Origin of the sequence: Geodermatophilus sabuli (assembly GCF_010686765.1) — a bacterium.
GTDB classification, from domain to species: Bacteria; Actinomycetota; Actinomycetes; order Mycobacteriales; family Geodermatophilaceae; genus Geodermatophilus; species Geodermatophilus sabuli_A.
Window position 1 is genome coordinate 1 of record NZ_JAAGWF010000022.1, and the last position, 56,899, is coordinate 56,899.

General features: G+C 74.8%; 54 protein-coding genes, 1 other RNA gene and 1 pseudogene. 14 read left to right on the forward strand and 42 right to left on the reverse strand.

Annotated elements, in window-relative coordinates:
* From typA to GCU56_RS18505, 3 genes are all read right to left on the reverse strand, one after another.
* A complete protein-coding gene (gene typA, locus GCU56_RS18495; protein ID WP_163483228.1) occupies positions 1-1,893 on the reverse strand; it encodes a translational GTPase TypA in 1,893 nt (630 codons plus the stop codon).
* A gap of 169 nt (positions 1,894-2,062) precedes the next feature.
* Entirely contained in the window at positions 2,063-2,395 is a 333-nt protein-coding gene (locus GCU56_RS18500; protein WP_163483229.1) for a hypothetical protein, read from the reverse strand.
* Between the two features lie 224 nt (positions 2,396-2,619).
* A complete protein-coding gene (locus tag GCU56_RS18505) occupies positions 2,620-3,183 on the reverse strand; it encodes a YceI family protein (protein ID WP_163483230.1) in 564 nt (187 codons plus the stop codon).
* Between the two features lie 86 nt (positions 3,184-3,269).
* On the opposite strand from GCU56_RS18505, the gene GCU56_RS18510 reads away from it, so the two are divergent.
* The 5 genes from GCU56_RS18510 to GCU56_RS18530 all read left to right on the forward strand — a co-directional run bounded on the left by GCU56_RS18510 (position 3,270) and on the right by GCU56_RS18530 (position 9,203).
* Positions 3,270-3,773: a MarR family winged helix-turn-helix transcriptional regulator gene (locus GCU56_RS18510; protein ID WP_163483231.1), complete on the forward strand. Its 504-nt coding sequence runs from the start codon at positions 3,270-3,272 to the stop codon at positions 3,771-3,773.
* Positions 3,774-3,854: 81 nt separating this feature from the next.
* Positions 3,855-5,039 (forward strand): sensor histidine kinase, encoded by a 1,185-nt coding sequence (locus GCU56_RS18515; RefSeq protein WP_163483232.1) that lies wholly within the window; start codon positions 3,855-3,857, stop codon positions 5,037-5,039.
* Positions 5,036-5,734: a response regulator gene (locus GCU56_RS18520; RefSeq protein WP_163483233.1), complete on the forward strand. Its 699-nt coding sequence runs from the start codon at positions 5,036-5,038 to the stop codon at positions 5,732-5,734. Before GCU56_RS18515 ends, GCU56_RS18520 begins: the two co-directional genes overlap by 4 nt.
* Positions 5,735-5,959: 225 nt before the next feature.
* Positions 5,960-6,733: an ABC transporter ATP-binding protein gene (locus tag GCU56_RS18525; protein ID WP_440588750.1), complete on the forward strand. Its 774-nt coding sequence runs from the start codon at positions 5,960-5,962 to the stop codon at positions 6,731-6,733.
* Between the two features lies 1 nt (position 6,734).
* Positions 6,735-9,203, forward strand: a complete 2,469-nt coding sequence (locus GCU56_RS18530; RefSeq protein ID WP_163483234.1) for an FtsX-like permease family protein — start codon at positions 6,735-6,737, stop codon at positions 9,201-9,203.
* Between the two features lie 41 nt (positions 9,204-9,244).
* Here the strand turns inward: GCU56_RS18530 and hrpB are convergent, their stop codons facing one another.
* The 7 genes from hrpB to GCU56_RS18565 all read right to left on the reverse strand — a co-directional run bounded on the left by hrpB (position 9,245) and on the right by GCU56_RS18565 (position 18,529).
* Entirely contained in the window at positions 9,245-11,713 is a 2,469-nt protein-coding gene (hrpB, locus tag GCU56_RS18535; RefSeq protein ID WP_163483235.1) for an ATP-dependent helicase HrpB, read from the reverse strand.
* Positions 11,714-11,800: 87 nt separating this feature from the next.
* Complete coding sequence (locus GCU56_RS18540; protein ID WP_163483236.1) at positions 11,801-13,903, reverse strand: molybdopterin cofactor-binding domain-containing protein; 2,103 nt, start codon at positions 13,901-13,903, stop codon at positions 11,801-11,803.
* A complete protein-coding gene (locus GCU56_RS25305; RefSeq protein WP_163483237.1) occupies positions 13,900-14,895 on the reverse strand; it encodes an FAD binding domain-containing protein in 996 nt (331 codons plus the stop codon). Before GCU56_RS25305 ends, GCU56_RS18540 begins: the two co-directional genes overlap by 4 nt.
* Complete coding sequence (locus GCU56_RS18550; RefSeq protein WP_163483238.1) at positions 14,892-15,413, reverse strand: 2Fe-2S iron-sulfur cluster-binding protein; 522 nt, start codon at positions 15,411-15,413, stop codon at positions 14,892-14,894. Before GCU56_RS18550 ends, GCU56_RS25305 begins: the two co-directional genes overlap by 4 nt.
* Before the next feature lie 40 nt (positions 15,414-15,453).
* Complete coding sequence (locus GCU56_RS18555) at positions 15,454-16,326, reverse strand: enoyl-CoA hydratase-related protein (RefSeq protein ID WP_163483239.1); 873 nt, start codon at positions 16,324-16,326, stop codon at positions 15,454-15,456.
* Positions 16,323-17,312 carry an acyl-CoA dehydrogenase family protein gene (locus GCU56_RS25310; RefSeq protein WP_163483240.1) on the reverse strand — a complete coding sequence of 330 codons (990 nt, stop codon included), beginning with the start codon at positions 17,310-17,312 and terminating at the stop codon, positions 16,323-16,325. The genes GCU56_RS18555 and GCU56_RS25310 overlap by 4 nt, the downstream gene beginning before the upstream one ends.
* Positions 17,309-18,529, reverse strand: a complete 1,221-nt coding sequence (locus GCU56_RS18565) for an acyl-CoA dehydrogenase family protein (RefSeq protein ID WP_163483241.1) — start codon at positions 18,527-18,529, stop codon at positions 17,309-17,311. The genes GCU56_RS25310 and GCU56_RS18565 overlap by 4 nt, the downstream gene beginning before the upstream one ends.
* Before the next feature lie 101 nt (positions 18,530-18,630).
* Between GCU56_RS18565 and GCU56_RS18570 the strand changes: the two genes are divergently transcribed.
* The 3 genes from GCU56_RS18570 to GCU56_RS18580 all read left to right on the forward strand — a co-directional run bounded on the left by GCU56_RS18570 (position 18,631) and on the right by GCU56_RS18580 (position 21,791).
* Positions 18,631-19,278, forward strand: coding sequence for a TetR family transcriptional regulator (locus tag GCU56_RS18570; protein ID WP_163483242.1), 648 nt, complete (start codon positions 18,631-18,633; stop codon positions 19,276-19,278).
* 32 nt (positions 19,279-19,310) lie between these two features.
* Positions 19,311-20,144, forward strand: a complete 834-nt coding sequence (locus GCU56_RS18575) for a methyltransferase domain-containing protein (protein WP_163483243.1) — start codon at positions 19,311-19,313, stop codon at positions 20,142-20,144.
* 75 nt (positions 20,145-20,219) lie between these two features.
* Positions 20,220-21,791 carry a long-chain-fatty-acid--CoA ligase gene (locus GCU56_RS18580; RefSeq protein WP_345771932.1) on the forward strand — a complete coding sequence of 524 codons (1,572 nt, stop codon included), beginning with the start codon at positions 20,220-20,222 and terminating at the stop codon, positions 21,789-21,791.
* A gap of 13 nt (positions 21,792-21,804) precedes the next feature.
* Here GCU56_RS18580 and GCU56_RS18585 read toward each other — a convergent pair whose 3' ends face one another.
* Positions 21,805-22,656: a patatin-like phospholipase family protein gene (locus GCU56_RS18585; protein WP_163483244.1), complete on the reverse strand. Its 852-nt coding sequence runs from the start codon at positions 22,654-22,656 to the stop codon at positions 21,805-21,807.
* 81 nt (positions 22,657-22,737) lie between these two features.
* Between GCU56_RS18585 and GCU56_RS18590 the strand changes: the two genes are divergently transcribed.
* On the forward strand, positions 22,738-24,480 hold the full coding sequence (locus tag GCU56_RS18590; protein WP_163483245.1) for a class I adenylate-forming enzyme family protein: 1,743 nt from the start codon (positions 22,738-22,740) through the stop codon (positions 24,478-24,480).
* 69 nt (positions 24,481-24,549) lie between these two features.
* Positions 24,550-25,617 carry an NAD-binding protein gene (locus tag GCU56_RS18595; RefSeq protein ID WP_163483246.1) on the forward strand — a complete coding sequence of 356 codons (1,068 nt, stop codon included), beginning with the start codon at positions 24,550-24,552 and terminating at the stop codon, positions 25,615-25,617.
* Between the two features lie 13 nt (positions 25,618-25,630).
* Here GCU56_RS18595 and GCU56_RS18600 read toward each other — a convergent pair whose 3' ends face one another.
* From GCU56_RS18600 to GCU56_RS18650, 12 genes and pseudogenes are all read right to left on the reverse strand, one after another.
* Positions 25,631-27,064, reverse strand: a complete 1,434-nt coding sequence (locus GCU56_RS18600; protein ID WP_204332407.1) for an adenylate/guanylate cyclase domain-containing protein — start codon at positions 27,062-27,064, stop codon at positions 25,631-25,633.
* Between the two features lie 156 nt (positions 27,065-27,220).
* Positions 27,221-27,385 (reverse strand): hypothetical protein, encoded by a 165-nt coding sequence (locus GCU56_RS23530; RefSeq protein ID WP_204332408.1) that lies wholly within the window; start codon positions 27,383-27,385, stop codon positions 27,221-27,223.
* A 152-nt stretch (positions 27,386-27,537) separates the two neighbouring features.
* Positions 27,538-28,743 (reverse strand): MFS transporter, encoded by a 1,206-nt coding sequence (locus tag GCU56_RS18605; protein ID WP_163483248.1) that lies wholly within the window; start codon positions 28,741-28,743, stop codon positions 27,538-27,540.
* 23 nt (positions 28,744-28,766) lie between these two features.
* Complete coding sequence (locus tag GCU56_RS18610; RefSeq protein WP_163483249.1) at positions 28,767-29,330, reverse strand: TetR family transcriptional regulator; 564 nt, start codon at positions 29,328-29,330, stop codon at positions 28,767-28,769.
* Positions 29,327-29,923 carry a sugar O-acetyltransferase gene (locus tag GCU56_RS18615; protein WP_204332409.1) on the reverse strand — a complete coding sequence of 199 codons (597 nt, stop codon included), beginning with the start codon at positions 29,921-29,923 and terminating at the stop codon, positions 29,327-29,329. The genes GCU56_RS18610 and GCU56_RS18615 overlap by 4 nt, the downstream gene beginning before the upstream one ends.
* Positions 29,924-30,017: 94 nt before the next feature.
* A pseudogene (locus GCU56_RS25520) lies at positions 30,018-30,359 on the reverse strand (response regulator transcription factor); the annotation flags it as partial.
* Positions 30,318-30,692: a transfer-messenger RNA gene (gene ssrA, locus GCU56_RS18625) on the reverse strand. The pseudogene GCU56_RS25520 and the gene ssrA, both read right to left, overlap by 42 nt.
* A gap of 162 nt (positions 30,693-30,854) precedes the next feature.
* On the reverse strand, positions 30,855-32,003 hold the full coding sequence (locus GCU56_RS18630; RefSeq protein WP_163483250.1) for a CorA family divalent cation transporter: 1,149 nt from the start codon (positions 32,001-32,003) through the stop codon (positions 30,855-30,857).
* 296 nt (positions 32,004-32,299) lie between these two features.
* On the reverse strand, positions 32,300-33,919 hold the full coding sequence (locus tag GCU56_RS18635) for an SLC13 family permease (RefSeq protein WP_163483251.1): 1,620 nt from the start codon (positions 33,917-33,919) through the stop codon (positions 32,300-32,302).
* A gap of 45 nt (positions 33,920-33,964) precedes the next feature.
* Positions 33,965-34,507 carry a carboxymuconolactone decarboxylase family protein gene (locus GCU56_RS18640; protein ID WP_163483252.1) on the reverse strand — a complete coding sequence of 181 codons (543 nt, stop codon included), beginning with the start codon at positions 34,505-34,507 and terminating at the stop codon, positions 33,965-33,967.
* Entirely contained in the window at positions 34,504-35,388 is an 885-nt protein-coding gene (locus tag GCU56_RS18645; RefSeq protein ID WP_163483253.1) for an SCO6745 family protein, read from the reverse strand. The genes GCU56_RS18640 and GCU56_RS18645 overlap by 4 nt, the downstream gene beginning before the upstream one ends.
* A 72-nt stretch (positions 35,389-35,460) precedes the next feature.
* Complete coding sequence (locus tag GCU56_RS18650; RefSeq protein ID WP_239522526.1) at positions 35,461-35,904, reverse strand: protein-tyrosine phosphatase family protein; 444 nt, start codon at positions 35,902-35,904, stop codon at positions 35,461-35,463.
* Positions 35,905-36,015: 111 nt separating this feature from the next.
* On the opposite strand from GCU56_RS18650, the gene GCU56_RS18655 reads away from it, so the two are divergent.
* Complete coding sequence (locus tag GCU56_RS18655; protein ID WP_163483254.1) at positions 36,016-36,336, forward strand: GYD domain-containing protein; 321 nt, start codon at positions 36,016-36,018, stop codon at positions 36,334-36,336.
* A gap of 2 nt (positions 36,337-36,338) precedes the next feature.
* On the opposite strand, the gene GCU56_RS18660 is transcribed toward GCU56_RS18655, so the two are convergent.
* From GCU56_RS18660 to cutA, 9 genes are all read right to left on the reverse strand, one after another.
* Complete coding sequence (locus tag GCU56_RS18660; protein WP_163483255.1) at positions 36,339-36,707, reverse strand: VOC family protein; 369 nt, start codon at positions 36,705-36,707, stop codon at positions 36,339-36,341.
* On the reverse strand, positions 36,707-37,597 hold the full coding sequence (locus tag GCU56_RS18665; protein WP_163483256.1) for an amidohydrolase family protein: 891 nt from the start codon (positions 37,595-37,597) through the stop codon (positions 36,707-36,709). Before GCU56_RS18665 ends, GCU56_RS18660 begins: the two co-directional genes overlap by 1 nt.
* Entirely contained in the window at positions 37,594-38,529 is a 936-nt protein-coding gene (locus GCU56_RS18670) for a zinc-binding dehydrogenase (protein WP_163483257.1), read from the reverse strand. The genes GCU56_RS18665 and GCU56_RS18670 overlap by 4 nt, the downstream gene beginning before the upstream one ends.
* Positions 38,526-39,002 carry an SsrA-binding protein SmpB gene (gene smpB, locus GCU56_RS18675; RefSeq protein WP_163483258.1) on the reverse strand — a complete coding sequence of 159 codons (477 nt, stop codon included), beginning with the start codon at positions 39,000-39,002 and terminating at the stop codon, positions 38,526-38,528. The genes GCU56_RS18670 and smpB overlap by 4 nt, the downstream gene beginning before the upstream one ends.
* Before the next feature lie 69 nt (positions 39,003-39,071).
* On the reverse strand, positions 39,072-39,956 hold the full coding sequence (gene ftsX, locus GCU56_RS18680) for a permease-like cell division protein FtsX (protein ID WP_163483259.1): 885 nt from the start codon (positions 39,954-39,956) through the stop codon (positions 39,072-39,074).
* Between the two features lie 45 nt (positions 39,957-40,001).
* Positions 40,002-40,691, reverse strand: a complete 690-nt coding sequence (ftsE, locus tag GCU56_RS18685; RefSeq protein WP_163483260.1) for a cell division ATP-binding protein FtsE — start codon at positions 40,689-40,691, stop codon at positions 40,002-40,004.
* A 207-nt stretch (positions 40,692-40,898) separates the two neighbouring features.
* On the reverse strand, positions 40,899-42,011 hold the full coding sequence (gene prfB / locus GCU56_RS18690) for a peptide chain release factor 2 (protein ID WP_345771933.1): 1,113 nt from the start codon (positions 42,009-42,011) through the stop codon (positions 40,899-40,901).
* Between the two features lie 242 nt (positions 42,012-42,253).
* Positions 42,254-43,987 carry a putative bifunctional diguanylate cyclase/phosphodiesterase gene (locus tag GCU56_RS18695; RefSeq protein WP_345771934.1) on the reverse strand — a complete coding sequence of 578 codons (1,734 nt, stop codon included), beginning with the start codon at positions 43,985-43,987 and terminating at the stop codon, positions 42,254-42,256.
* 62 nt (positions 43,988-44,049) lie between these two features.
* Positions 44,050-44,355 (reverse strand): divalent-cation tolerance protein CutA, encoded by a 306-nt coding sequence (cutA, locus tag GCU56_RS18700; RefSeq protein ID WP_345771935.1) that lies wholly within the window; start codon positions 44,353-44,355, stop codon positions 44,050-44,052.
* Positions 44,356-44,439: 84 nt separating this feature from the next.
* Between cutA and GCU56_RS18705 the strand changes: the two genes are divergently transcribed.
* Positions 44,440-44,676, forward strand: coding sequence for a hypothetical protein (locus GCU56_RS18705; RefSeq protein WP_163483263.1), 237 nt, complete (start codon positions 44,440-44,442; stop codon positions 44,674-44,676).
* 9 nt (positions 44,677-44,685) lie between these two features.
* On the opposite strand, the gene GCU56_RS18710 is transcribed toward GCU56_RS18705, so the two are convergent.
* From GCU56_RS18710 to GCU56_RS18730, 6 genes are all read right to left on the reverse strand, one after another.
* On the reverse strand, positions 44,686-47,343 hold the full coding sequence (locus tag GCU56_RS18710; protein WP_163483264.1) for an EAL domain-containing protein: 2,658 nt from the start codon (positions 47,341-47,343) through the stop codon (positions 44,686-44,688).
* Positions 47,344-47,676: 333 nt separating this feature from the next.
* A complete protein-coding gene (locus tag GCU56_RS24790; RefSeq protein ID WP_275585965.1) occupies positions 47,677-47,802 on the reverse strand; it encodes a hypothetical protein in 126 nt (41 codons plus the stop codon).
* Between the two features lie 96 nt (positions 47,803-47,898).
* Entirely contained in the window at positions 47,899-48,942 is a 1,044-nt protein-coding gene (locus tag GCU56_RS18715; RefSeq protein WP_204332410.1) for a glycoside hydrolase family 6 protein, read from the reverse strand.
* The gene (locus tag GCU56_RS18720) at positions 48,939-50,939 is read right to left on the reverse strand and encodes a galactose oxidase early set domain-containing protein (protein WP_163483266.1); all 2,001 of its coding nucleotides are present in this window, start codon (positions 50,937-50,939) and stop codon (positions 48,939-48,941) included. The genes GCU56_RS18715 and GCU56_RS18720 overlap by 4 nt, the downstream gene beginning before the upstream one ends.
* Positions 50,936-52,723 carry a glycosyltransferase family 2 protein gene (locus GCU56_RS18725; protein WP_163483267.1) on the reverse strand — a complete coding sequence of 596 codons (1,788 nt, stop codon included), beginning with the start codon at positions 52,721-52,723 and terminating at the stop codon, positions 50,936-50,938. Before GCU56_RS18725 ends, GCU56_RS18720 begins: the two co-directional genes overlap by 4 nt.
* 984 nt (positions 52,724-53,707) lie before the next feature.
* Positions 53,708-53,932 (reverse strand): hypothetical protein, encoded by a 225-nt coding sequence (locus tag GCU56_RS18730; RefSeq protein ID WP_163483268.1) that lies wholly within the window; start codon positions 53,930-53,932, stop codon positions 53,708-53,710.
* A gap of 194 nt (positions 53,933-54,126) precedes the next feature.
* Here GCU56_RS18730 and GCU56_RS18735 point away from each other — a divergent pair, with 194 nt between their 5' ends.
* Positions 54,127-54,276 (forward strand): hypothetical protein, encoded by a 150-nt coding sequence (locus GCU56_RS18735; protein ID WP_163483269.1) that lies wholly within the window; start codon positions 54,127-54,129, stop codon positions 54,274-54,276.
* A gap of 38 nt (positions 54,277-54,314) precedes the next feature.
* Here GCU56_RS18735 and GCU56_RS18740 read toward each other — a convergent pair whose 3' ends face one another.
* Both GCU56_RS18740 and GCU56_RS18745 read right to left on the reverse strand, forming a co-directional pair.
* The gene (locus GCU56_RS18740; RefSeq protein ID WP_163483270.1) at positions 54,315-54,761 is read right to left on the reverse strand and encodes a response regulator; all 447 of its coding nucleotides are present in this window, start codon (positions 54,759-54,761) and stop codon (positions 54,315-54,317) included.
* Between the two features lie 107 nt (positions 54,762-54,868).
* On the reverse strand, positions 54,869-55,081 hold the full coding sequence (locus GCU56_RS18745; protein WP_163483271.1) for a hypothetical protein: 213 nt from the start codon (positions 55,079-55,081) through the stop codon (positions 54,869-54,871).
* A gap of 225 nt (positions 55,082-55,306) precedes the next feature.
* Between GCU56_RS18745 and GCU56_RS18750 the strand changes: the two genes are divergently transcribed.
* Entirely contained in the window at positions 55,307-55,915 is a 609-nt protein-coding gene (locus tag GCU56_RS18750; protein ID WP_163483272.1) for a hypothetical protein, read from the forward strand.
* A gap of 101 nt (positions 55,916-56,016) precedes the next feature.
* On the opposite strand, the gene GCU56_RS18755 is transcribed toward GCU56_RS18750, so the two are convergent.
* Together GCU56_RS18755 and GCU56_RS18760 are read right to left on the reverse strand one after the other, a co-directional pair.
* Complete coding sequence (locus GCU56_RS18755; RefSeq protein WP_163483273.1) at positions 56,017-56,484, reverse strand: hypothetical protein; 468 nt, start codon at positions 56,482-56,484, stop codon at positions 56,017-56,019.
* Complete coding sequence (locus tag GCU56_RS18760) at positions 56,481-56,840, reverse strand: TadE/TadG family type IV pilus assembly protein (RefSeq protein WP_345771936.1); 360 nt, start codon at positions 56,838-56,840, stop codon at positions 56,481-56,483. Before GCU56_RS18760 ends, GCU56_RS18755 begins: the two co-directional genes overlap by 4 nt.
* Positions 56,841-56,899 lie beyond the last annotated feature (59 nt).

A 56,899-nucleotide genomic window follows, 5' to 3' on the forward strand; every position in this document is an offset into this window, starting at 1 on the left:
TCAGGCGGGCTTGGGCTTGCGGTTCTTGGCCTTGCCGCGCTCGGTCTGGTCGAGCACCACCTTGCGGATGCGCACGGTCGCCGGAGTCACCTCGACGCACTCGTCCTCGGCGCAGAACTCCAGCGCCTGCTCCAGGTTCAGGATGCGCGGCGGGATCAGCCGCTCCAGCTCCTCGGAGGTGGACTTGCGCATGTTGGTGAGCTTCTTCTCCTTGGTGATGTTCACGTCCATGTCGTCCGGACGGGAGTTCTCACCGACGATCATGCCCTCGTAGACCTCGGTGCCCGGCTGCACCATGAGCTGGCCGCGCTCCTGCAGCGAGAACATCGAGTACGTCGTCGCCACGCCCTGGCGGTCGGCGACCAGCGAGCCGGTCGGGCGGGCGCGCATGTCACCCAGCCACGGCTCGTAGCCCTCGAGGTTGTGGTTGAGGACGCCGGTGCCGCGGGTCTCGGTCAGGAACTCGGTGCGGAACCCGATCAGGCCGCGCGACGGGCAGATGTACTCCATCCGCGCCCACCCGGTGTCGTGGTGCACCAGGTTCTCCAGCCGCGCGCGACGGGTGGCCAGCGCCTGGGTGAGGGTGCCGACGTACTCGCCCGGGGTGTCGATGGTGACCCGCTCGACCGGCTCGTGCAGCTTGCCGTCGATCTCCTTGGTGACGACGGTCGGGCGGCCGACGGTGAGCTCGAACTCCTCGCGGCGCAGCTGCTCGACGAGGATGGCCAGCGCCAGCTCGCCGCGGCCCTGCATCTCCCAGGTGTCGGGACGGTCGGTGGGCAGCATCCGCACCGACACGTTGCCGACCAGCTCCTGGTCGAGACGGTTCTTGATGAGGCGGGCGGTGAGCTTCTTGCCCGACTTGCCCGAGATCGGCGAGGTGTTGATCCCGATGGTGATCGAGATCGACGGCTCGTCGACGGTCAGCGGCGGCAGCGGTCGCGGGTCGTTCGGGTCGGCGAGGGTGTCGCCGATCATGATGTCCTCGATGCCGGCGATCGCGACCAGCTCACCGGGGCCGGCGCTCTCGGCCGGGGTCCGGGTGAGGCCCTCGGTCACGAGCAGCTCGGTGATCTTGACGTTCTTGATCGTGCCGTCGGTGCGGCACCACGCGACCTGCTGGCCGTTCTTCATCGTGCCGGAGTGGATGCGCAGCAGCGCCAGCCGGCCGAGGTAGGGGGAGGCGTCGAGGTTGGTGACCTGCGCACGCAGCGGCTCCTCGGCGTCGTAGACCGGTGCCGGGATGGTGTCCAGCAGGGTCTTCACGAGCGGCGAGAGGTCGGGGCTGTCCGGCGAGGTGCCGTCGGCGGGCCGGGTGAGCGAGGCCTGCCCGGTCTTGCCGTTGCTGTAGACGATCGGGAAGTCGAGGTTGTCGACGTCCATGCCGGAGTCCTCGAGCAGCTCCATGAACAGCTCGTAGGTCTCGTCGACGACCTCGCCGATGCGGGCGTCGGAGCGGTCGGTCTTGTTGACCACGAGGATGACCGGCATCCCCTTGCCCAGCGCCTTGCGCAGCACGAAGCGGGTCTGGGGCAGCGGGCCCTCGGAGGCGTCCACGAGGAGGACGACGCCGTCGACCATCGACAGGCCGCGCTCGACCTCACCACCGAAGTCGGCGTGACCGGGGGTGTCGACGATGTTGACGACCACCGGGTTGCCGTTCTCGTCGGCCAGGTGGATGGCGGTGTTCTTGGCGAGGATGGTGATGCCGCGCTCACGCTCGAGGTCCATCGAGTCCATGACGCGGTCCTGCGTGGAGTCGTTGTCCGTCCCCTCGCCCTTGGCGCGCCCGAGGGCGCCCGCCTGGCGGAGGAGGGCGTCGACCAGGGTCGTCTTGCCGTGGTCGACGTGGGCGATGATCGCCACGTTGCGCAGGTCGTCGCGGGTGGGCATGCGAAGAGCACCTCAGGGGGAATTCGGGGATTCGGCGCTGAAGATGCGCCCGTCATCTGGGGTAACGGTCGCCGGCCCGGCGACCTTCCCATGGTAGTGGAAGGACCTCGGCCCCCCTCATCCCTCGCACGCTCGGGACGAGCCTCTGGGCCGAGGCCGAACCGGCCGTTCAGGCGCGGTCGGCCACCGCGAACGTCACTCCGGCGGCGGCCAGGGTGACCAGACTCACCGCCAGCCAGGCGGGCAGCCCGACCCCGATGGCGAGGACGTGGGCCAGCACGAAGGCGGCGACGTAGAGGCCCGCCAGCCCGAGGGCGACCGCCCAGCCCCGCCGCTGCACCCACAGCCACGCCGCACCGAGCCCGCCGAGCGCGAACACCGCCCCGCCCAGCGCCCGGATGCCGGTCCCCTGCGCGAGGCCGAAGCCGGCCGCCAGGCCGACGGCGACGAGGGCGGCAGAGGGGAAGCGGGTCCGGGCGCGGGCGAGGGTGGACGTCGTCATGTCGCCCAGTCTCCCTCTCGACTCCTCGACGGCTCGATCGCACCGAGATACGCATGCGGACGGTGTCACGGGCCCTCGAGACCGCGCCCAGACGTGTCTGGGCGGTTCCTCCCCGCGCTCTGAGACGACGAGGGGCCCCGGGCGCGAACGCCCGGGGCCCCTTCGGCCTCCCTCCAGGGGCCCGCCGCGAGCCTGCGAGTGGTGGGGAGGAGGGAGGCCCTTGCTCAGGCGGTGCGGAGCACGGCCTCGATCTCGAGCTCGACGGTGATCTTGTCCCCGACGACCACGCCGCCGCCGTCCATCGGCATGTCGATGTCGACGCCGAAGGCCTTGCGGGAGATCTCGGTCTTGGCGGAGAAGCCGGCGCGCGTGCCGCCGTAGGCGTCGGGGCCGAAGCCGTTGAGCTCCAGCTCCAGGGTGACCGGCTTGGTGATGCCCTTGATGGTCAGGTCACCGAGGACCGACCAGTCGGCGCCGTCGGTGCGGACCTCGGTGGAGCGGAACGTCATGACGGTGTGGTTGCCCACGTCGAAGAAGTCGGCGGAGCGGATGTGCGCGTCGCGCTGCTCCTGCCGGGTGTCGATGGAGTCCATGTCGACGGTGGCGGTGACCGTGGACTGCGTCGGGTCAGCGGCGGTGGTGATCTCGCCGGAGAACTCGCGGAAGTAGCCCCGGACCTTGCTGACCATCATGTGGCGCACGGAGAAGCCGACGGTGGAGTGGCTGGCGTCGATGTCCCAGGTGCCGGCGACGTAGCCGGGGATCTGCGTGGTGGCGGTGCTGGTCATGAGTTCTCCCAGTAGTTGAGTGTTTGACCTTCTGCTCGACCGTAGCGTAGTTGAAGGCTTGACTATTCCGCCAGTACCCTGGGCGCATGACCGCGCGCGTGTCCGTCGCTCCCCAGGACCCAGTGGAGTTCCCCGGGGAGCCCCGCTGGCTCGACGCCGACGAGCAGCGGGCGTGGCGGGCCTGGCTCTACAGCGCCCAGCTGCTGATGGACCGGCTCGACCGGGAGCTGACCCACGAGACCGGCATCTCGCACGCGTACTACGAGATCCTCGTCGCGCTCTCGGAGACCGAGGGCCGGATGCTCCGGATGAGCGAGCTGGCCGACCGCTGCCTGTCCTCCCGCAGCCGGCTGTCGCACGCGGTGTCGCGGCTCGAGGAACGCGGGTGGGTGCGCCGGCAGATCTGCCCCGAGGACGGCCGCGGTCAGCTCGCCGTCCTCACCGACGAGGGGTTCGCCGCACTGGAGGCCGCCGCGCCGGTGCACGTCGGGAGCGTGCGGGCGCACCTGTTCGACCAGCTCTCGCCCGGGCAGGTGGAGGCGATGCGCGACCTCGGGGAGACCCTGCTGCGCCACCTCGGCCCGCGCTGAGCGGGGTCGGACCCCGGACTGACGTGCGGGTCATCCCGCGGGTGGACGACGGCGGCTCCGCCGCTGCCTAGGGTCGTCGCGATGGACGAGCGACCACCCCTGCAGCGGCTGGAGGCGTGGTTGCGCGACCATCCCCTGCTGGTGGACGCAGGGACAGCCGCGCTCGTGTGCTTCGTGACCGTCGTGCTCCCTGCGGGTGCCTTCGTCGCCCAGGGGCCGGCCGTGGTCGTCGGGCTGCTGCTCACGATCCCGCTGGCCTGGCGGCGCCGCCGGCCGGTCCCCGCGGCGGCGACCGTCGTCGCCGCCGGGCTGCTGGAACTGGCGGTCGTGGACGAGTTCCTCCCCGCCAACGTCTCGGCGCTGGTGATGGTGCACGCGCTGGCCGCCTACGCCCCGCGCTGGGCCGGCCGGGCCGGGCTGGCGCTGGGCCTGCTCGGCGCCGTGCTCGCCGGGCTGCGCTACTTCGCCACGAACGCCACCGACGCGCTCGTCCCCAGCGTCGGCTCGATCGGCGTCGCCGTCGTCGCCGCCTGGGCGCTGGGCGACCTGCGCCGGGCTCGGCTCCGGAGGCTGGACGACCTGCACGAGCGGGCCCGCCTGCTGGAGCTGGAACGGGCGGCCGAGATGCGGCTGGCCGCCACCGCCGAGCGGGCCCGCATCGCCCGTGAGATGCACGACGTGGTGGCCCACTCCCTCTCGGTCGTGATCGCCCAGGCCGACGGCGGCCGGTACGCCGGGCGCACCGACCCCGACGCCGCCACCGGCGCGCTCGAGGCCATCGCCGCCACCGGCCGCCAGGCACTGACCGACATGCGCGGCCTGCTCGGGGTCCTGCGGGAGGACGGCCGGGAGGAGTACGCCCCACAGCCGGACGTCTCCGCCGTCGCCGGCCTGGTGGAGGAGGTGCGGGCCAGCGGTCTGGACGTCGACCTGCTGGTCGAGGGCGTGCCGCAGCCCCTGCCCGCCGGGCCGCAGCTGGCCGCCTACCGGATCGTGCAGGAGTCGCTGACCAACGTGCTCAAGCACGCCGGTCCGGCCGGCCGGGCCTGGGTGCGGCTGCACTGGCGGCCCGACGGGCTGGAGGTCGCCGTCCTCGACGACGGCCGCGGCGCGTCGGCGGCGATGGTGTCCTCCGACGGCCAGGGACAGGGGGTGCTCGGCATGCGGGAGCGCGCGCGGTTGCACGGCGGCCGGCTGGACGCCGGCCCCCGCGCCGGCGGCGGATTCGGCGTGCACGCCCTGCTCCCCTACCGGCCGGCCCGGTGAGCGCGCCCATCCGGGTCGCACTCGTCGACGACCAGCAGATGGTGCGGGCGGGCTTCCGCATGGTGATCGACTCCCAGCCCGACCTGACCGTCGTCGGTGAGGCCGGCACCGGGGCCGAGGCGGTGGCCGTGCTGGCCCGGACGCCGGCCGACGTCGTCCTGATGGACGTGCGGATGCCGGAGATGGACGGCATCGAGGCCACTCGGCGGGTCACCGCGCTGCCCGATCCGCCGCGGGTCGTCGTCCTGACCACGTTCGACCTCGACGAGTACGTCGTCGCCGCGATCGGCGCGGGGGCCAGCGGCTTCCTGCTCAAGGACGCGCCTCCCGAGGAGATGCTCGCCGCCGTCCGCACCGTGCACGCCGGGGACTCGGTCATCGCGGCCAGCTCCACCCGCCGGCTGCTGCAGCACGTGGCGCCGATGCTGCGCGGGACGCCGTCGACGGCTCCGCCCGCGGCCGACGCCCTGGCCGAGCTGACCCCGCGGGAGCGCGAGGTGCTGGTGGAGATGGCCTACGGGGCGACCAACACCGAGATCGCGGCCCGGTTCGTCGTCAGCGAGGCGACGGTGAAGACCCACGTCGGCCGGGTGCTGGCCAAGACCGGCTCGCGCGACCGCGTGCAGGCGGTCGTGCTGGCCTACCGGACCGGGCTGGTGTCCCCGGCCGACCTCCTCCGCGACGCCCCCGCCTAGGTCCCGGGAGTTCCCGCGGAAGAGCCCCGGGAGTGTCCGCGGCAAGGCCCGGGGTCCCCGCGGAGGGGCCCGGGGGGGTGTCGCGGGGAGGGCGGCGGTCCGTCCGGGGGATGAGGGGGCGTCGGCCCACGAGGGGACGGCGGGATCGCCCCGTGCTCCGACGCGGACGACGGGCCCGGACCGGCAGCGTGGTCCCCGTTCCGATCCCCGCGCCCGGAGGTGCCCGTGTCCGCTCCCGTCCCCGTCCTGACCGTGCCCGGCGAGCCGCCGTCCTCGGCCGCCGCCGTGCGGGCCGCCGGCCTGACCAAGACCCACGGCAGCGGGGAGACCGCGGTGCACGCCCTCGCGGGGGTGGACGTCGCCTTCGCCCGCGGCGCCTTCACCGCGATCATGGGTCCCTCCGGGTCGGGCAAGTCGACCCTCATGCACTGCCTGGCCGGCCTGGACTCCGCCACCGCCGGCTCGGTGTGGCTCGGCGACACGGAGCTGACCAGCCTGCGCGACGACGCGTTGACCCGGCTGCGCCGCGAGCGGATCGGCTTCGTCTTCCAGTCGTTCAACCTGCTGCCGGTGCTCGACGCACGGGAGAACATCGTGCTGCCGCTGCAGCTGGCCGGCCGCCGTCCCGACCCCGCGTGGTTCGACGCGGTGGTCGCCCGCCTCGGCCTCCGGGAGCGGCTCCGGCACCGCCCCGCGGAGCTGTCCGGCGGGCAGCAGCAGCGCGTCGCCGTCGCGCGGGCGCTGCTCCCCCGCCCCGACGTCGTCTTCGCCGACGAGCCGACCGGCAACCTGGACTCGCGCACCGGCGCCGAGGTCCTGGACCTGCTGCGCAGCAGCGTCCGGGAGACCGGCCAGACCGTCGTGATGGTCACCCACGACCCGATCGCCGCGGCCTACGCCGACCGCGTCGTGCTGCTGGCCGACGGCCGGCTGGCCGGGGAGATCGACGCCCCGACCGCCGACTCGGTGGTCTCCGCGCTGCGCGGACTGGGAGCCTGACGTGCGTTCGGTGACCCTCGCGTCGGTCCGCGCGCACGCCGGGCGGCTGGTCGCCTCCTGCCTGGCGATCGTGCTCGCCGTCGCCTTCGTCGTCGCCACGCTGGTGCTCAACGAGACCACCCGCAGCACCGTGCTGACCGCCGCCGGGGCGCAGTACGTCGGCGCGGACGCCGTGGTCGGCACCGACGACGGCAGCTCCCTGCTCGACGCGGTGCCGACGGTCAGCGCCGTGGACGGCGTCGCGGCCGTGGCCCCGGAGTGGCAGACCTCCGTGCAGGCCGTGCTCCCCGGCCGGACCGGCGCGGAGTTCCTGCTGGTCGGCACCGCGGCCGACGACGCCGCGCTGCGCTGGCAGCGGCTGGCCGACGGCGCCCTGCCCGACCGGGCCGGGGAGGTCGCCGTCAGCGACCGGGTCACCGCCGAGGTCGGGGACGTGCTGCAGGTGGTCGGCGTCGCGCCGGACGGGACCGGGTCCACCGCGGAGGTCACCGTGACCGGGGTGGTGGACCTCGGCGGTGACCCGGAGGCCGGGCTCTACGGCCGGGCCTGGGCCACCCCCGAGCAGGCCCAGGCGTGGGGCGCGGCCGACCCCACCGAGCTGCGGATCGCCGGAGCACCCGGCACCGACCCGGAGCTGCTGGCCGCCGCCGTCCGGGACGCCCTCCCCGACGAGGGGATCACCGTGCGCACCGGCACCGAGCAGGCCGAGGTCCGGGCGGCGTCGATGCTCGGCAACGCCACCGCGCTGGCCGCCGTCCTGCTGGTGTTCGGCACGGTCGCGGTCGTCGTGGCTGGTCTGGTCATCGCCAACACCTTCGCAGTCCTGCTGGCCCAGCGGACCCGCGAACTGGCCCTGCTGCGCTGCGTGGGCGCGACCGCCCGGCAGGTGCGGCGCAGCGTGCTCGGCGAGGCGGCGCTGACCGGCCTGGCCGCCTCGCTCCTCGGGGTCGGCGCCGGCATCGGGCTGGCCGCGGTCGTGTCCCGGCTGGCCGAGGGCGTCGACTCGCCCGTGCCCCTGTCGGGGCTGTCCGTGCCGTGGCCGGCCGTCGCCGCCGGTCTGGCCGTCGGCGTGCTGACCACGCTGCTGGCCGCCCTCGCCCCCGCGCGCGGCGCCACCCGGGTGGCGCCGCTGGCGGCCCTGCGCCCCACGGACCCGGCGCCGCTGCACTCCCGGCCCGGCGTCCTCCGGCTGGTGCTCGGCCTGCTGCTGCTCCTGCCCGGCGCGGCGCTGCTGGTCCTGGGCGTCCTCCTGCCCCACGTGCTGGTCGCCCTGCCCGGCGGGGTGCTGAGCTTCCTCGGGGTGGTGCTCCTGGCCCAGCGTGCCGTGCCCCCGGTGGTCCGGGCGGCCGGCGGGCTGGTCACCCGGGCCGGCGGGGTGCCGGCCCGGCTCGCTGCGGGCAACGCCACCCGCAACCCCGGGCGGACGGCGGCGACGGCGACCGCGCTGCTCATCGGCGTCACCCTCACCACCGCGATGGTGGTCGGCACCGCGTCCACCCGGGCGAGCGCGAGCGCCGGGCTGGCCGCCGCCTACCCCGCCGACGTGGTCGTCGAGGGCCTCTCCGGTCAGCTGCCGGGCACCCTGCTGCCCCAGCTCGAGGGCGTCGACGGCGTCGCGGGCGGGACGGCGCTGCGCTCGGCGGAGGTCACCGGCCCCGACGGCCAGGCCTGGACCGCCTCCGGGGTCGACGCGGCCACCGCCGTCCCGGTGCTGCGGTCGACCGTGGACACCCCGCTGCCCGACTCGGGCGAGGTGGTGGTGCCCGAGTGGCAGGCGGAGGCGTGGGCGGTGACCGACGGCGACGTCGTCTCGCTGGACGGACCGGCCGGCTCGGCGCCACTGCGCGTCCAGGTGGCCGAGGAGTCGCCGCTGCTGCTCACCGGTGCCGATCTCGCCCGCCTCGACCCGGCCGCGCCGGTCGGCCAGCTGTGGCTGCGGCTGGCCGACGCCGAGGCGGGGGCTCAGGACGCCGTCGTCGACGCGGTCACCGACACCGTGGGGACGGCGGTCGGCGACGCGCAGGTCACCGGGGTGGTCAGCCTGCGCCGGCAGATGAACGAGGTGCTCGACGTGCTGCTGCTCGTGGTGACCGGCCTGCTCGGCGTCGCCGTGGTCATCGCCCTGATCGGCGTCGGCAACACGCTGGCGCTGTCGGTGGTGGAGCGCCGGCAGGAGAACGGCCTGCTGCGGGCCATGGGCCTCACCCGGCGGCAGCTGCGCGGGCTGCTGGCCTGGGAGTCGGTGCTGGTGGCCGGGGTCGCCGCGGTGCTGGGCGTCGTCCTCGGGGGGGTCTACGGGATGGCCGGGACCGCGTCGGTGCTGGGCATGGCCGGCGAGGTGGTGCTCGCGGTGCCGTGGCTGCAGGTGGCGGCGATCGTGGTCGTCGCGACGGTGGCCGGGCTGCTGGCCTCGGTGCTGCCCGCCCGCTGCGCCGTCCGCACGCCCCCGGTGGCCGCTCTCGCCGGCTGAGCCGGGAGGGGTCCGCCGGCGCCGTCCCGGCGGGCCTCCCCTCAGCGGGCGCGGCGGGTCGGGGCCGCGGTGGCCGGGTCCTCGGGCCAGGCGTGCCGCGGGTACCGGCCCCGCAGCTCGCTGCGGACGGCGGGATAGCCGGTCCCCCAGAAGCCGGCGAGGTCCGCGGTGGTGGCCACCACCCGGCTCGCCGGCGACAGCAGCTGCAACCGCAGCGGGCGACCGGCCACCACCGGCGCGGCCGCCCAGCCGAACACCTCCTGGACCCGCACCGACAGCGTCGGCACCGCGGGATCGGTGTAGTCCACCCGCAGGCGCGACCCGGTCGGCACCTGGACCCGCTCGGGGACCAGCTCGTCGAGCCGGCCGGCCAGCGACCAGGGCAGCAGCGCGCGCAGGGCAGCGGCCACGTCGATGCGGGCGAGGTCGGCCCGCCCGCGGGCGGCCGACAGCGCCGGCAGGTCGGCCAGCGCGGTGCGCAGGGCGTCGTCGTCCACCGCCGGCCAGGGCGGTCCCAGACCCGCGTGCGCGGCGGCCAGCCGCTCGCGGAGGGCGACCGCGGCCGGCGTCCAGCGCAGCAGGGACAGCCCCTCGCGGCGCAGCCCCTCGGCGACGGCGGCGGCCAGCGCGGCAGGATCGGGGTCGGGCAGGGGCCGCTCGGCGAGCACGACCGCCCCGATCCGTTCCACCCGCGATGCGCGGACGTCCCCGTCCCGCCAGGTCACCTCCGGCTCGTCGGTGACGCCGCCGACCTCGCGGGCGGTCGCCTCGTCGACCACCACCGCCTGCCGCACGCGGGCGTCCCGCCGGCCCGGCTGCCGGTCCGCGGCGGCCACCGCCAGCCAGGGCGCCCCGCCCAGCGCGGTGCCCGGCGCCAGCTCCGCGCCGGTCCCGGCCGCGAGCAGGTAGGTGCGCTCGCTCCCGGGACGGCGGCGGGCCAGCCACCCGGGGTGGGCCAGCGCGACGACCAGGCCGGCGGCGACGTCGTCGGGCAGGTCGGTGTCCGGCGCCGGGGGGACCGCCCGGGCCAGCCGGGCGGCCTCCTCCCGCCACCGGCCGGCCGGGCCGCCGCCGGCTCGCCGGAGCGACCGCCAGTCGGCGACCAGGTCGTCGGACCGGGTGGGGACGTCGGCCGAGAGCAGCGCGACCACCTCCGCGGCGCGGCGGCGGCCGACCAGCGGCGCGCCGTCGACCAGGGCGCGGGCGAGCCGCGGCGGAGCGCCGACGGCGGTGAGCGCCCGCCCGCGGGCGGTGACCCGGCCCGCGCCGTCCACCGCGCCGAGCTCACGCAGCGTCTCGCGGGCGGCGGCGGACGCCGCGGCCGGGAGCGGGTCGGGCAGGGCGAGTCCGGCGCCGTCCGGAGCGCCCCAGCAGGCCAGCTCGAGGGCCAGGCCGGTGAGGTCGGCGACGGCGATCTCCGGCTCCGGATGCGCCGGCAGCCGGTCGTGCTCGGCCGCCGACCACAGCCGGTACACCCGGCCGGGGCCCTCGCGCCCGGCCCGGCCCGCGCGCTGCACCGCCGAGGACCGGGACACCCGCACGGTGGCCAGCGCCCCGAGCCCCCGGGCGACGTCGAACCGCGGGACGCGGGCCAGGCCGGCGTCCACCACGGCGCGCACCCCCGGCACGGTGAGGCTGCTCTCCGCGACGTCGGTGGCCAGCACGACCCGCCGCCGGGGTCCAGGGGTCAGCGCGGCGTCCTGGTCGGCGGCGGGCAGCCGACCGTGCAGCGGGCGGACGTCGGCGTCCACCCCGGACAGCCGGCCGGCGACCCCGACGATCTCGGCCGCGCCCGGCAGGAAGACGAGGACGTCGCCGGCGGTCTCGGCCAGCGCCCGCCGGGTGGTCGCGGCGACGGCGTCGAGCAGCCGCGGGTCGACCCGGCTGCCGTGCGGCGGCGCGACCGGCGCGTCGGGCGGGCACCACACCGGGTCCACCGCGTACAGCCGGCCGGTGGCCGCGACCACCGGCGCCGGGGTGCCGGCGCCGAGCAGCTCCGCCAGCCGGCCGGCCTGCGCCGTCGCCGACATGGCCAGCAGCCGCAGGTCCGGGCGCAGGTGGGCGCGCACGTCGAGGCCGAAGGCCAGCGCGAGGTCGGTGTCCAGGTGCCGCTCGTGGCACTCGTCCAGCACGACGGCGGAGACGCCGGGCAGGTCCGGGTCGGCCTGCAGCCGGCGGACCAGCAGCCCGGTCGTGACCACCTCGACGCGGGTGTGCTCGCTGCGCCGGCTGTCCCCGCGGACGCTGTAGCCGACCGCTGCCCCGACCGGCTCCCCGAGCAGCGCGGCCATCCGGCGGGCGGCCGCCCGGGTGGCCACCCGTCGGGGCTCGGCCACCAGCACCCGGCCGGGCAGCTCGGCGGCCAGGGCCAGCGGGACGAGCGTGGTCTTCCCGGTGCCCGGTGGCGCGACCAGCACCGCGCTGCCGGCTCCGGTCAGGGCCTCGACGAGGGCCGGGAGGACCGCCCGCACGGGCAGATCGGTCCCCGGCGTCCCGGGCGGCGGCAGCACGCCGTCCAGTCTCCCCGCCGGGGAGTCCCGGTACCGGAGGCCGGACGCCGGCGAGGGACCCCGTTACCGGGGAGTTCCTCGCCGGGGTCAGCGGAAGAACTTGTCGGGGGTGAGGGGCAGGTCGCGGATCCGCTTGCCGGTGGCGTGCCAGTAGCCGTTGGCGATCGCAGCCGCGGCCCCGACGATGCCGATCTCGCCGATGCCCTTGATCCCCAGCTCGTTGACCAGCGGGTCGTCCTCCTCCAGCCAGGCGATGTCGATCTCGCCGATGTCGGCGTTGGTGGCCACGTGGTACTCGGCGAGGTCGTGGTTGGCGTAGTGGCCGAAGTGCTCGTCCTGCACCGACTCCTCGTGCAGCGCCATGGACAGGCCCATGCAGAAGCCGCCGAGGAACTGCGAGCGGGCGGTCTTGGCGTTCACGATCGTCCCGGCCGCGTACACGCTGGTGGCGCGGGGCACCCGCACCTCGCCGGTGTCGGCGTCCACCCGGACCTCGACGAAGTGCGCACCGAACGTGTGCATCGAGTGGGTCTCCGCGGCGTCCGACGGCCCGGGGACGCCGCCCTCGACCGTCAGCCCGTCCGGTGGCAGCTGCCCGCCGAGGGCGTCCAGCCGGCGGTGCAGCTCCCGGGCGGTGAGCTCGATCGCGGACCCCCAGGACGCCGTCCCCATCGAGCCGCCCGCGCCACCGGCGAAGGGCAGCGCGCTGTCACCGATCCGCAGCTCCACCGACGCCAGGTCGGTGTGCAGCGCGTCAGCGGCGATCTGCGACAGCGCCGTCCACGCGCCGGTGCCGATGTCGGAGCCGTCGATCTCGACGAGGTGGCGGACGGGCGCGGCCCCGCCGTGGACGGTGATCCGGCAGTCGGCCCTGCGCCGCCGGGCGGGATAGGTGGCCGCGGCGACGCCGGTGCCGACCAGCCACCGCCCGTCGGTGCGGACGCCCGGCCTCGGGTCGCGCCCCGCCCAGCCGAACCGCTCGGCACCGGTGCGCAGGCAGCCGACCAGCGACCGGGACGACCACGGGACGTCCCGCTCGGGATCGCGCTCGGGCTCGTTGCGGATGCGCAGCTCGACCGGGTCGATGCCGAGGGTGTGCGCGAGCTCGTCCATCGCCGACTCCAGCGCGTACATGCCCGGCGTCTCCCCCGGCGCGCGCATGATCGTCGGCGGGGGTACGTCGAGCCGGGCCAGCCGGTGCGTCGTCCGCCGGTGCGGGGCGGCGTACATGACCCGGGTCCCGGTGGCGGTCTGCTCGGCGAACTCGCTGATCCGCGCGGTGTGCTCCACCACCTCGTGGCTGATGGCGCTGAGCCGGCCCTCCGGGTCGGCCCCGAGCCGGATCCGCTGGATGGTGGGGGTGCGGTGGCCGACCAGGCTGAACATCTGCTGCCGGGACAGCTCCAGGACGACGGTGCGCCCGACCGCCCGGGCGGCCAGCGCGGCGAGCATCTGGTTGGGGTGGGTGAACGCCTTGGAGCCGAACGCCCCGCCGACGTAGGGCGAGACCACCCGCACCTGGTCCCCGGAGTCCAGGCCGAAGCCGGTGACCAGGTCGTCGACGATGGTGTGCGGGCCCTGGTCGGCGTCCCAGAGGGTCAGCGTGTCGCCGTTCCAGCGGGCCATCGACGTGTGCATCTCGATCGGGTTGTGGTGCTGGGTGGGTGTCTCGTAGACCGCGTCGTGCACCACGGCGGCGGCGGCCAGCGCTCCCTCGACGTCCCCGATCTCGGAGTCGGTGGCGGCGCCGCCCATCACGTTCGGCGGCGCGTAGAGGTCGGGGCGGTCGACGGCCAGGTGGACGTCCGGCGGCTGCGCGGCGTACTCGACGAGCACCTCCCCCACCGCCGCCGCGGCGATCTCCGACGTCTCGGCCACGACCGCCGCCACCACCTGGCCCTGGTAGTGCACGTCGAGGGACTGCAGCACCGGCAGGTCCGAGGCCAGCTCCTCGGACAGCCGTGGGGCGTTGGCCGGGGTGAGGACGGCGAGCACGCCCGGCAGCGCCTCCGCGACGGTCGGGTCCAGCCGGGTGATCCGGCCGCGGTTGACGGTGCTCTGCACCAGCGCGAGGTGCGCGATCGGCTCGCCCGGGTCCTGCTCGTAGGCGTAGGGCGCCGTGCCGCGCACCTTCGCCGGGCCGTCGATGCGGTCGATGCCGGCGCCGACGACGCGGTCGACGGTGGTCACGCCGCCCCCTCGGTGAGCTGGAGCAGGGTGCGGACGACGACGTTGCGGGCCATCGGCAGCTTGTAGGCGTTGTCCCGGAGCGGCGTGGCGGCGGCCAGTTCGGCGTCGATCGCGGCGGCGAACTCCGCCTCGGTGGCCGGCCGGCCGCGCAGCGCGTCCTCGGCGGCCGTGGCCCGCCACGGCTTGTGCGCCACCCCGCCGAGCGCCAGCCGGACGTCGGCGACCACGCCGTCGGTCACCCGCAGCGCGGCGGCGACGCTGACCAGGGCGAAGGCGAACGACGCCCGGTCGCGCACCTTGCGGTACCGCGAGGGCATCCCCAGCGGCGGGACGTCGATCGCGGTGATCAGCTCCCCGTGCCGCAGCGTGGTGTCGCGGGAGGGGTCGTCGCCGGGCAGCCGGTGCAGGTCGGCCAGCGGGACGCTGCGCTCCCCGTCGGGGCCGAGCACCCGCACGACCGCGTCGAGGGCGACCATCGCCACGGCCATGTCGGAGGGGTGCGTGGCCACGCAGGTGCCCGGCCCGTCGAGGGTCTGGCCGAGGACGGCGTGGTTGCGGTGCAGGCCGGCCAGCGCCCCGCACCCGCTGCCGGGGCGGCGCTTGTTGCACGGCCGGGTGACGTCGGTGAAGTAGCTGCACCGGGTGCGCTGCAGCAGGTTGCCGCCGGTGGTGGCCCGGTTGCGCAGCTGGCCGGAGGCGCCGGCCAGCAGCGCCCGGGCGAGCACCGGCCAGCGCTCGCGGACCCGCCGGTCGGCGGCGAGGTCGGCGTTGGGGACGCCGGCACCGATCCGCAGCGACCCGTCGGCCAGTTCGGTCACCTCGCGGGAGGTGAGGGTGCGGACGTCGACGAGCACGTCGGGCGTGGCCACCCCGAGCTTCATCAGGTCGACCAGGTTGGTGCCTCCGCCGAGGAAGGCGCCGGCCGGCTCGCCGGCCAGCAGCGCGACCGCGGCGGCGGGATCGGCGGCGCGCTCGTAGCGGAACTCCCTCACGGCCGCACCCCGCTGTCGGCCGCGACGTCGGCGACCGCCGGGACGATGTGGGCGTAGGCGGCGCACCGGCACAGGTTGCCGCTCAGGCGCTCGCGGATCTCGGCGTCGGTCAGCTCGGCGTCGTCCGCGGTGAGGTCGGCGGTGACCGCGCTCGGCCAGCCGGCCCGCGCCTCCTCGATCACGCCGACGGCCGAGCAGATCTGGCCGGGCGTGCAGTACCCGCACTGGAAGGCGTCGCGCTCGACGAAGGACCGGTGCAGGGGATGGGGGCCGCCGGCGGCCAGGCCGTCCGACGTCGTCACCGCGGCGTCGTCGACGGTCACGGCGAGGACCAGGCAGTTGTTCACCCGGCGGCCGTCGAGCAGCACCGTGCAGGCGCCGCACTGGCCGTGGTCACAGCCCTTCTTGGCGCTGGTGTTGCGCAGCCGGTCCCGGAGCGCGTCGAGCAGGGTGGTGCGGGTGTCCACGGTCAGCGGGTGCGCCGCCCCGTCGACCCGCAGCGTGATCTGGGAGTCCACGCCCGCGCTCCTGCCCCCGCAACCGGTGTGGCCAAACGGGTCAGGGGACGTCGGTCGGTGGCTCGGGCCAGCGGGGGACGCCGCCGGGCGCGCCGTCCCCGGGCGGCGCGCCGAACCGGGCCGGCCGCCGCTCCAGGAAGGACGCGACGCCCTCGGCGGCGTCCGGGCCGGCGCCGAGCTCGACCAGGGCGCGCGACTCGGCGCGGTGGGCGTCCCACGGCGAGGCCGCGCCCAGCATCGACCAGAGCAGCCGGCGGGCCGCGGCGACCGCCACGCCGGAGGTGTTGTCGGCGATCTCCCGGGCCAGACCCAGCGCGGTGGGCAGCAGCTCGGGATCGGGGACCACCCGGGACACCAGCCGCCCCCGCAGCGCCTCGGCGGCGTCGAACACCCGCCCGGTGGCCACCCACTCCATCGCCTGGCTGATGCCGACCACCCGGGGCAGGAACCACGACGAGGCGGCCTCGGGCACGATGCCGCGCCGGGTGAAGACGAACCCGAAGCGGGCCGACTCGGCGGCGATCCGGACGTCCATCGGCAGCGTCAAGGTGGCGCCGATGCCGACGGCGGGGCCGTTGACCGCGGCGATCACCGGTTTGCGCAGCGCGGCGAAGGGCAGCGAGGCGATGCCACCCCAGTCCCGCGGGACGCCGTCGATCGTGCCGCGGTCAGGGGCGGCTGCCCGGTCGGTGAACGTGCCGCGCCCGGCTCCGAGGTCGGCGCCGGCGCAGAACGCCCGGCCGGCGCCGGTCACCACGACCACGCGGACGGCGTCGTCGACGTCGGCGGCGCCCGCGGCGGCGGCCAGCTCGGCCGCCATGACGGGGGTGAACGCGTTGAGCCGGTCCGGCCGGTCCAGCGTGATCGTCGCGACGCCGTCGGCCACCTCGTACCGCACCTGGAGCGGGGTCATCCCAGGGCGCCGGCGACGGCGAGCCGGGCGACGGCGTCCAGGTGCTCGGCGGCGTCGCCGAGCAGCAACCGGTCGACCTTCGCCCGCCGCCAGTACAGGTGCGCGTCGTGCTCCCAGGTGAACCCGATGCCGCCGTGCACCTGGATGCAGGTCTCGGCGGCCCGCTCGAAGGCCTCCGCCGCGTACGCCTTGGCCGCCGCGGCGGCCAGCGGCAGCTCGCCCGGAGCGGCGTCGGCCGCCCAGGCCGCCCACCACACCAGCGAGCGGAGCTGGTCCACGCCCACCCACGCATCGACGAGCAGGTGCTTGACCGCCTGGTAGGAGCCGATCCGCCGGCCGAACGCCTCCCGTTCCCGCGCGTAGTCCACCGCCAGTGCCACCGCCCGGTCGGCCGCACCGAGGTCCTCGGCGGCGAGGACGACCGCGGCCACCCGCCGGGCGCGGGCCCACAGCTCCCCGGCGTCCCCGGCGAGCACCTCCCGCGAGGTCAGCCGCACCGAGGCGAGCCCGCGGGTGGCGTCGATCGGCCGGCCGGGCTCGGCCTCGCCCTCCCCCACGACCAGGTCGCCGCCGTCGAGGCCGAGGAACAGCGTGGCGCCGGCGGCGTCGACCGACGGCGCCGACCCGGTCACCGCCCCGTCGAGGACGGCGAACCGGGCCGAGCCGTCGGCCAGCCGCGCGGCGAGGCCGGGGTGGTCGGCCAGCAGCACCGCGGCGCGCGCGGCGGTCGCCAGCGACGGGCCGGCCAGCACCGCCCCGCCCTGCTCGGCGACGACGGCGAGGTCGAGGACGCTGCTCCCGGCCCCGCCCGCGGACTCGGGCACGGTGATGCCGAGGAAGCCGATGCCGGCCAGCGCCGCGTGCCCGGGCTCGACCGCACCGCCGTCGAGCGCGGCCCGGGCCGCGGCGGCCGACGCCGAGCCGCGGTAGAACTCGCGGGCACCGGCGGCGGCGGCGCGCTGGTCGGGGCCGAGGTCGAAGTTCACCGTCGTCCCCCGGCGAAGGGCGCCGTCTTGTCGGTGCGGGGTTCCGGCGGCAGACCGAGCACCCGCTCGCCGAGGATGTTGCGCAGCACCTGGTCGGTGCCGCCGGCGATCGCCAGGCCGGGCAGGTACCCCTGGCTGCGCTGCCAGGTGTCGTCGCCGTCGGCGGTCGCGGCGTAGACGGCGTCGTCCCCGAGCAGCCGGACGCCGGCGTCGGCCACCAGCCGGGCCGCGGCGGTACCGGCCAGCTTGCCGGCGCTGGCCTCCGGCCCGGGCAGACCCCCGTGGCTCAGCACGGTGAACCGGCGGTAGCCGGTGTAGCGCGCGGCCAGCGCGGCGACCACGGCCCGGCCGACCGCCTGGCGGGCGAGCACCTGACGCTCCGCGTCGAGCGCGGGCAGCCGCTCGCGCGCGTGCGCGGCCAGGGTCTCCACCGGCACCCCGAGGTCGCCCCCGGCGCCGCCGATGGCGACCCGCTCGTTCATCAGCGTGGTGAGCGCGACCCGCCAGCCCTCCCCCGGCTCGCCCAGCCGCTCGGCGTCGGGGACGCGCACGTCGTCGAAGAAGACCTCGTTGAAGCCGGCCGAGCCGACCATCTGCCGCAGCGGCCGCACGGTGACGCCGGGCGCGTGCAGGTCGACGACGAACATGGTGAGCCCGGCGTGCTTGGGCCGGTCGGGGTCGGTGCGGGCGAGCAGGATGCCGAGGTCGGCGACGTGCGCCAGCGTCGTCCACACCTTCTGGCCGTTGACCACCCAGTCCGCACCGTCGCGCACGGCGGTGGTGCGCAGCGCGGCGAGGTCCGAGCCCGACGCCGGCTCGCTGAACAGCTGGCACCACACGTCGTCGGCGCGCAGCAGCCGGGACAGGTAGCGGTCGCGCTGGTCCTGGCTGCCGTGCGCGATGACCGTGGGCCCGCACATGCCGAGCCCGATGTGGTTGATCAGCACGGGCACCCGCGCCCGGGCGAGCTCCTGCGCGACGATCGCCTGCTGCACCACGGTGCCGCCCTGCCCGCCGTACTCGCGCGGCCAGGTCACCCCGACCAGGCCGGCCTCGGCGAGCACCCGCTGGGTGTGCCGGAACTGCGCCTGGTGGGTGCCGGGGTCGACCGCCTCCTCCCCGTGGCCGGCGTGCACCAGCTCGCCGGCGTGCTCGGCCAGCCGCGCCCGCACCGAGGCCCGGTAGGCGGCCTCCTCCGGGCTGTCGTCGAAGTCCACGGGCGGCGCCTTCCGTCGTCGGGGAGTGTGCCGCAGCGTGGCAGCGACCCCCGGAGCGGTCAACGGTGACTGTTCCACCGCCCCGGCCTACGCTCGCGCCCGTGAGCTCCGACCCCGCCGCACCGGCCGGGCCGCCCCGGACCCGCTCGGAGCGGACCGCGGACAGCCGCGCGCTGATCCTCGACGCGGCCGTGGCCTGCCTGGTCGAGGACGGCTACGCCGGCGCCTCCACCCTCGCCGTCCAGGCGCGGGCCGGGGTGTCCCGGGGCCGGCTGCTGCACCACTTCCCCTCCCGCGCCGAGCTGCTGGTGGCCGCGGCCGAGCACCTGTCCACCACGGTGCTGGCCGAGGTGCAGCTCCGGGCGGCGGCGCTCATGGCCGACCAGCCGGCCGGCCCGGAACGGGTCGACCGGGCGATCGACCTGATGTGGGCGACGTTCCGGGAGCCGCCCTTCTGGGCGGCGGTCGAGCTGTGGACGGCGGCGCGCACCGACCCGGAGCTGCGGGTGGCGCTGCGGGCCGAGGAGCGCCGGCTGCGGGCGGCGATCCGGGCGGTGGCCGACGGGATCTGGGGTCTGGAGATCGCGGCGGCGCCGCTGTACGCCGAGCTGTGCGAGCTGCTGTTCACCAGCATGCGCGGCGTGGCGATCGTCTACGCGTTCGAGGACCGGCCCGCCACCACCGACCCGCACGTCGCGCTGTGGAAGGGGCTCGCCGCCCGGATGCTGTTCGCGCGTCCGGAGGGGTGACGGGGTCCTCTCCACGGGCCAGCATGGACGGCGTGGACGACGGCGCCGTGCCCGGCTCGAGCGGCTACGTCCTGGGGGACGCCGACCCCGAGCTCGCCCGGTTGGACGCGCTGTCGGAGGTCTACGCCCCGGTGACCGCCGTCTGGCTGGACAGCCTCCAGCTGGCACCGGGGGCGTCCGTCGTCGACCTCGGCTGCGGGGTCGGCTCGGTCACCCAGGTGCTCGCGGACCGGGTCGGCCCGGCCGGCCGGGTCACCGGCGTCGACGCCGCCGCGCGGCCGCTCGAGGTCGCCCGCCGGCGCGCCGCCGCCGCGGGGTCGGTGCACGTCCGGTTCGAGCAGGCCGACGTCACGACGTGGGAGCCGGAGGCCCCGGTGGACGCCGTCGTCGGACGGCTGATCCTGGTGCACCTGCCCGATCCGGTCGGGCTGGTGCGGCGGGCGGTGGAACTGGTGCGCCCCGGCGGGGTGGTCGCCTTCCAGGACGTGGTCCTGACCACCCGCGCGGCCCAGCCAGCGCTGCCCCTGCTGACCGCCTCCAACGGCTGGATCCTCACGACCTTCGGGGTGCTGGGGCGCCCGGTGGACATGGGGCTGCGGCTGGGCGCGGTGTTCTCGGCCGCGGGGCTCCCCGACCCGGTGCTCACGTCCGGAGCACCGCTGGAGCGCGGCCCGGACGCGCTGGGCTGGTCCATCGTGGGAGGCGACGTCACCAGCCTGCTGCCGGCCTTCGAGCGCACCGGCGTGGCCACCGCCGCCGACGTCGGCCCGGAGACCTTCGAGCGGCGACTGCGGGAGCAGGCGGCCGCCGCCGACGCCGTGCTGGTCAACCCGCTCGTCGTCGGGGCCGCGGCGCGGGTCGGCTGACCGTCGCGGTTGACCGGTCCCGCGGCGCGCCACGAGCATGACGCGGGTCACACCGGCCGGCGGCAGGAGAGCCCCGTGAGCGTCCCGATCCCCCGGCTGCAGGGCCGCGGCATGACCATGGCCGACCAGCTGGCCCGCTGGGCCCGGCGGACACCGCAGGCGACGGCACTGCGCTTCGACGGCGCCGGGCGCAGCTACGCCGACCTCGACGAGCGGGTCACCCGGCTGGCGCGGGCGCTGGCCGACCGGGGTGTGCGCCGCGGCGACCGGGTGGCCGTGCTGGTGCTCAACGGCCTCGAGGGCTGGGAGAACTACCTGGCCGTGGTCCGGCTCGGCGCGATCGCCGTCCCGGTCAACTTCCGGCTGGTCGCCGACGAGGTCGCCCACGTGCTGACCGACAGCGGCGCCGGCGTGCTCGTGGTCGACCCGGCGCTGGCCGAGGTGGCGGGGAAGGCCCGGCAGCAGGCACCGGCGCTGCACACGGTGCTCACCGTCGGCGAGGACTACGAGGCGGCGCTGGCCGCCGCCTCCGCCGACCCGCTCGACGTCGAGGTCGACGAGGACGAGCCGGCGTTCATCATGTACACCTCGGGCACGACGGGCCGCCCCAAGGGCGCGGTGCTCACCCACCGGAACCTGCTGCTGCACGCGTTCAGCCAGGTCACCCATCTCGGCGTGGACCCCGGGGACCGGGTCGGCTGCCCCGGCGCGCCGCTGTTCCACATCGCCGGCCTCGCCGGTGGGCTGCCGCCGCTGCTGCTGGGCGGCTGCCACGTCATCGTCCGCTCCGGCGGCTTCGACCCGGTCGCGACGCTGGACATGATCGAGCGCGAGCGGGTCACCAACATCTTCCTGGTGCCCGCGATGTGGGCGGCGGTCGTGGCGGTGCCCGGCATCGCCGCGCGGGACCTCTCCTGCCTGCGGCGGATCTCCTGGGGTGCGGCGCCGGCCTCGACCACCCTGCTCCGCACGATGATCGACACCTTTCCCCAGGCGGAGGTGGTGACCGCGTTCGGTCAGACCGAGTGCAGCCCGGTCACCTGCCTCCTGCGCGGGGAGGACGCCGTCCGCAAGATCGGTTCGATCGGCACGCCGATGCTCAACGTCGAGGTGCGGGTCGTCGACGAGTCGATGCGCGACGTCCCCCGGGGCGAGGTCGGCGAGATCGTCTACCGCAGCCCGATGGTGATGAAGGAGTACTGGGGCCGGCCGGACGAGACGTCGACGGCCTTCGCCGGTGGCTGGTTCCACTCCGGAGACCTGGTGCGGCAGGACGAGGAGGGCTACCTGTACGTCGTCGACCGCAAGAAGGACATGATCATCTCCGGCGGGGAGAACGTGTACTGCGCCGAGGTGGAGGACGTCCTCGCCGCTCATCCGAAGGTCGCCGAGGTCGCGCTCATCGGCGTCCCGGACCCCCGCTACGGCGAGGCGCCCCTGGCCGTGCTGGCCCCGCGGGACCCGGCCGACCCGCCGACGCCCGCCGAGCTGTCGGCCTGGTGCCGCGAGCGGCTGGCCGGCTACAAGAACCCGCGGGAGTACTCCGTCGTCCCCGCGCTGCCCCGCAACCTCAGCGGCAAGGTGCTCAAGACCCGGCTGCGCGAGGAGCACTCGGCGGGGTCCCTCGTCGCGGAGCCCGTCCTGTGAGGGACGGCCCGGGTCAGCCGGTCCAGGCCTCGGCGACCTGGGCGGCGACCCCCGCGGCCTGGGCCCGGCCGGCGCGCGCGGAGCCGGGCCGTGCGGCGGGATCGAGCACGTTGCGGCCGATCGCCGCCCGGCTGGCCGCGTCCGGGACGACGACGGCGACCCGCGCCACCATGCCCGTGACCTGCGCGTCGACGCTGGCCATCGGCCCGAACCCGCGCGGGATCGGCGCGAGGACGACGACGCGGTCGTACCCGTCGGCGAGGTCGGCGTTGGCCGCCGAGCGCATCCCGCCGTCGACGTAGCGGCGCCCGTCGATCGTGACCGGCGGGTAGACGCCCGGCACCGCGCAGCTGGCCGCGACGGCGTGCAGGAGCGGGACGCCGGAGTCGCGGTCGAAGGGCCGGAACTCCCCGGTCTCCGCGTCGACGGCGGTCACCGTCAGCGGCCGGTCCGGCCACTGCGCCCCGACCAACCGCTCCCCGATGACGTCGAGCCGCTCCTGCTCCGACGGCGTGAGGCCGGCGCGCTCCGCCGCGAGGGCCAGCGCGCCGATCCGCCGGCGGAACTCGACGTCCCTGCCGCGGCTGCGGAGCACGGCCCAGCCGAAGGAGGCCAGCGAGGACCGGCGCAGCCGGGCCGGCTTCTCGCCGGTCGGTGGCTCGAGCTGGCGGGCGAACAGCAGCTCCAGGTCGGCACCGCTGGTGACCTGCGCGCCGACCACCGAGCCGGCCGAGGTGCCCACGACGAGGTCGGCGCCGGTCAGGTCGGTCCCGGCCTCGGCCAGGCCGGCGAGGACGCCGAGCTCCCACGCGATGCCGGTGATGCCGCCGCCGCCGAGGACGAGGGCAGTGCGCTGGTCGCTCATGCACCCATCCTCACCCACGGTGGCACCTCGACACCGGCTGTGACCTGCGCCACGCTGGGATCCAGGACAGGGAGGACCCGCATGACCGCCACGCAGGCCGCACCGACCCCCACGGCGCACAGCTGGCCACCCGGACTGCCCCGCTCGCTGGACTACCCGGCGGTCTCGGTCGGGTCGATCCTGCGGGCGGCGGTGCGACGCTGGGGCGACCGTCCGGCCTTCGTCGACTCCGACGTGCCGCTGACCTTCACCGAGCTCGGCGCCCGGGCGCACGCGGTCGCCAACTGGCTGGCCGACGCCGGGATCGGCCGCGGGGACGTCGTCGCGGTGCACATCCCCAACTGCCGGCAGTACCCGGCGGTCTACTACGGGGTCCTGCTGGCCGGGGCCACGTTCTCCCCCACCAACCCGCTGCTGCCCGCGGCGGACCTGGCCGCGCAGCTCACCGACGCCGGCGCCCGGGTGCTGGTCACCTGGGACCAGGTGCTGCCCCTCGCGCGCCCGGCGCTGGCGGCCACCGCGGTCGAGCTCGTGGTGGTCACCGGACCGGCGCACGTCGCCGACCTCGCCGCCCGCCTCGAGCTCGGCGAGGGGGACGTCGACCTCGCCGACCTGCTCGCCGCCGACCCGACCGACCGGCACCTGGATGCGGACGTCGACGTCGCCACCGACCTGGCGCACCTGGCCTACACGGGCGGCACGACCGGGGTCAGCAAGGGCGTGGAGCTGCCGCACCGGAACGTGGTCACCAACGTGCTGCAGTCGGCCTGCTGGACGTCGGGGTCGCTGCCGGACCTCGACGACGCCGGTGACGTGACGCTGCGGCAGGTGCTGGGACCCGACGAGTGCCCGGTCCGCCTCGGCGAGGGCTGCCTGGTCAACCTGACTCCCTGGTTCCACGCCATGGGGGCGATCGGCTACCTCAACGGCATGGTGATGAGCGGGACGACGACCGTGGTCCACCTGCGCTTCGACCCGGTGCGCTACGTCGAGGACGCCGTCCGGTACCGGGTCACCAGCATCGGCGGCGCCCCACCGGTGTTCGTCGCCCTGCTGCAGGTGCCCGGCATCGACGACGCCGACCTGTCCAGCGTGCGCGGGGTCTCCAGCGGAGCCGCACCCCTGCCGGTGCCCCTCATCCAGCGGTTGACCGCGCTGCTGCCCGACGCGGTGATCGGTGAGGGCTACGGGCTGACCGAGGTCACCATGCAGGCCACCGGCAACCCGTCGTTCCGGTCGGGCACCCGCAAGCCGGGCACGGTCGGCGTCCCGGTCTTCGACACCGAGATCAGCATCCGGCCGCTCGGGGGCGGCGACGCCCTGCCGCCCGGCGAGCGCGGCGAGGTGTGCATCCGCGGCCCGCAGGTGATGCGCGGCTACGCGCACCGGCCCGAGGCCACCGCGGAGGCGATCGACCCCGACGGCTGGTTCCACACCGGCGACGTCGGCGTCCTCGACCAGGACGGCTACCTGTCGATCGTCGACCGCACCAAGGACATGCTGCTCCACAAGGGCTACAACGTCTTCCCGCGCGAGCTGGAGGAGGTCCTGTTCGGTGTGCCCGGGGTGGCCGGGGCGGCGGTGGTCGGCCGGCCCGACGAGGAGGCCGGCGAGCTGCCGGTGGCCTACGTCGTCCGCCGGGACGACGACGCCGGCGCGGCGCTGACCCGCGAGTCGGTGATGGCGGCGGTCAACGACCGGGTGACCCCGTACAAGCGGCTGCGCGACGTCGTCTTCGTCGAGGCGATCCCGGTGTCGGCCGCCGGCAAGGTGCTCAAGCGGGAGCTGGCCGCCCGCGAGCGGGCCGCCGTCACCGGCGGCTGACCCGGCACGCTCACCCGGACGGGTGCGCCGTGCACGCATCCCGGTCCGCCGCTCACTATCGTCCGCGTGGTGAGGAGCGAGGCGGCCGGCGCGCCCGAGGACCCGCACACCGGTGTCCAGATCGCGCACGTCGAGGCGTCGCCCGTGCGCCAGGTCTGGAAGCGCGTCGTCTTCGCCGCCTTCTTCCTGGGGCTGACCGTCCTCATCGTCTGGCTGGACCGCGACGCCTACCGCGACGGCGACGAGGTCGGGATCTCGCTGCTCGACGCCGTCTACTACGCGACCGTCACGCTCTCGACCACCGGCTACGGCGACATCACGCCGCTGACCGACGGGGCGCGGCTGGTGAACATCTTGTTCATCACCCCGCTGCGCATCATGTTCCTGATCGTCCTCATCGGAACGACCCTGGAAGCGCTCACCGCGCGCTCCCGGGAGGAGTTCCGCATCCGTCGCTGGAGGTCCCGCGTGCGCCAGCACGTCATCGTGTGCGGCTACGGCACCAAGGGGCGCAGCGCCATCCGCTCGTTGCAGGCCAACGGCACCCCCCTGGAGCAGATCGTCGTCGTCGACCCGGAACCACGGGCCATCGACGAGGCGAACTCGATCGGCCTGACCGGCATCGTGGGCGACGCCGGGCGCACCGAGGTGCTGCGCCGGGCATCGGTCGAGCGGGCCCGGGCGGTGATCGTGGCGGCCAACCGCGACGACGCCTCGGTGCTCATCACGCTCACCGTCCGCCAGCTCAACCCGAGCGTGCCGATCACCACGTCGGTGCGGGAGGAGGAGAACGCCAACCTGCTGCGCCAGTCGGGGGCCGACACCGTCATCACCACGTCGGCCACCTCCGGCCGGCTGCTGGGACTGTCCACCGACAGCCCGCGGGTGGTCGCCGTGGTCGAGGACCTGGTGACCGGCGGTCAGGGGCTGGACCTGCACCAGCGCCCGGTCAAGCCCACCGAGGTGGGCCTGGGTCCCCGCCAGCTGCACGACATCGTGCTCTCGGTGACCCGGGGTGGTCGCACGCTGCGCTTCGACGACCAGCTGATCGGGACGCTGCAGCCCGAGGACGTGCTGGTCGTGGTGCGCTCGCACCCGACCGGGCCGGCGATCGGCAAGCGCGCCGCCACCGCCTGACCCGGGCCGTCGGTCAGCCGATGGTCAGCGCCCAGGTCTGCGTCGGCTCGTCGCGGCCGCGCAGCTCCACGGCGGCGCCCGGCGCCCAGTGCACGGCCTCGCCGGGGGCCGCGGTGAGGACGGCGGCCTCGCTGGCCACTGCCCGCCCGGGATGGTCCTTGGCGAGCTCGGTGAGCCGGGCGGCCTCGTTGACCGGGTCGCCGATGACGGTGTACTCCAGCCGGCGGGCCGCTCCCACCTGACCGGCCCACACCGGCCCGGCGGCCACCCCCACCCCGACGTCGACCTCGCCGGCGGCGGCGACCGCGGTGCAGATGCGCCGGGCCGCCCGCAGCGCCGCGCCGGCCGGGTCCGGGTGGTCGGCCGGGGCGCCGAAGACGCAGAGCGCGGCGTCGCCCTCGAACTTGTTCACCAGCCCGCCCTCGTCCTCGACGGTGTCCACCACGATGGCGAAGAAGCGGTTGAGCAGGCCCACCATCTGCTCGGGGCCGGTGCGCCGCACCAGCGACGTGGACCCGGCGATGTCGACGAACAACGCGGCCACCGTGCGCAGCTCGCCGCCGAGGGAGACCCCGGTCGCCAGCGCCCGCTGGGCGACCGTCGTCCCCACGTGCCGGCCGAACAGGTCACGCAACCGCTCGCGCTCGGCCAGCCCGGCGACCATCGAGTTGACACCCTCCTGCAGCAGGCCGATCTCGCCGGCGTCGTCCACCCGCAGCCGCACGTCGTGGTCGCCGCCGCCGACGCGCTGCACCGCCCGGCGCAGGTCCCGCAGCGGGACGCCGACGGCGCGGGCGGTCAGGTGGGTGGACACCACGCCGACGACGAGGGAGACGACGACCAGCCCGACGACGGCGCCCTCCTCGGGACCGGCCGGGTTGCTGGGGTCGAGGAAGAGCAGGGTCAGCCCGACGAGGGGGACGCCGCTGGAGATGGCCCAGGTGAGCAGCAGCCGCGGGCGAACGCCGAGGACCGGCGCACCGGCCGGCGGGTGCGCGGCGAGGGCGCGGGCGGTGACCCGGCGGGACAGCCGCAGGGTCAGGAGGTAGCTGTGCCCGGCGGTCACCACCCCGCCGAGCCAGGCGGCCAGGGCCAGTCTCAGCCCGACGAGCGGGAACTCGGAGGCGAGGGCGCCGACGACGCCCACGAGCAGGCCGCCGCCGAGCCAGACGGCCCCGACGACCAGGGCGACGTCGGCCGGCAGCCGGAGCGCTCGGGCGGCCTCCTCCGGCGCGGGCGGCCGGTCGGCCCGCAGCCAGGTCACCGTGGCGCCCTGCCGGCGCAGGCCGGCGACGACGCCGAGCGGGATCGCGACGGCGAGGTAGCCCACCGCGGTGAGCACGACGGCGGTGCGGCCGGCGGGGTCCCGCGCACCCGCGGAGAGCGCGAGGAGCAGCAGCGCGACGACGACCAGGCCGACGAGGTTGGCCGCCACCACCTGCGACACGATGACCGGCACCGCACGGCGGCCGCCGGGTGCCCGCTCCAGCCACGCGTCAAGCCGCCGGAGAGCACCCCGACCAGGGGACGACGGGACGCGGGGCACGGAGGTCATGATCGGCGATGCCGGGAGGCCCGCGCAGCAGGCCCCACCGGACGGGACTCAGACCAGGACGCTGTCCGCCGCCTCGGCCTGCAGCATCAGGTCCGCCGCGGTGGTGTGCCAGCCCGCCACCAGGAGCAGCGGCCAGGGCTGCTCGTCGTCCAGCGAAGCCGTCGCCGCGACCAGCCCGGCCTGCGCCACCGCTCTGCACGCCATGGTCCTCATGACGAACTCCTTCCGACTGTTGGCATGGATCTCGGCAGGGCGCCAGCCGGAGTTCAGCCGGTTCACGGGAACGTCACCCCGAAGGGTCAGGAGCAGACAGCCGGCAACACGGCGGGAACCGGGGTCTCAGGTCGCTCCACGGAGCGAGGGACTCAGCCGCCGCCGGACCGGTCCGCGCCGGGCCGGCCGGGCAGCGATCGGCCGAGCACCAGCGTGCCCACCCCGGCGAGCACCACCGCGAGCAGGGCGACCCGCAGGCTGATCGCATCGGCCAGCGCGCCGATCAGCGGCGGCGAGACCAGGAAGCCGATCCGCAGCAGCCAGTTGATGACCGCCAGTCCCAGCCCGTGCGGCAGCCCGGGGAGCTCGTCGGCCGCCTGGTAGACCGCCGGGATCAGGGTGGCGACGCCCAGACCGGCCAGGGTGAAACCGGCCAGCGTGCTGGGCACCGACGGCAGGGCCAGGGCCAGCCCCATCCCGGCCGCGGTGAGCGCGCCGCCGGCCCGCGCGACCCGGCGCTGGCCGAAGCGGTCGACGACGCGGTCCCCGGTCAGCCGCCCGACGGTCATCGCGACCGACAGGGCGACGAAGCCCAGCCCCGCGGTGGCCGCGCCGGCCGCCAGCTCGGTGCGCAGGTAGAGGGCGCTCCACGAGGCTCCGGCGTCCTCGACGAACGCACCGCAGGCGGCGAGCACGCCGAGCACCGCGAGCGCCGGGACGGCGGCGCGCCGGCGCGGGGGCTGCCGCGGCTGCTCGTCGGCGGCCTGCTCCGGCTCGTCGCGGCCGGGCAGCACCGCCCGCGAGGCGGCCAGCGCGACCGCGCCGAAGAGGACGGCCGTGCCGGCGAGGTGGGCGACGAGCGGCACGCCCAGACCCGCCGCGGCCGCGCCCAGCAGCCCACCGGTGACCGCGCCGACGCTCCAGATGCCGTGGAAGGCGTTGAGGATCGACCGCTGGTAGAGCCGCTGCACCCGCAGCCCGTGCGCGTTCTGCGCGACGTCGACGACCGCGTCCAGCGCACCGAGGACGAGCAGCGCCGCGGCCAGCCCGAGCCAGTTGGGCGCCACCGACACCGTCCACACGGTGACGCCGAGCAGCACCAGGCCGAACGACGCGACCCGGCCGGAGCCGAACCGGCGGTTGAGCGCCGCGCCGGACAGCGCGGCCAGCAGGGCACCCAGCGGCACCGCCGCCAGGGCCGCGCCCAGTGCGGTGCTGCTCAGCCCGAGCTGCGCCTTCACCTCGGGCAGCCGCGGGACGAGGCTGGCGTAGAACACCGCGTTGAGGAAGAAGCAGGTGGCGACGGCGCCGCGCGCACGGCGCAGGCGGACGTCGACGGTCGCGGGGGCGGCGGACACGGCGGGCTCGCGGGGCCGCGCGCTCAGCCGGCGAACCGGCGGAGGGCCGACCGGATCTGGGCAGCGGTCATCGGCTCGGTGGACAGGGCGCTGTGCAGCACCAGCCCCTCCACCAGCGCGTCGACCTCTCGCGCGGTGACGGGGTCGAGGTGGCGCTCGAGACTGCGGCGGCTGCGGGACATCCAGTCCTGGGTGACCGCGCGCAGGGCCGGGTTGCGGGCCGCGGCGACGTAGAGCTCGACGGCCAGCACCAGGTCGCGCTGCGAGCCGAGCAGGTCACCGGTGAGGTGCTCGACCAGCACCTCGACGGCCGCCGCCCGGTCCGGCGCGGCGCGCATGCGGTCGTCGAGGCGGGCCGCGACGGTGTCGACGTGCCGGGTGAACGCCGCCGACAGCAGCTCGGTCAGCGAGGCGAAGTGGTAGGTCAGCGACCCCAGGGGGACGTCGGCCGCGCGGGCGATGGCCCGGTGCGAGGTCGCGGCGACGCCGTGGGCGGCGATGACGTCGAGCGTGGTCGTCACCAGCCGTTCGCGCCGTTCGGGGTCGTACCGGCGGGCCCGCCGGGCGGGAGCCGGCGCGACGCTCACCGCTCCGACCCGTCCAGCGTGCGGACCACGCGGGCCGGGTTGCCCACCGCGACCACGTCCGCCGGCAGGTCACGGGTGACCACCGCGCCGGCGCCGACCACGGTGTTCTCCCCGATCGTCACGCCGGGCAGCACGATCGCCCCACCGCCGAGCCAGACGTTGTCGCCGATCGTGATCGGCTCGGCCGCCTCCCACTTGTCCCGCCGCAGCCCGGGCTCGACCGGGTGGGTCGGGGTGAGCAGCGCGACGTTGTGCCCGATCTGCACGTCGTCTCCGATGGTGATCGGCGCGACGTCGAGGGCCACGAGACCGAAGTTGGCGAAGCACCGCGCGCCGATGCGGATGTGGCTGCCGTGGTCGACGCGGAAGGGCGGACGGATCTCGGTGCCCTCGCCGATCGCGCCGAGCAGCTCCTCCAGCAACCGGCGGCGCAGCGGACCCTGGCGGACCGTCGTCGCGTTGTAGGCGTCGGCCAGGTCCAGCGCGCGGGCGCTGGCCTCCCCGATCTCCGGGTCGTCGGCGATGTAGAGGTCCCCGGCGAGCATCCGCTCGCGCATGGTCCGGGTGTCGTCCGCGGCCGGGAGGGAGGTCATGAGAACGAGCGTACACATCGGCGGTGGTCACGACACTCCCGTCCCGACTCCCGGGGAAGAGGAGGCCACTGGTGCGGGTCCGGTCGACGGCTGCCCGCCGGGAGTCCGCGCCGAGCGTGCCGTGGATGGCCCGGACGTGCGTCTCCACGGTGCTGTGCGCGACGGCCAGCTCGGTGGCGATCTCGCCGGACGAGCGCTGGAAGGGCAGCAGGTCGAGGACCGCCCGTTCCCGCTCGGTCAGACCCGCCCGCCGGTGGTCGGCGCCGAGGGCGAACCGGGAGCTCCCGCGTCGGGATGCCACCGACCGGCGGACGACGGAGGCCGGGGAGCGCCGCTGTCCGCGGTGCTCCCCGGCCTCTTCGGCGGGTGGGTGCCGGTCTTCCGCCGGCGTCCCTCGTGGAGGTGGCGGGAATCGAACCCGCGTCCTTCGGCGCATACCCAGGGCTTCTCCGAGCGCAGTCCGCTACGCCTCTGCTCGGCCCCACCGATCACGCGGACGAGTCGGTGTGACGGGCCCAGTCGCTGTGAGGTGTCCCGAACGTGTCCGCGACCGGCACGCACGGTGAGTCATCTAGATGATGCCAGGATCCGGGTCGATGACGTACCCGGGCTGACAGACTCGCCTAGCTACCGTCAGGCAGCGAGAGCGAAGTCGTGCTGCTTATCAGCGGCACTTGTTCGTTTGCAACGTGTGGTTAACGAGATCATCGTTGCCTTCCTCGGCTCGCTTCCCCTGGTCACACGACCGAAGTCGAGACCATTCACCCCCTGTGTAGTTGTGCAGTCAGGGTAACGGCATCGCCCAGGGTGTTGTTCCCCGGCGCGCGTCGCCGCCGCCCCCTCTCCCGTTGATCATGGGGTTCTGGCAGCCGGACACGCCGTGGACGGCGGGGCGCGCGGCGACTTCCCCATGATCAACGGGGGACGGCGGCTAGATCCAGCTGCGCCGCTTGAAGACGACGTACAGCGTCAGGCTCACCCCGAGCATCGCCAGCAGCGCGAACGGATAGCCCAGCGACCAGTGCAGCTCGGGCATGTCGTCGAAGTTCATCCCGTAGACGGTGCCCACCAGGGTCGGCGCGAAGAGGATCGCCGCCCAGGCCGAGATCTTCTTGACCTCCTCGCCCTGCGCGATCGAGGCCTCGGTCAGCTCCCGGATCTCCTCGTTCTGCCGCTGCGCCACCAGGGTGGCGTTCACGGTGAGGATGTCGCGCAGCTGCAGCCGGAAGCCCTCCACCCGCTCGTTCACGCCGGCGACGTGGTCGGCGACGTCGCGCAGGTAGCTGCGCAGCTCCTCGTCCACCCCGTACTTGTCGAAGCCGGCGGTGATCGCACCGAGGATGCCGGTCAGGGGCTGGGCGGCCCGCTGGAACTCCAGCACCTCCTGGGAGAGCTCGTAGATGCGCCGCGAGACGCCGGGGTCGCCGCGGAAGACCTCGGTCTCGATCTCGTCGATGTCGTTGGCCAGCCCGGCAACCACCGGGGAGTACCCGTCGACCACGGCGTCGAGGATCGCGTAGAGGACCGCCTCGCTGCCCTTCTCGAGCAGCGCCGGCTCGCTCTCCAGCCGGCGGCGCACCCGCGACAGGTCCGGTGACTCGCTGTGCCGGACGGTGATCGCGAAGTTGGGCCCGAGGAACAGGTGCAGCTCGCCGAACTCCACCTCCTCGGCCGCGTCCAGGTACCGCGCGGCCTTGAGGACGACGAACAGCGTCGCGCCGTACCGCTCGAACTTGGGCCGCTGGTGGGCCTTGATCGCGTCCTCGACGGCCAGCTCGGGCAGGTCGTACCGCTCGGCCAGCTCGCCGAGCTCCGCCGGCTCCGGCCGGTAGAGCCCCAGCCACACCAGGCGATCGGGGTCCTCGGCCAGCCACTCGTGGCTGGCCTCCACGCTCTCGGGTGTGGCCACCCGCCGGCCGGAGGAGTAGACGGCGTTGTCGACGACCCGCGACCGCCGATCACGCCCCGAGGGCTCGGCGGGCACGGGCAGGGGCGCGGGCGGCAGGACACCCAGGTCGGGGCGCGGGCGGCGGGTGAGGGTGGACAGGGCGGTGAGGGGCGCACGGCGGCGGTCGGCCACGAGGACTCCCGGGGACGCTGGGGCGGGGGGACGCGTGGGAGGTCCGCCCCGGCCCCGTCCCGGGTCCCGCCCTGAGCTTGCGGAGGGCGGGGAGGACGGGGTCCTTCTTCAGGCTGGGCGGACCTCGGTGCCGGTACTGGGCGGTTCGCTGCGCATGCGCGTGCTCTCCTCCCGTCGTCCGGCGACCGGCTCCCTCAGCAGGCCGTCGTCCATCGTGACACGCCGCGCGTCCCACCGGCCGCCGTGGAGGCCGACGTCACCCGACGGAGCCCCCTCCGCGGCGTCCGCCCGGAACGTCAGCCGACGGAGCCGAGCACCAGGTCGATCAACACCGGCAGCAGCAGGACGATCAGCAGCGCACCCAGGACGTCGAAGGAGATCCCGGACCGGATCATCTTGGTGATCGGCACGACGCCGGAGCCGTACACGATGGCGTTCTGCGGCGTCGACACCGGCAGCATGAAGCCGAAGGACGCCGCGAAGGTGGCCGCGAGCGCGGGGACGAACGGGTTGATGCCCGCGGCCACCGCCACCGGGATGATGATCGGCACGACGACGGCGGCCGAGGCGGTGTTGCTCGTCGTCTCGCTGATGATGATCGCGAGGATGACCGCGAAGACCGTGATGGCGAACGTGCTGGTCAGGCCGAGGGTGTCGGCAGCGCTCTGGCCGATCGTCTCCGCCAGGCCGGTGTCGGCCAGCAGCGAGCCGAAGATGATCCCGGTGCCGAACAGCAGGATCGTGCCCCAGTCGATCTTGGCGGCGTCGGACCAGTTCAGCGTGAACTCGCGGGCCTTCCAGTCGGTCGGCAGCAGGAACAGCAGCGACGCCCCGAGGACGGCGACGATGCCCTCGTCGAGCCGGTCGCTGATGGTCGTGTAGAGGTCGGAGTCGGTGCCCGCGGTGAGCGCGATGACGCCGGGGAAGATCCACAGCGCCACCGTGATGGCGAAGGCGATCAGCGTGTTCCGCTCGGCACGGGAGAAGCCGCCGAGCTCCGACCGTTCCTGCTGTACGTACTCGTGGACGCCCTCGATCCGCTTGATCTCCGGCCGGTTGAGCAGCAGCAGCACCAGCGCCAGCGCGACGAACATGAGCGCGCAGATCGGCAGCGCCATGAGCATCCAGTCGAGGAAGCCGATCCGCTCGCCGGTCGCCTCCTCGATCAGCCCGCGCCCGATGAGGTTGGGCGGGGTGCCGACCGGGGTGATGAGCCCGCCGACGCTCGCCCCGTAGGCGAGCATGAGCATCAGTGCCACCCCCACCCGCAGCCGCAGCGGGTCGAAGTCCGGCTTCACCAGCTCCTTGTCCTGCAGGAGCTTGGCGATGACCGACAGGATGCCGATCGCGGTGGGCAGCAGCATCGCCACGGTCGCGGTGTTGGAGACGAACGCCGACAGCAGGCAGGTGATGGCCCCGAAGGCGATGACCACCCGGTAGGTGGAGGTGCCGACCCACTTCAGCGACAGCACGAACATCGCGAACCGCCGGGCCAGGCCGTGCTTGAGCATGGCGGCGGCGAGGATGAAGGCGCCGATGAAGGTGAACACCGTCGTCGACCCGAACGGGGCCAGCGCGTCGTCGGCCGGCACCACTCCCAGGACGACGATCGCGCCGATGCCGATCAGCCCTCCGACCGGGATCGGCACCGGCTCGGTGACCCACAGGACGATGACGCCGAGCAGGATCGCCGCCAGGAGGTGCTGGTCGTTGGGCAGGTCGATGGGCAGCAGCGCGAAGACGATCGTGACGGCCGGCGCGAGGAAGAGGCCGACGGTCCGGCGGCCCTTCTCGAAGCGCTCCTCGGCCGGGCTGAGCGTCTGCTCCCCCAGGCTGCGATAGGTGGCGCTGCCCCGGAAGGCGGCGTCGACGTCGGTGCGCTGCCCGGTGGCCGGTCCCCGATCGGTGGTGGTCATGCCGCCCTCCTCTGGACTGTGGTGCAGACCATAGGGAGGGACGCGTCAGCCGGCGACCCCTCCGGCGGGTGGCGGTACCTGCAGCGCGACGAGGAAGCGGGACACCATCGCGTATCCGGCGACCAGCGCGGTCAGCTCCACCACCTGCCGGACGTCGAGGAGATCCCGGACGGCGGCGAACACCGCGTCCGGGACGGCGACGGCGCGCGTCGAGGCGTCGGTGAACGCGAGGACGGCGGCCTGCACCGGCGTCCACACCGGCTCGCCGGCCGCGTCCGGGCGGCGCAGCACCCGCAGGTGCAGGTCGGTCAGCCCGGCGTCCCGGCCGATCGGCTCGTGGGCGGCCCACTCGAACGCGGCGTCGTTGAGCACCGCCACGCGGAGGACGACCAGCTCCCGCAGGTCGGCCGGCAGCGTCGTCGCCGACCGGAGCGCGCCCAGCAGCGCGTTCCACCCCTCGGCGACCGGCGGGCTGTGCAGCAGCAGCCGGTCCAGCGCGGACAGCCGCCCGCCCCGGCGGACGGCGATCAGCTCGGCCGTCGGGCCCTCGGCCGGAGCCTCCGGCAGGCGGGGCCGGTCGCCGTTCACCGGCCGGAGAAGAGGCCGGCCGGGTACGCGCCGGCCGCCACCAGCCGCGCGGACAGGGCCTTGCCGAGGGCCATGACCCGCGCCGTCCGCTCGGGGCCCAGGTGTTGCCACGGGGCGGCCGCCAGCTCGTCGGTCTCCGCCTCGACGGCTGCCCGCAGCTCCCGGCCCGCGGCCGTCAGCCCGCCGTCGTCGAGCAGCCCCCGTCCAGCGAGGCGGGCACAGGCGGTGGACCACTCCTCGTCGCTCCAGCCGCGGGTCGCCTTGGCCGCGGCATCGGTGAAACCGCGGCCGGTGACGGTGTGGGTGACGAGGGCCTCGAGGCCGGAGAGGCCGTGCCGCAGGAGGGCGCCGACGTGCCCGTCCCCGCGGTGCTCGCGCAGGAGTGTCGCGCCGTGCCAGAGGGCGAGCACCGGCTCCTCCGGCCAGGGGAGGTCCGCCTGCCCGGCGTAGATCGGCCGGCCCTCGGGGGTCAGCACCCGGCAGGCCTCGCGCAGCAGGTCCGCGAGCTCGGCGATCTCCGGGGCGGTCACGGCGTCCGGCCCGCCGAGCAGCCGGGTCAGCGAGGCGCGGGCGGCGGCGAACCGGGCCGCGACGACTCGCTCCGGGTCGGCGAGGGTCCAGGCCCGGGGCACGTGCCGGGCCACGATCGCCGGCGCGAAGTTGGCGAAGGTCGCCGTCACCACGCCCGGGCCGACGGCACCCATGGGGGCCGACCGGCCGGCGAAGTAGCACATCCGTCCGGGCCGCAGACCGACCGCGCTCAGGTGCTGGTCCTGCTCGGGGGCGAAGTAGAGGTGGCTGTGCAGCGGCTCGACGGCGCGGTGCGCGCGGGGCACGTCCGCGGGGTCCAGAGCGGGAGCGGGCTGATCGGCGCTGACCATGCGCCGCACCCTAGGAGGACCCCGCCCTCCTCGCCCCTCGCCCGCGCACGGCGGTCTCTCGGACGGGGCCGGTCAGGCCAGCGACCGCAACCAGGCCCGCTGCCACGGCGTCTCGACGGCCCGGGGGTGGTGGTGCGCACGGACCCAGCGGACGGCGTCGTCCGCCGGCAGACCGTCGAGGACGGCGAGCGCGGCCAGCGCGGTCCCGGTGCGGCCCACCCCGCCGCGGCAGCCCACCTCCACCCGCTCGCCGGCGACCGCGCGCCGGTGTGCCTCCCGCAGCGCGTCCAGGGCGTCGGCCCGGTCGAGGGGCACCCAGAAGTCCGGCCAGCGGACCAGCCGGGCCGGCCAGGGTGGCAGCGGGCCGCGGCCGAGGACGACGGCCAGGTCGGCCGGGGACGCCGGCGTGCCGAGCTTCCGGCCCCGCACCCGTGCGCCGCCGGGGAGCACCACGACCCCCACGTCGTCCGCCCAGGTCGGGCCGTCCGCCTTGCCGTGTCCGCCGGCTGCCTGCACGGGCGCAGCGTAGGCAGGGCGTCGCCGGCGGTGCGACCGCGTGGTGATGCGCTCTTGCGGGCGGCGACCGGGGCCCGCGACCATCGCAGGACCGATCCGAGAGGAGAGCCCGTGGCGCGCTTCCTCGTCATCGCCACCTACCAGCCGCAGGGGGCGCGGGCGGTCATGGCCGGGGGCGGGACGGCCCGCCGGAGCGTGTTCGAGCACGCCGTCCTCGACCTGCACGGCCGGCTGGAGACCTTCGACTTCGCGCTCGGCGCCGACGACGTCTACGCGATCGTCGACCTGCCCGACGCCGCCTCCGCCGCGGCACTGTCGCTCACCATCAGCGGCGGCGGGGTGGCGACGGTCCGCACCGTCGTCCTGCTGCCGCCCGAGGAACTCGACCGGGCCGCGCAGCTGCACCCGCACTACCCCGGCGGGCAGGGCTGAGGTCAGGACACGTACAGGCAGAACGGGTGGCCGGCGGGGTCGAGGCAGACCCGGACGTGCTCCTGCGGCTGGAACCCCGCCACCCGGGCTCCGGCCGCGACGGCGTCGGCCACCGCCGCGGTCAGGTCGTCGACCTCGATGTCGAGGTGCAGCTGCATGCGCGGATCCCCGGGGCGGGCGGGCCACACCGGGGGCACGTGGTCCTCCTCCCGCTGGAAGGACAGGCCGGTGCCGCCCCCGCCGGGGAGCAGCGTGGCCCACTCGGGGTCGTCCTCCCCCAGCTCCCAGCCCAGCAGCCGCTGGTAGAAGCGCGCCAGGCCGCGCGGGTCCGGGGTGTCGAGCACCGCGGCGGTGAGCGAGAAGGTCGGCATCAGGCCTCCACTCCGAACAGGCGGGCGCCGTTGCCCCAGAGCACGGCGCGCAGCCACTCCTCCCCCAGCTCCAGCCGGTGCAGCGCGGCGAGCTGGTGGGCGTAGGGGTACGGGATGGACGGGAAGTCGCTGCCGAGGAGCACCTTCGCACGCAGAGCCGACAGCCTCGGCCGGTCGGCGGGGTCGAAGGGCATCAGCCGCTCGGTGAAGTCCGTGGCGAACATGGTCGTGTCCAGGTGCACGCGCTCGTACCGCTCGGCCAGCTCCAGGAACTCGCGGTACTCGGGCATGCCCAGGTGGGCGATCACCAACTGCAGCTGCGGGAACCGCTCGAGCAGGCCGGCGACAGGCGCCGGACCGGTGTGCTCCCCGGCCAGCGGGCCGGAGCCGCAGTGGATGACCACCGGGGTGCCGGTGTCCTCCAGCCGCGCCCAGACGTCGTCCAGCAGCGGGTCACGCGGGTCGAACGAGCCGACCTGCACGTGCACCTTGAACACGCGGGCCCCGGCGTCGAGGGCCGCGGCCACGTAGTCGGCCGCCCCGGGCTCCGGGTAGAGGGTGGCCGACTGCAGCACCTGCGGGCGGCCGGCCGCGAAGGCGGCCGACCACTCGTTGAGCCAGGCGGCCATCCCGGGCTTGTGCGGATACGGCAGCGTCGGGAAGGCCCGCACGCCGAGCCGCTCGAGGACGGCCAGCCGCTCGTCCTCGGGCAGGGCGTAGGCGACCGGCCAGTCGGCGCCGTAGTGGGTGCCGGCCGCCTCGAAGTACTCCCACACCTTCGCCTGCACCCGCTCGGGCAGGAAGTGCACGTGCACGTCCACCAGGCCGGGCAGGCCCAGCTCCCGCCAGTAGCGCGGGACGTCGGCGTCGTCGACCGGCGGGCGGGTCATGACAGGGTGACGACGACCTTGCCGCGCACGTGCCCGCCGGCCACCAGCTCGTGGGCCGCACGGACCTGGTCGAGGGGGAAGGCCCGGGCGATCGGCACCCGCAGCTGGCCGGCGTCGGCCATCCGCGCCAGCTCCCCCAGCCCGCCACCGTCGGGGTGCACGAACACGTACCAGCCGCCGTGCTCCTTCACCCCCGGGTCGACCACCGAGGCCAGCCGCACACCTCGGGGCGGGTCCACCCGGACCGCCGAGACCGCGTCGGTCAGGGTGTCGCCGCCGACCAGGTCGAGCAGCACGTCGACCGGCTCGGACAGCTGCGCGCTGACCGGCCCGGCGGTGTGGTCGAGGACCTCGGCGGCACCCAGCGACGTCAGGTACCCGGCGTTGGCCGCGCTCCCCGTCGTCACGACGTGGGCGCCGAGGGCCGCGGCGATCTGCACGGCGAACGTGCCGACGCCGCCCGAGCCGCGGGTGATCAGCACCCGGTCGCCCTCGTGCACGTCCAGCAGCTCGGCCAGCGCCTGGTAGGCGGTCAGCCCGGCCAGGGGCAGGGCGCCGGCCTCGGCGAACGACAGCGACTCCGGCTTGTGCGCCAGACACCGCTGCGGCGCCGGCACCAGCTCGGCCGTCGTCCCCCACTGGACGTCGTCCCGGCGCACGTAGCCGAAGACCTCGTCGCCGGGGGCGAAGTCGATGACGGCCGGGCCGGTGGCCTCGACGACCCCGGCGACCTCCCAGCCGGGCACGATCGGGAAGTGGTGCGGAAAGGCCCCGGCCAGGGCGCCCCGCCGGATGGTCAGGTCGACCGGGTTGACACCGGCCGCGTGCGCGCGCACCAGCACGGTGTCCGGCCCCACCGGCGGATCGGGCAGGTCGTCCCGCACGGTCAGGACGTCGACGTCGCCGAACCGGTCGTAGGCCGCGCCCCTCACCGCCGGCCCTTGACGTACTGGCCGAACGCCCGCTGCATCTCCCGGCGGGAGTCCCGCTCGGCGAGGTCGTGCCGCTTGTCGTAGGACTTCTTGCCCTTCGCCAGGGCGAGGGTGGCCTTGACCTTGCCGTCCTTGAAGTACAGGTCGAGCGGCACGAGGGTGAGGCCGCCCTCCTTGGTCTTGCCGATCAGCTTGTCGATCTCGGCGCGGTGCATGAGCACCTTGCGCTTGCGCCGCGGGGCGTGGTTGGTCCACGTACCCTGCAGGTACTCGGGGATGTGGACGTGCTGGAGCCACACCTCGCCGTCGTCGATCGAGGCGAAGCCGTCGACGAGGGAGGCGCGGCCGGCACGCAGGCTCTTCACCTCGGTGCCGGTCAGCGCGAGGCCGACCTCGTACGTGTCGAGGATCGAGTAGTCGTGCCGCGCCTTCTTGTTCTGGGCGATGAGCTTGCGCCCTGTCTCACGCGGCATGACCCCAGGCTACCGGGGCGCCCGCGGCCCCTCCGGCGCTGACCACCACGTGCGACTGACCGGGACGACCTACAACCGGACGTACAGCCGCAGGGTCACGTAGGCGGCGATCCCGGCCAGCCCGACGCCGGCGGCGGCGATGATCGGGCTGATGAAGGCGATCGCACCCCAGTCCACCGGCGGGATGATGCCGGCCTTGATCGGCCCGGCGAGGGTCTTGTCGACGAACAGCACCTTGGTCAGCACCAGGCCGCCGACGGCGAGCAGGGCACCGATCAGCCCGGCCAGCGCCGCCTCGAGGATGAACGGCAGCTGGGTGTACCAGCGGGAGGCGCCGACCAGCCGCATGATGTTGGTCTCGTTGCGCCGGTTGAACGCCGCGAGCTGGATGGTGTTGGAGATCAGCAGCAAGGCGGCCAGCGCCTGGACGACGGCGACCGCGATCGTGGCGTTGCGGGCCCCGTTGAGCAGGCTGAACAGGCGGTCGAGGAAGTCGCCCTCGTCGCGCACCTGGTCGACGCCGTTCTGCCCGTTGGGGAACTCGGCGGCGATGACCTCGTAGCGCTCGGGGTTCACCAGCTCGACGCGGAAGCTCTCCGGCAGCGCGTCCGGCGGGGTGTTCTGCACGAGCTCCGGCTGCTGGCTGAACTGCTGCTGGAAGCGCTCGTACGCCTCGTCCTTGGACTCGTAGAGGTAGCTGGCCACCTCGTCGGAGGAGGCGAGCTGGCTCTCGATCTCACCGCGCTGCTCGTCGGTGACGTCGTCGGCGAGGAAGATGGAGACCTGCACCTTGTCGTAGTAGATCTCCTTCATGTCGGAGATCATCCCGGCGATCAGCAGGCCGGTGCCCATGAGCCCGAGCGAGATGGCCGTCGTCAGGATCATCGCGACCGTCATGGTGAGGTTGCGACGCAGCCCGGTGGCCACCTCGGAGAGCACGAAGTTGACGCGCATCAGTTCCCTGTCATGGTGTAGCTGGCGGGGGTCAGCGGCTGCGGCTCAGCGGCCGACGCCGTACACGCCGCGCGACTGGTCCCGGGTGATGGTCCCCCCGTTGAGCTCGATGACCCGGCGGCGCATGGAGTCCACGATGTGGTAGTCGTGGGTCGCCATGATCACGGTGGTGCCGGTGCGGTTGATCCGCTCCAGCAGCAGCATGATGCCCTCGCTGGTCTCCGGGTCGAGGTTGCCGGTGGGCTCGTCGGCGAGCAGCACCAGTGGCCGGTTGACGAACGCGCGGGCGATCGCCACCCGCTGCTGCTCACCACCGGAGAGCTCGCCGGGCAGCCGCTCGGCCTTGCCCTCCAGGCCGACCATCTCCAGCACCTCGGGCACGACCCGCTTGATGGTCCGCTGCGGCTTGTTGATCACCTCGAGGGCGAACGCCACGTTCTGGGCGACGGTGCGGTTGCGCAGCAGGCGGAAGTCCTGGAAGACGCAGCCCATGGTGCGGCGGAGCTTGGGCACCTGCCACTTGCTCATGCCGTTGAGGGCCTTGCCGTTGACGGTGACGGTGCCCTTGGTCGGGTCGTCCTCCTTCAGCAGCAGCCGCAGGAACGTCGACTTGCCCGAGCCCGAGGAGCCGATGAGGAAGACGAACTCGCCCTTGTCGATCTCCGTGGACACGTCATCGAGAGCCGGCCGGGAGCTGGCCGGGTAGAGCTTGGTGACGTGTTGCAATTCGATCACGAGGGGCCACGGTACCTGTCCCGGACCCCCATCCACCCCGTTCGCCACGGAACGCACCGGTGCCGCTTCGGCGGAGCGTGAGCACCGCGGGACAACGGCCAGGAGGGTCGACCACGCACCGTGGTGGGCGGGGCCGGTCGGCGCGTCGAGTGTGACGTCGGCGACGGGTCAGGTCCCGCGCCGCCGTCCGCTCCCCGGCGCCGTCCCTCAGCCGGCGGGGACGGACTCCTGCTGCTTGCGCCAGCGGATGCCGGCCTCGATGAAGGCGTCGATGTCGCCGTCGAGGACCGACGCGGTGTTGCCCGTCTCCTGCTCGGTGCGCAGGTCCTTGACCATCTGGTAGGGGTGCAGCACGTAGGAGCGCATCTGGTTGCCCCAGCTGCTCCCCTCCCCCTTGAGCGCGTCCATCTCCGCCCGCTGCTCGGCCTGCCGGACGACGAGCAGCCGGGCCTGGAGCACCCGCAGCGCCGCCGCCCGGTTCTGGATCTGGCTCTTCTCGTTCTGGCAGGACACCACGATGCCGGTCGGGATGTGGGTCATCCGGACGGCGGAGTCGGTGGTGTTCACGCTCTGCCCACCCGGCCCCGACGAGCGGAAGACGTCGACGCGGATCTCGTTCTCGGGGATGTCCACGTGGTCGGTCTGCTCGACGACCGGCAGCACCTCGACCCCGGCGAACGACGTCTGCCGGCGACCCTGGTTGTCGAACGGCGAGATGCGGACCAGGCGGTGCGTGCCCTGCTCGACCGAGAGCGTCCCGTACGCGTAGGGCACCTTCACCGCGAAGGTGGCCGACTTGATGCCGGCCTCCTCCGCGTAGCTGACGTCGTAGACCTCGGTCGGGTACTTGTGGCGCTCGGCCCAGCGCAGGTACATCCGCATGAGCATCTCGGCGAAGTCGGCGGCGTCCACGCCACCGGCCTCCGACCGGATCGTGACCAGGGCCTCACGGGAGTCGTACTCCCCCGACAGCAGGGTGCGGACCTCCAGCTCGTCGATGACGGTGCGGATGCTGGCCAGTTCGCGCTCGGTCTCGGCCGTCGTCGCCTCGTCGTTCTCCTCGGCGGCCATCTCGTGCAGCAGCCCGACGTCGTCGAGGCGGCTGCGCAGCTCCTCCACCCGGCGCAGGTCGCCCTGCAGGTAGGACAGCCGTGAGGTGACCGCCTGGGCGGCCTCGACGTCGTTCCAGAGGTCGGGCGCGGCGGCCTGCTGCTCGAGGTCGGCGATCTCGTTGCGCATGTCGTCGATGCGCAGGACGGCCTCGATCGACTTCAGGGTCGTGTTCAGTTCGTCCAGGACGACGGAGAAGTCTGCGGCCACGTCCATCGAGGGTAGTGCGCCCGGCGGGCCACAGGACACCGTGGCCCGAGCGATCACTCTCGGCGCCGGACGCGGGCCGACTGCGAGCAGGGTCTGCCCGACCACCACGACCCCACGGCCGGCTTCGGGGGCGCCGCCCCCGCCCGGTCGTCCTGCTGGTCCCGGCCGCGATCGCGGCCGTCGACATCGTCGTGATCATCCGTCGCACGTCGCGGCGAGCCCGGCTGAGACCAGCCGCGGGCTCAGCCGGCGACCGGGAGGGGGAACAGTCCGGGGCGCGCGGCCAGCCAGCCGGCCAGCTCCCCGGCCGGCATCGGGTGGGCGATGTGGAAGCCCTGCGCGAAGGTGCAGCCGAGCTCGGCGGCCAGCTCCAGCTGCTCGGCGGTCTCCACCCCCTCGGCGAGGCTGCGGACGCCGCACGCCCGGCCCAGGGCGACCACCGCCGCGATGGCCGCCGCCGCCTCGCTGCGCCGGCCCTCGGGGAACGAGACCAGGCTGTTGTCGATCTTGAGGATGCCGGTGGGCAGGGACACCAGCTGGCCCAGCGAGGACAGCCCGCTGCCGAAGTCGTCGATGGAGACCTCGACCCCGGAGCGCCGCAGCTCGGCGAACTGGGCGGCGGCGCGGTCGACGTCCTCGGCCAGTGACGTCTCGGTCAGCTCCAGCACCAGCTGCTCGGGCGGCAGCCCCGACGCGGCGAGCGCTCCCTGCACGTCACGGACCAGGGTGCCGGTGGAGAAGTGGCTGGCGCTGATGTTCACGGCGGTGACCAGGTGCATCCCCGCCTCGCGCCAGGCCACCGCCTGGCGGGTCGCCGAGCCCAGCACCCAGCAGGCGATCGGGGTCAGCAGGTCGTGCTGCGCGGCCACCGGGAGGAAGGCTGCCGGCGGGAGCAACCCCCGGGACGGGTGCTGCCAGCGGACCAGCGCCTCGACCCCGCTGCACCGCCGGGTGGGCAGGTGCATGACCGGCTGGTAGTGCAGCACCAGCTCGTCCGCGGCGATCGCCTCGCGCAGCTCGGCGGCGAAGGTGGCCCGGCGCTGGGCGGCCGTGCGCAGGTCGGCGGTGAACAGCCGGACCCGGTTGCGACCGGCCGCCTTCGCCGCGTACATCGCGAGGTCCGCGTCGCGGACCAGGTCGGTCGCCCGCACCCGCGCCGGGCGGGACTCCGGCGCCGTGGCGATGCCGATGCTGATCCCCAGCCGCACCATCCGGCCGCCGAGCTCGAAGGGCCGGTCGACGCTCGCCCGGCACCGGTCGGCCAGCGCCTCCGCGCCGGGGGTGTCGCAGTCGCGGCAGAGCACGACGAACTCGTCGCCGCCGAGCCGGCCCACCGTGTCCCCGGCGCGGGTGCACCCGGTGAGCCGGGTGGCGATCTGGCGCAGCAGGTCGTCACCGGCCTCGTGCCCGAGCGAGTCGTTGACCTCCTTGAAGCCGTCGACGTCGAGGAACAGCACCGACACCGGACCGCGGTCGGGGCGCGCCAGCTCCGCGTCGATCAGCTCGTGCAGGTGCGCCCGGTTGGGCAGCTCGGTGAGGGTGTCGTGGCGGGCCCGCCAGTCCGAGGCGCGCTCGGCCCGGACCCTCGAGGTGACGTCGGTGTGGGTCACGACCACCTGGCCGGCCTGGTCCACCCGCGAGGCCTGCAGGTGGTACCAGCGGGTGCCGTCGCGGTTCTCCACGGCGTAGTCGGCCTGCACTGACGAGCACTCCCCGCGCGAGAGCGCGCGGAGCCGGTCGACGAGGGCGAGGGTGTCCTCGCCGGGATCCAGCCGCCGGGCCAGCGCGAAGTAGTCGCCGTCCACACCGATCCGCGACCGGTCGTCCCCGAGCAGGCCGGTCGCGAGCTCCCACGCGGTGTTGGTGAGCAGCACCCGGCCGCCGGCGTCGATGAGCAGGGTGGGCGAGGGCAGCGCGTCGAGCACCGCCTCCACGACGACCGTCGAGGTGGTCGGCCCGTCGCCGCGACGGCGCACGTCGAGCGGCAGCTCCGGCCGGTCCGGGGCCGCGAGCGTGCGCTCCTCGGGCGGGTGCGGGCTCAGCGTTCCGGTTCCCGGGTCTGCTCGGCGACCCAGCGCAGGTACGCCGGACCGCCGTCCACCAGCGGCAGCGCGATCACGCACGGGACGTCGTAGGGGTGCAGCTCGCCGGTGCGGGCGACGACCGCCGGCACCAGCGACCGGCGGGTGTGCAGCGCGACGCGGGACTCCGGCTCGTCGTGCACGGCACCTCCCCAGCGGTAGATCGAGCGGATGGCGGCGGTCTGGTGCCCGCAGGCGGCCAGTCTTTCCTCCACCAGGGTCCGCGTGAAGCCGGCCAGCCAGTCGGCATCGGCGGCGGTCACGACGACCTCGCAGCACTCCTCCACCCGCTCATCTTCCCCCTGCCCGGCGGGTGGACCGGATGCCGGGCCGGGTAGGAGGTGCGCATGAGCGACGACATGACCGTCCAGATCGACAGCGAGCAGTACGTGCTGCGGCAGGAGGGAGGCGGCCTGCAGGTCGGCCGGAAGGTCGGCGGCGACGTCGCCTGGCTCGACACCGTGGACCCCGACCTGCTCCCCGGACCGGCCCGCGAGGCGCTGGACCGCGGGGACGTCTCCGACGCGGCACTGGTCACCGCCCTGCGCGGCGTGGTGCAGGCCGAGGTGCAGCGGGGCGGCTGAGCCCGGGCCTCAGGCCCGGGGCAGCTCCGACGCGGGGACCCCGGGGAACCGGCCGAGCAGCAGCAGCTCGGCGTCGGTGGCCTCCAGCGGCCGGGCGAACAGGTAGCCCTGGGCGCGGTCGCAGCGGCCGGTCTGCAGCCGGGCCCGCTGGGCCTCGGACTCGACGCCCTCGGCCACGATCTCCAGGTCCAGGGCGCGGCCGAGGTCGATCAGGCCGCGCACGATCGGGGGCATCTCGTCGTCCCCGGTGATGGTGGCGACGAACGACCGGTCGATCTTCAGGACGTCGACGGTGAACTGCTGCAGGTAGCCCAGCGACGAGTACCCGGTGCCGAAGTCGTCCAGCGCCAGCCGGACGCCGAGGTCCCGCAGCGCCGACAGCGACTGCGCGGCCCGCTCGGCGTTGCCGACCAGGGCGGTCTCGGTGACCTCCAGGACGAGCCCGGTGGCGGGCAGCCCGCTGGCGGCCAGCGCGGCCCGCACGTGGTCGATCAGGTCCGGCGAGGTCAGCTGCACGGCCGAGACGTTGACCGCCATCGTCAGGTCCTCGCTGCCGGGCTCGCGGCGCCACTGCGCCGCCGTCCGGCAGGCCTCACGCAGCACCCACGCGCCGATGTCGCCGATCAGGCCGAGGTCCTCGGCGACCGGGACGAAGGTCATCGGCGGGACGGCGCCCAGGGTCGGCGACTGCCAGCGCAGCAGCGCCTCGAAGCCGACCACCCGCTCGTCGGCGAGGTCGACGACGGGCTGGTAGACCAGCCGGAACTGGTCGGCGGCCAGCGCCTCGCTGAGTTCCTGCTCGAGCCGGCGCCGCTCGACCGCGGCCGCGCGCATCGCCGGGTCGAACACCACCGACCGGCCGCGGCCGGAGAGCTTGGCGGCGTACATGGCGATGTCGGCGTCCCGTACCAGGGACTCGCCGGAGGCACCGTCGTGCGCCACCGCGATGCCGATGCTGCCCGTGACGGTCACCCGCTGCCCGGCCAGCACCATCGGCCGGGCGAGCACGTCGAGGACGCGGGCCGCGGTGGCGCCGGCCTCGTCGGTGCCGTCGCCGGGCTGGTCGACCAGGACGGCGAACTCGTCCCCGCCGAGCCGGGCGACGGTGTCGCCGGCGCGGACCGCCGAGGTCAGCCGGGCGGCGACGTCCTGCAGCAGCGTGTCGCCGGCCTGGTGGCCGAGCGTGTCGTTGACCGCCTTGAACCCGTCGAGGTCGATGAAGACGACCGCGGCCGAGCCGTCGCCCCGGAGCCGGCGGCGCAGGGCCTGGTCGACGCGGTCGGCGAACAGGGCGCGGTTGGCCAGCCCGGTGAGCGTGTCGTGGAACGCCTGGTGGGCCAGCGCCTCCTCGGCCCGCTTGCGATCGGTGATGTCGGTGAGGTGGACGACGATGCCGCCGACGTCGGGGTCGGAGCGCAGGTCGGCCAGCCGGGCGGAGATCCAGCGCTGCTCGCCGTCCCGCCGCGAGGTCAGCTCGGCCTCGACCACGCCGCCGCGGGCCTGCACGGCCCGGCGCAGGACGAGACGGGCCTCGACGGCGTCCACCCCCGACAGGTCGAGCAGCTCCCTCGAGGTCATCGGACCCGGCGCCGGCCGCCCGAGCAGGGTCGCGAGGGCTGCGGGGTCGCTGAGCAACTCGCCGCGCGTGTCGAGCACCGCGACGGCGTCCGAGGAGTGGCGGGCCAGAGCGGCGCTGTAGCGCTGCTGCGACCGGACCAGCGCGCGGGCGGCCGCCTCGGCGCGCAGCAGGCGGGCGGTGCGGATGAAGACGAGGACGACCAGCACCAGGGTGCCGCCGAACACGGTGACGGGGGCCTGCTCGGCGCCGGTCACGGCGCGGAACAGCTCCAGCCCGGCGGGCACCAGCAGGGTGCTCAGGCTGACCGCGAGCCGGGCCAGCCCGGGAGCGACCTCGCGGGCCCCGGCCGGCACCCCGGTGCCGTGGAGTCCCGCCGCGGCGGCGAGGAGGACGGCGCCGAGCAGCCAGCCGGTGTCGAACCAGAGACTGATCGGGTCCGGGTCGGCCAGGAGCAGGAAGCCGAGGTCGGAGGCCAGCCAGCAGGCGGCTCCGGCGGCGACGGCCAGCGGGGCGCGGTCTCCGCGCGAGCGGGTGGCGACCAGACGGAAGACCAGGCCGATGAAGGCGGCGTCCAGCGCGGGGTACAGGGCCCAGACGATCCGGGTCAGGACCGGGAGCGAGTGGTCGGTCACGGTGCCCGAGACCGACAGCTGCCACACCAGCATGAGCACCGCCACGAAGACGCCGGCGCCGTCGAGCCAGCCGTCGAGCTGCTGCCCGCGGGAGCGTCCGCCGGTGTCGGCCATGCGCCACAGGCCGAGGGCGAGGGCGACGTAGCCGGCCAGGTAGGCGGCGTCGGCCGCCGACACGTCGGACGTGTTGCCGGCCCAGTTCTGCACCTGCCAGTACACGTCTCCGGCGGCGCTGAGCGTGACGCCGAGCGCCACCAGGACGGCCGCGGACCGGCCCGCCTGCCGCAGCGCGCCCCACCAGGACAGGGCCGCGGCGGTGGCGACGACCGCCAGGTAGATGCCGCCTCCGGTGACGGTCCCGTGCAGGGCGGCGTGCCCTGCCAGGGCGACGGCGACGAGCGCCACCCAGCCCACGGCCGGCCGCCGGCCGACCCGCTGCTGTGCTCCTGCGCCCACTCCGCACCCACTTCTGTCCGGTCCCGTTGCGGTGGGCATCGACGGGCCCGGAGGTGCGCTGTACGGCCGTTCCCGGCGCCTCACCCGGAGGGGTGAGGCGCCCGTGCGGTCACGGCCGGCTCGCGACCAGCGGGCCCTCGGGGGCGGTCCGCGCGGCCGGCCGCGGTGGAGACCGGTGGCCCGACCGGGTCGACGTCGGTCACCGCGATCCGGCCGGCAGGTCGCCGCTGCGCAGCAGCCGCCACACGGCCCGGGTGCTGGACGTCCGGGGGCAGCGGCGGGCGCTCGTGCCCGCCACCGGGACCGCGCCGGTGCCGCCCCGCCGGGACCTGACTATCCCTCGACGTCGGGCGACCGCTCCCGCAGCCACGCGTGCGCGGCGACGGCCAGCACCACCACGCCACCCGCGACGAGCGCCGCGACGCTCCAGCCCTGCAGCACGTCGATCAACCTGTCCATCGATCTCCCCCTCCGATCAGGGGGATCGTCGCCGCCGGCCGGCCCCCCGGCGAGGGCCGGAGGGGTGAGGTCATCCTCCCGGGTGGCCGGGACCGGTCAGCCGGCCACCAGCTCGGCGGCCGCCTCGGGCCACCACTGACCGGCGGCCGGGCCGCCACGGCAGGTGCCGTCGGAGTCGCCGGGCTGCTTGATCCAGAGCAGCGCGTCGACCCGCGGCAGGTCGCTGGCGGTGGTGGGCGCCTCGCCCAGGCGGCGTCCGGGCGGGTTGCACCAGCGCTCCCCGTCGGCGCGGGGCTCGGGTGGCCCGACGCCGTTCCGGCTGGTGTCGATGACGAAGTGGGCGGGCGGCGTCCCGGGGGGCGCGTCCTCCTGCAGCTCCTCCGACAGGGCGAGCCCGTACTCGGCGCTCACGTCCGTGGCCTCGAAGTTGGAGACGTTGACGGCGAACCCGTCGGCCTGGTCGACGTTGCTGCGCCGCAGGGCGTCGGCGAGCACGGGCAGGTCGGTGACCCAGCTGGCGTTGCCGGCGTCGAGGTAGACGCGGACCTCCGGCTGGCGGTCGAGGATCTCCACGGCCTGGGCGAGCAGCTCGTAGCGGGCCGCCGGCTCGACCCCCTCGCAGCCGACGACGGCCTGCGCAATCGCGTCCGGTTCGAGGACGACGACCGCGGGCCGGTCACCGAGAGCCGCGGCGAAGCTGCCGATCCAGCTCAGGTACGCGTCGGCGTCCGCTGCGCCTCCGGCGGAGTACAGCCGGCAGTCCCGCAGGGGCACGTTGTAGGCGACGAGGACCGGGAGCTGGCCGGCGTCCGCCGCGGCCACGGACAGCCGCTCCACCACCGGGAACGGGTTCTCCGGGGTGGCGACCCAGGTGGCGGTGGGCTGCTCGGCCAGCGGCTCGAGCGCGTCGGCCTCCGCGGTGCGGCCCTCGGCGCGGGCCTGCGCGACGGCGACCGGGCCGTGGCCGTCGGGGTTGAGCCACAGCTCCCCCGACAGCCGGCTCCGGTCCTCGCCGGACGGCGCGCCGGCCGTGTCGTCCCCGCCGGAGCCGGAGCCGGAGCCGCAGCCGACGGCCACGCTCGCCGCGGCGACCAGCACCGCGGCGCGCACCGACCGCCCGCGGCGCGGGAGCCGGCTCACCTGACCTGCACCCATCGGCCGGGCGACGGGATCCCCTCGCCGTCCACGACGACCAGCATGTACCAGCCCGACGGGGTCAGCCCCTCCTCGGCCGGCACGCCGAGCTCGTAGGCCGGGTCCTGGCCGCAGCAGCCCGACGGGCACGAGTGCTCCGCGGCGCCGTGCTCCCCGGCCTCGTGCTCCTCGGGGCAGGACGACGCCGTCCGCCGCACGTCGAGGGCGATGGACCGCTGCTCGGGGTCGGTCTGGTGGGTCACCGCGCTCGGCCGCAGCAGTCGGGCCTCGGAGATCTCCCGGTCGGTGGTCACCGGGACGGTGCTCCCCCGGGTCACGTCGCCGGGCGCGGAGGTCACGGCCGGACGGTCCCCGGCGAAGAGGTAGGGCGGGGAGTAGATCTCGATCCGCGTCTCGAACGTCCCGGGCAGGGTGTCGTCCTCGTCGGAGAACAGCGGGTCCGAGCCCATCGTCATGACCCGGCCGTCGGGCAGCAGGATCGCGGTGGCGTGGTAGTTCCGGCCGACCTCGTTGGGGGCCGCGTCGAGCAGCTCGCCGGTCTCGGGGTCGTACATGGTCGTCAGGTGCAGGTCGGTCTGGCCGTTGCCCCGGTAGCCCACCGATCCCCCGGTGAGCAGGGTGTGGTCGTCGGGCAGCGTGACGGCGTTGATGTACCGGGCGGGGCTGGGGTACTGCCCGGCCGGCTCGTAGCGGGGCTCCTCCTCGGTCAGGTCGACGACGTCGAACCGGGCCGTGGACTCCTCGCTGTCGCCGACGAGCCCGCCGCCGACGATCCCGACCCGCTGGTCCTGCACGGGGGCGAGCAGGAACGAGGTGCTCGTCTCGTTGAACTCCGGGTCGCGGAGCCCGTCGACGTCCTGCCAGCTGTTGTCGGTCAGGTCCCAGATGCCGGGCTGCCTGCCCTCCTCGTCCGAGCCGTAGCCGGTGTTGGAACCGCTGTAGAAGACCCGCTCGCCGTCGGCGAGGCGGAACAGGCTGGGGTAGGTCGGGAAGTACCGCTCGAGGTCCGGCTCCACCTCCCAGGTCCGGGTGGTGGGGTCGTAGACCTCGTTGTCGCCGTCGATGATCTTGCCGTGCTCGTCGAGCCCGGAGACGGCGAGGACCCGGCCCTCGTCCAGGCCGACCAGGGTCGGGTACCAGCGGGCCTCGTCCAGCCGGTCGGCCACCTTGTAGGTCTCGGTGGCGACGTCGAACTCGTAGGAGGCGTCCAGCCCGCGGTAGTTCTGCTTGTCGAGGGTGATGGTGTCGCCCTGGCCGTAGAGGTCACGGCTCCGGGCGGGCTCGAGACCCTCGACCTGGAACTGCGTGCCGCCGGTGACGACGTACTCCTCGCCCTCGGCCTCCGCCTCGATCCAGACGTCCTGCTGCCCGGCCATCCGGGTGCCGTCGGTCATGACGTGCGCCGGCGGCACGGTCACGTCCTCCGTCGACACGTACGCCCGGCCGTTCGCGGTGAACCGGGTGCCCGCGGGGAACGAGGCGGGCGCGTCGTGGCTCTCGTTCTTGACGGTGAGGATGCCGGCGGCCCGGGTGACGTCGTCGGCCAGCACCTCGTACTCCGCGGTGCCGCCGGCGATGAGCAGGTTGCCGTTGGGCAGGTAGGCGTGCCCGGAGCAGAACAGGTCCTCCGGCGTCGGGACCTCCGTGGTCTCGCCGGTGGCCGGATCCCAGACGACGGTGGTGAAGGTGCCGGCGTCGAACTCCTCGGCGTCGTTGCCGGAACCGGCGATGAGCAGGACCTTGCCGGTGTACAGCAGCGCGGCGTGGATCGCCTGGACGCGGTACTCCTCGGGCAGCTCGACGGTCTCCCAGTGCCCGTACCGGGCCTTGTAGTCGTCCCGGTCGCGCTGGTAGTCGGTGTAGGCCTGCTCGACGACGTCGGTGACGACCGGGCCGTTGGCGGCGACCAGCGCGGCCACCGCCGCACCGATCAGGCCGGCGTTGCGCAGCCGGCGCAGGGGACGCGGCTTGCGTCGGGTCATCGGGAGCTCTCCTGCGTCTGAGGGGCGGCGGGGTGGAGGGCGGGCAGGTCGACGACGAAGTTCGGCGGCAGCTCGGAGCGGTCCGGGACGGCCGGGCGCACCACCGGCCGGGGCCGGCGCAGGCGCTTGCGGAGGAGCCCTGCCGACCACACCGTGACGGGCACCAGGCAGACGACGACGCTCAGGGCAGCCCACAGCCGGATCGCCACGTGGTCGTTGCCCAGCGGCACGGACAGCGCCAGCGCGGTCAGCAGCAGGGCAGCCCAGCCCAGGTTCTTGGAGAAGGCGCTGAGCCGGTCACCGGAGACCGCACCCTTGCGCGTGACGGCGAAGCTGATGGAGCGACCCCGGATCGCGGCCCACAGCGCACTGACGTACATGGGCGTGGACATGACCGACATGGCCATCCCGCTGATGCCGGTCGAGCCCTCTTCCTCGTGCGGGCTCACGTTGTGCCGGCGGTTCCAGAAGTACAGGCCGACCTGCAGGACGGCGGCGTTGACGTAGAGCATCAGCCACAGCTGCGCGGCGACGAGCACGCCGGCGACGCCGGTCAGCAGGTAGGCGGCCAGGTTGGTGACACCCAGGACCCAGCTGATCGCGACCGCCGGGTAGTAGGACATCAGCAGCCCGTAGTGCGCCCGCCGCCAGAACGGCAGCCGGAGCCGCCAGAACTGGCGCAGGACGACCTCGTCGGTCCCGCGCGCCCACCGGCCCTGCTGGACGAAGTAGTCGCCCCAGGTCCGCGGGCCCTCGCCGACGGCCAGGACGTCGGGGGTGTAGACCGACTTCCACATCGCACCGGTCTCCGGGTTGGTGCTGGAGTGCCAGACGATGCTGGTCGCGGCGTCCTCGGTGATGGAGTCCTGCAGGCCGCCGATCGCCCGCAGCGCCGAGAGCCGGACGGCGTTGTTGGTGCCGACGAACATGGCGGTCGAGAACCGGTTCGCGGCGCGCTGCAGGACGCTGTGGAACAGGTACTGCTGGGACTCCGCGCCGCGGGTGACGAAGTTGTCGTAGTTGCCGTACACCTGCGGGCCCACCACGAACGCGACGTCCGGGTCGTGGAAGTAGCCCATGAGGCGCTCGGCGAAGTTCGGATGGGGCACGTGGTCGGTGTCGACCGCGACCCAGAAGTCGTAGCCGTCACCGTGCGCGTCGAGCCAGGCGTTGTAGTTCCCGTGCTTGGTCTTCGCCTTGTGCCGGCCGGTGCCCTGGTTCCACTCGGGCACGCCGCGGCGGGTGAAGTGGTGGACGCCCAGCTCGCGGCACATGGCCCGGACGGCCGGGTCGTCCCCCTCGTCGAGCAGCCACACGTGCAGCACGCCGTCGTAGCGGACCGCCATCGCGCCCTGCAGGGTGCGCCGCACCATCGCCAGCGGCTCCTTGCCGGGGACGATCGTGGTCAGGAAGGCGATCCGCTGGCCGGTCAGCGGCGCCATGGGGATCGGATCCCGCGCGTTGAGCGTGGACACCGCCAGGGTGAAGACGTTCACCAGGCGCAGGACCTCGATGATCGCCACGCTGCCGATCAGGCCGAGGGCCAGCACCGACCGCCAGTCGCCGCGGAACTCGGGGTGGTGGTCCGGCTGGAGCAGCCACAGCAGGAACAGCGCCTCGAAACCGAGCGCGAGGGTCACGAGCAGCCAGGCGCGGGCTCGCGCCGCGCCGCGGGTCACGGGCCGGAAGCGCACCCGGCGGTCCTCCGGCGGGTCCTGCAGCGGCCCGGCGAGCTCGCTGAAGTCGCCGTAGGGGTGGGTCGGCTGAGCAGCGAGCTCAGCCACGTCGGGACGTGACCAAGGGGCTGCCTCCTCTCCGGGAGCGCGGCTGAGAAGCAACCGCGGACCCCGCCGCGGGGCGGAGCACGTGGACTGTCAAGGGCATGGGCGAGCCGGCGGCGCCCGCTCGCGGGCGTCGCTCGGTGGGTGTGCGGACCTGGGGGGAGGTGCCGGGCCTCGGGCTACCGGGCCATGAGGCGCGGACGGTCCAGGGTCCGGGGGGCCGGCGGTGCACGGTGCACGGTGTGGCTCCTCCTCCTCCAGGCGGACCGGGCGGACGGCGGTCCCGCCGTCCGCACCCCGACTGCGCTGATGCCCCCGGACGCCGCCATGGCGTCGGTCGGGACCGCATCGGGTCTGCGCGTCGGCTCGAGCACCTGACTCCCAGGCACCACCCCGACGCTACGAGCGATGGTTACACAGAGCGACCCTTTTTGCCACATTCACCCGTGTGGGCGTGCACGACACCCCGTCCGTCCGATCACGCTGCGTGATGTTGTTACGTTGTCCTGTTCTCCGCCACTCGGCTCTGAGCTGCGAATTCGCGCTCGGTCGTAGAACCGGGCAGTTCCGGTGAGACACATCACAGCGCGGCACCCGCGCGCTGAAGAGGCGCCGGCCGGGATTGCTCAGCGTGACGAAGGGCACGGCGGCCGGGTTCGGACCGGCCGGTTCCGAAGTCGCCGCCGCCGTCCCCGTCCGGACTTTCGGCGCCGGAAGTCCGTCGGCCCGTCCGAACTTTCGGCGCCGGAAGTCCGTCGGCTCAGGGCGGTGGGCGGGACTCTCGGCGCCGGAAGTCCGTCGGCCCGCGGCGGTGGGCGGGACTCTCGGCGCCGGAAGTCCGTCGCGCCGGAGCGGTGCGCGGGTTCCTCCTGCCTCGCCGGTCCTGCAGCACCGGGCGGCGCACGAGCTCCCCCGGGCAACGGACTCCCGTGGCCGCCCCCGTCGTCGCGGGCCGCCCTCGTCGTCGCGGGCCGGCGCCGCCGACGGTCAGGCGACCGGGTGTCCCAGCGTGGTCTCGACCGTGGCCAGCCAGACGTACCAGGTGCGGTCGTCGTCCCCGGTGACGGGGACGGGGTCCCCGACGACGAGGCTGGACCAATCCGGCGCTCCGGCCGAGGCGCGGGCGGCGCTCGCGCGGAGCTGCTCGCGCAGACCGGCGACCGCCTGCTCCCGGTCGCAGGACCGGTGCGCCACCGTTGCGTGGAAGGTCACAGGGGGAGCGTCCGGCAAGACCACGGCGTCTCGGTATCCCCCAACTGAGGTGGCGCCGCGCCCTGTGCCCAGGCGGTCGGAACGGCGTCCCCCAGGTTGGGGGATGCCCGGAGGCCGGCTCCGGCGGGACCCTCTGCCTGTCACGACATACCACTGAAGCCGGGGGGCTCACGGTGCCGACATTGGACAGCGTCATGCGGTTGGTGCAGGACGAGCAGCAGATGACCGTCCCCGAACTCCGTGCGGCCGCTGCCGCACTCTGCGAGTGCCCGATGCAGCGGGACATGGCGGTGCTGACGGCGCGGCTGCGCGTGGCCTTCCAGCTGGAGAAGCTCGGCGCCTGAGCCCGCCGGCGCCTGGCCCGGACCAGGGTCGCGGGTGATCAGGCGTCCGCGGCCTCGTCGAGGCAGCACGAACACCCGGCGACGACCGAACGGATGCACCGCAGCAACATCGCGGGGTCGGCGCTCTTCGAGACGAAACCGCGGGCGCCGGCGTCCAGGGCGGCCGGCCGGGCCTCGTCGCCCCGGCTGGTGAGGACGACCACCCGGGCGTCCGGTTGCGCCGCCAGCAGAGCCCGCGTCGCCGACAGTCCGTCCATCCCGGCCATGGTGAGGTCCATCAGGACGACGTCCGGCCGGAGTCGGTCCGCGGCGGCCACCACCTCCGAACCGTCCTCGCACTCACCGACGACGGTGATGTCGCCGGCGCCGCCCAGGAACTCGACCAGCGCCTCGCGCACACCGACGTGGTCGTCGACGACGAGCAGCCGGACCGCCCGCGTGGAGTCGCCGCGGTAGTGCCGGCAGGCATCGGCAACGGCACCCATCTGCCGCTCCTTCCGGGGCACCGGTCCCGTGGAACGGGGGGTTGCTACCCCTGGCGGTCGACCGCCAGTCCTCGGCCCCGGCGACTGGAGCAGCGGGTGCCGACCGGCTACGGGGCCGTGCGCCCGCGTCCGGTGCGGTCGGCCGGCGGTCGGACGGCACCACCTGGTTCCGCTCCACGCGCCCGCGTGATCCAGCGGTCCTTCTCGGCGTTGGCCATGTCGGCCCAGTCCCAGGGGACCACCCTGTCGACCCTGGCGAACCGCCATGCGTCGAACTCCCTCCGGCCGGAGAGTTCCTCCGCGTCGGTCCAGTCGCTCACGAGCCCTCCTCGGGGGAAGAACGAGGGGTGTGGTCGCCCATGCTTCCCAGTGGGAGGCGACCTGTCGAGACCGCACCGTGACCTCGGGGGTGTGTCCACCACGGTCGGGACGGCGTTTCTTGCGGATTTCTCGCGGTTCCGTGGCGGGGGCCCTGCGGATCGGTGGCCAGTGTCGTCGGTGTGGCCGGGAGTACCCGGTCACGAAGCCCGGACGGAGGCACCACCGTGACGATCAGCAGCAACTCCCGCCGCACGACCGCGAAGATCATCGGCTCGATCGGCGTCGTCGGTGCGGTTGCGGCCGTCGCCGGCCTCGGCACCTTCGGCACCTTCACCGACAGCACCACCCCCGTGGACACCGGCGTGAAGAGCGGCGTGCTCTCCCTCGACCTGGGCATGCCGGCCCACACCGCCAACGTCCCCTTCGTCCCGGGCGGGCTCCTCCCCGGAGACGCCGCCACCGACCCGATCGACCTGGTGAACTCCGGCACGGTCCCGCTGAGCTCGGTCTCGTTGAAGGTCGTGGCCACCACGTCGAGCGTCCTGGACACCGACACGGTGAACGGGCTCCAGCTGACCGTGACGTCCTGTTCCGACCCGTGGACCGTGGCCGGCACCGGCTACACGTGCGCCGGCAGCGTGACCGACCTGTACTCGGGGCCGATCGTCATGGACGCGCCGCTCCTGGGTGCCGAGAGCCTCGAGGCCGGCGGCCGGGACCACCTGCTGATCTCGGCAGCCCTCCCGGTCAGCGCCGGTGACACCTTCCAGAACGCGAAGACCGTGCTGTCCTTCGTCTTCACCGGGACGCAGCGCGGCGGCACCGCCCGCTGACCCCGGGCGGCCCGCCGCAGTGCGGGGCGGACTCGTGCGGTGCCGGTCCAGCAGGGCCGGCACCGCGCGAGGAGACCCGGCACCGGCGGCCGCTCTCCCGGTCAGCCGTCGACGTAGCGGTCCCGCTCGACGAGGAACTGCCCGGTGGCGGTGTTGGCGTCGATGAACTCCGGCAGCAGCGGGATGCGGACGGTCACCGTCACGCAGACCGCGAACTCCTCCCCCGGCGTCAGAGTCGGCCGGTAGCTTCCCGCGGCGCCGCAGCCGGCACCGGCCGGGGCGTAGGCCACCCGGACGTCGGTGGCATCGATCGACTGGTCCGCCACCGCCAACCGCGCCGCGACCTCGGCCCGCGCGGCACCGGTCACCGGGTCCGGTGCGGTGCCCATGGCCCGGCCGGCCTCCCGCGCGGCCGCGGTCGAGGCGAACACCCCGCGCTGGACCGCCGAGAAGCCGGCGACGACGTAGACCAGCGGCACGAACACCACGATCGCGATGAACACGAACTCGACCAGCGCCGAGCCCCGCTCCCCGTCCACGACGCCCAGGCGGGCCCGCAGCCACCTCACGCGGCCTCCTTGACCGCCCGCCCGGTCACCTCGACCGGCAGCAGGTTGCCCAGCCCGGCCAGCAGCGGGGGCACCGACCCCGAGCAGCGGACCACCACGAGGACCAGTCCGCTGCCGTCGACGTCCTCCACCGAGCTGCACACCAGCCCCTCCGCCGTCTGCACCGACGTCGCGCGCGCCACCACCGCGACGGTGTGGTCGGCGCCGGCCGACGAGTCCACGTCGGCGTTGGCCGCGTAGCGGGCGCCCTCCTGCGCGCTGGCGGTCACCACGTTCCGGACGTGCACGTAGACCGCCACCTGCAGCACCGCGAGCAGGAGGACGACGACCAGCACCGACACGAAGACGAACTCCACGACGGCGGCGCCCCGCTCGCCGGGCGGCCCCTCCGCCGGGCCAGGCGGCGAGCCTGCGA

Bases quoted from the DNA above. Each gene is read 5' to 3' on its own strand.
- typA (WP_163483228.1), bottom strand. From the start codon at position 1,893: ATGCCCACCCGCGACGACCTGCGCAACGTGGCGATCATCGCCCACGTC.
- GCU56_RS18500 (WP_163483229.1), bottom strand. From the start codon at position 2,395: ATGACGACGTCCACCCTCGCCCGCGCCCGGACCCGCTTCCCCTCTGCC.
- GCU56_RS18505 (WP_163483230.1), bottom strand. From the start codon at position 3,183: ATGACCAGCACCGCCACCACGCAGATCCCCGGCTACGTCGCCGGCACC.
- GCU56_RS18510 (WP_163483231.1), top strand. From the start codon at position 3,270: ATGACCGCGCGCGTGTCCGTCGCTCCCCAGGACCCAGTGGAGTTCCCC.
- GCU56_RS18515 (WP_163483232.1), top strand. From the start codon at position 3,855: ATGGACGAGCGACCACCCCTGCAGCGGCTGGAGGCGTGGTTGCGCGAC.
- GCU56_RS18555 (WP_163483239.1), bottom strand. From the start codon at position 16,326: ATGACCCCGCTCCAGGTGCGGTACGAGGTGGCCGACGGCGTCGCGACG.
- GCU56_RS18585 (WP_163483244.1), bottom strand. From the start codon at position 22,656: ATGAGCGACCAGCGCACTGCCCTCGTCCTCGGCGGCGGCGGCATCACC.
- GCU56_RS18590 (WP_163483245.1), top strand. From the start codon at position 22,738: ATGACCGCCACGCAGGCCGCACCGACCCCCACGGCGCACAGCTGGCCA.
- GCU56_RS23530 (WP_204332408.1), bottom strand. From the start codon at position 27,385: ATGAGGACCATGGCGTGCAGAGCGGTGGCGCAGGCCGGGCTGGTCGCG.
- GCU56_RS18615 (WP_204332409.1), bottom strand. From the start codon at position 29,923: ATGACCTCCCTCCCGGCCGCGGACGACACCCGGACCATGCGCGAGCGG.
- GCU56_RS18635 (WP_163483251.1), bottom strand. From the start codon at position 33,919: ATGACCACCACCGATCGGGGACCGGCCACCGGGCAGCGCACCGACGTC.
- GCU56_RS18645 (WP_163483253.1), bottom strand. From the start codon at position 35,388: ATGGTCAGCGCCGATCAGCCCGCTCCCGCTCTGGACCCCGCGGACGTG.
- GCU56_RS18660 (WP_163483255.1), bottom strand. From the start codon at position 36,707: ATGCCGACCTTCTCGCTCACCGCCGCGGTGCTCGACACCCCGGACCCG.
- GCU56_RS18665 (WP_163483256.1), bottom strand. From the start codon at position 37,597: ATGACCCGCCCGCCGGTCGACGACGCCGACGTCCCGCGCTACTGGCGG.
- smpB (WP_163483258.1), bottom strand. From the start codon at position 39,002: ATGCCGCGTGAGACAGGGCGCAAGCTCATCGCCCAGAACAAGAAGGCG.
- ftsX (WP_163483259.1), bottom strand. From the start codon at position 39,956: ATGCGCGTCAACTTCGTGCTCTCCGAGGTGGCCACCGGGCTGCGTCGC.
- GCU56_RS18705 (WP_163483263.1), top strand. From the start codon at position 44,440: ATGAGCGACGACATGACCGTCCAGATCGACAGCGAGCAGTACGTGCTG.
- GCU56_RS24790 (WP_275585965.1), bottom strand. From the start codon at position 47,802: ATGGACAGGTTGATCGACGTGCTGCAGGGCTGGAGCGTCGCGGCGCTC.
- GCU56_RS18720 (WP_163483266.1), bottom strand. From the start codon at position 50,939: ATGACCCGACGCAAGCCGCGTCCCCTGCGCCGGCTGCGCAACGCCGGC.
- GCU56_RS18735 (WP_163483269.1), top strand. From the start codon at position 54,127: ATGCGGTTGGTGCAGGACGAGCAGCAGATGACCGTCCCCGAACTCCGT.
- GCU56_RS18740 (WP_163483270.1), bottom strand. From the start codon at position 54,761: ATGGGTGCCGTTGCCGATGCCTGCCGGCACTACCGCGGCGACTCCACG.